Origin of the sequence: Bradyrhizobium sp. 44 (genome assembly GCF_023073095.1) — a bacterium.
Taxonomy (GTDB): domain Bacteria; phylum Pseudomonadota; class Alphaproteobacteria; order Rhizobiales; family Xanthobacteraceae; genus Bradyrhizobium.
Window position 1 is genome coordinate 1 of the sequence record NZ_JADPIY010000016.1, and the last position, 57671, is coordinate 57671.

The 57671-nt window shown below is 64.3% G+C and carries 47 protein-coding genes (1 of these 47 running past the window's edge); 21 read left to right on the forward strand and 26 right to left on the reverse strand.

The window, feature by feature from the left end:
• Window positions 1-405: 405 nt before the first annotated feature.
• Window positions 406-1725, reverse strand: coding sequence for a hypothetical protein (locus IVB41_RS16590; RefSeq protein WP_247432945.1), 1320 nt, complete (start codon window positions 1723-1725; stop codon window positions 406-408).
• Window positions 1726-2059: 334 nt separating this feature from the next.
• Here IVB41_RS16590 and IVB41_RS16595 point away from each other — a divergent pair, with 334 nt between their 5' ends.
• The 3 genes from IVB41_RS16595 to IVB41_RS16605 all read left to right on the forward strand — a co-directional run bounded on the left by IVB41_RS16595 (window position 2060) and on the right by IVB41_RS16605 (window position 5152).
• Window positions 2060-4021, forward strand: a complete 1962-nt coding sequence (locus IVB41_RS16595; protein WP_247432948.1) for a PAS domain-containing sensor histidine kinase — start codon at window positions 2060-2062, stop codon at window positions 4019-4021.
• A 235-nt stretch (window positions 4022-4256) separates the two neighbouring features.
• Entirely contained in the window at window positions 4257-4445 is a 189-nt protein-coding gene (locus IVB41_RS16600) for a hypothetical protein (protein WP_027569099.1), read from the forward strand.
• Window positions 4446-4756: 311 nt separating this feature from the next.
• Complete coding sequence (locus IVB41_RS16605; RefSeq protein WP_247288815.1) at window positions 4757-5152, forward strand: response regulator; 396 nt, start codon at window positions 4757-4759, stop codon at window positions 5150-5152.
• Between the two features lie 40 nt (window positions 5153-5192).
• Here the strand turns inward: IVB41_RS16605 and IVB41_RS16610 are convergent, their stop codons facing one another.
• From IVB41_RS16610 to IVB41_RS16625, 4 genes are all read right to left on the reverse strand, one after another.
• A complete protein-coding gene (locus IVB41_RS16610; protein ID WP_247432951.1) occupies window positions 5193-5330 on the reverse strand; it encodes a hypothetical protein in 138 nt (45 codons plus the stop codon).
• A gap of 398 nt (window positions 5331-5728) precedes the next feature.
• Window positions 5729-6313, reverse strand: a complete 585-nt coding sequence (locus tag IVB41_RS16615) for a DUF1254 domain-containing protein (protein WP_027569101.1) — start codon at window positions 6311-6313, stop codon at window positions 5729-5731.
• The gene (locus tag IVB41_RS16620; RefSeq protein WP_007593444.1) at window positions 6310-6888 is read right to left on the reverse strand and encodes a DUF1214 domain-containing protein; all 579 of its coding nucleotides are present in this window, start codon (window positions 6886-6888) and stop codon (window positions 6310-6312) included. The genes IVB41_RS16615 and IVB41_RS16620 overlap by 4 nt, the downstream gene beginning before the upstream one ends.
• A gap of 9 nt (window positions 6889-6897) precedes the next feature.
• Window positions 6898-9186, reverse strand: coding sequence for a transglycosylase domain-containing protein (locus tag IVB41_RS16625; RefSeq protein WP_027569102.1), 2289 nt, complete (start codon window positions 9184-9186; stop codon window positions 6898-6900).
• Between the two features lie 294 nt (window positions 9187-9480).
• Here IVB41_RS16625 and IVB41_RS16630 point away from each other — a divergent pair, with 294 nt between their 5' ends.
• The 3 genes from IVB41_RS16630 to IVB41_RS16640 all read left to right on the forward strand — a co-directional run bounded on the left by IVB41_RS16630 (window position 9481) and on the right by IVB41_RS16640 (window position 13043).
• Window positions 9481-9996, forward strand: coding sequence for a YcgN family cysteine cluster protein (locus tag IVB41_RS16630; protein ID WP_247432953.1), 516 nt, complete (start codon window positions 9481-9483; stop codon window positions 9994-9996).
• A gap of 167 nt (window positions 9997-10163) precedes the next feature.
• The gene (locus IVB41_RS16635) at window positions 10164-11255 is read left to right on the forward strand and encodes a M12 family metallopeptidase (RefSeq protein WP_247359848.1); all 1092 of its coding nucleotides are present in this window, start codon (window positions 10164-10166) and stop codon (window positions 11253-11255) included.
• A 207-nt stretch (window positions 11256-11462) separates the two neighbouring features.
• On the forward strand, window positions 11463-13043 hold the full coding sequence (locus IVB41_RS16640; RefSeq protein ID WP_027569105.1) for an MDR family MFS transporter: 1581 nt from the start codon (window positions 11463-11465) through the stop codon (window positions 13041-13043).
• 3 nt (window positions 13044-13046) lie between these two features.
• On the opposite strand, the gene IVB41_RS16645 is transcribed toward IVB41_RS16640, so the two are convergent.
• From IVB41_RS16645 to IVB41_RS16660, 4 genes are all read right to left on the reverse strand, one after another.
• Window positions 13047-14690: an alpha/beta-hydrolase family protein gene (locus IVB41_RS16645; protein WP_247434793.1), complete on the reverse strand. Its 1644-nt coding sequence runs from the start codon at window positions 14688-14690 to the stop codon at window positions 13047-13049.
• A 78-nt stretch (window positions 14691-14768) separates the two neighbouring features.
• Window positions 14769-17270 carry a GAF domain-containing protein gene (locus tag IVB41_RS16650; RefSeq protein ID WP_247432956.1) on the reverse strand — a complete coding sequence of 834 codons (2502 nt, stop codon included), beginning with the start codon at window positions 17268-17270 and terminating at the stop codon, window positions 14769-14771.
• Window positions 17271-17384: 114 nt separating this feature from the next.
• Window positions 17385-19040 carry a thiamine pyrophosphate-requiring protein gene (locus IVB41_RS16655; RefSeq protein WP_256464242.1) on the reverse strand — a complete coding sequence of 552 codons (1656 nt, stop codon included), beginning with the start codon at window positions 19038-19040 and terminating at the stop codon, window positions 17385-17387.
• A gap of 191 nt (window positions 19041-19231) precedes the next feature.
• On the reverse strand, window positions 19232-19651 hold the full coding sequence (locus IVB41_RS16660; RefSeq protein ID WP_247432964.1) for a hypothetical protein: 420 nt from the start codon (window positions 19649-19651) through the stop codon (window positions 19232-19234).
• Window positions 19652-19846: 195 nt separating this feature from the next.
• Between IVB41_RS16660 and IVB41_RS16665 the strand changes: the two genes are divergently transcribed.
• Entirely contained in the window at window positions 19847-21292 is a 1446-nt protein-coding gene (locus IVB41_RS16665) for a hypothetical protein (protein ID WP_247432967.1), read from the forward strand.
• A gap of 1 nt (window position 21293) precedes the next feature.
• On the opposite strand, the gene IVB41_RS16670 is transcribed toward IVB41_RS16665, so the two are convergent.
• The 7 genes from IVB41_RS16670 to IVB41_RS16700 all read right to left on the reverse strand — a co-directional run bounded on the left by IVB41_RS16670 (window position 21294) and on the right by IVB41_RS16700 (window position 26890).
• The gene (locus IVB41_RS16670; RefSeq protein WP_247432971.1) at window positions 21294-21977 is read right to left on the reverse strand and encodes a class I SAM-dependent methyltransferase; all 684 of its coding nucleotides are present in this window, start codon (window positions 21975-21977) and stop codon (window positions 21294-21296) included.
• Between the two features lie 8 nt (window positions 21978-21985).
• A complete protein-coding gene (locus IVB41_RS16675) occupies window positions 21986-22981 on the reverse strand; it encodes a glycosyltransferase family 2 protein (protein WP_247407615.1) in 996 nt (331 codons plus the stop codon).
• A 171-nt stretch (window positions 22982-23152) separates the two neighbouring features.
• A complete protein-coding gene (locus tag IVB41_RS16680) occupies window positions 23153-24715 on the reverse strand; it encodes a hypothetical protein (protein ID WP_247432974.1) in 1563 nt (520 codons plus the stop codon).
• A gap of 184 nt (window positions 24716-24899) precedes the next feature.
• Entirely contained in the window at window positions 24900-25064 is a 165-nt protein-coding gene (locus IVB41_RS16685) for a Flp family type IVb pilin (protein ID WP_027516964.1), read from the reverse strand.
• Between the two features lie 191 nt (window positions 25065-25255).
• Entirely contained in the window at window positions 25256-25438 is a 183-nt protein-coding gene (locus tag IVB41_RS16690) for a hypothetical protein (protein WP_027569114.1), read from the reverse strand.
• Between the two features lie 174 nt (window positions 25439-25612).
• Window positions 25613-25849 carry a hypothetical protein gene (locus tag IVB41_RS16695; protein WP_027569115.1) on the reverse strand — a complete coding sequence of 79 codons (237 nt, stop codon included), beginning with the start codon at window positions 25847-25849 and terminating at the stop codon, window positions 25613-25615.
• Window positions 25850-25906: 57 nt separating this feature from the next.
• Window positions 25907-26890, reverse strand: coding sequence for a Ku protein (locus IVB41_RS16700; RefSeq protein ID WP_247432976.1), 984 nt, complete (start codon window positions 26888-26890; stop codon window positions 25907-25909).
• A gap of 233 nt (window positions 26891-27123) precedes the next feature.
• Here IVB41_RS16700 and IVB41_RS16705 point away from each other — a divergent pair, with 233 nt between their 5' ends.
• The 13 genes from IVB41_RS16705 (at window position 27124) to IVB41_RS16765 (ending at window position 43089) form a co-directional block, all read left to right on the forward strand.
• Window positions 27124-27279, forward strand: coding sequence for a hypothetical protein (locus IVB41_RS16705; RefSeq protein ID WP_007593402.1), 156 nt, complete (start codon window positions 27124-27126; stop codon window positions 27277-27279).
• Window positions 27280-27509: 230 nt separating this feature from the next.
• Window positions 27510-28181 (forward strand): response regulator transcription factor, encoded by a 672-nt coding sequence (locus tag IVB41_RS16710; RefSeq protein ID WP_027569117.1) that lies wholly within the window; start codon window positions 27510-27512, stop codon window positions 28179-28181.
• Window positions 28182-28302: 121 nt separating this feature from the next.
• The gene (locus IVB41_RS16715) at window positions 28303-29679 is read left to right on the forward strand and encodes a sensor histidine kinase (protein ID WP_027569118.1); all 1377 of its coding nucleotides are present in this window, start codon (window positions 28303-28305) and stop codon (window positions 29677-29679) included.
• Between the two features lie 161 nt (window positions 29680-29840).
• Complete coding sequence (locus IVB41_RS16720; protein WP_247432979.1) at window positions 29841-31241, forward strand: hypothetical protein; 1401 nt, start codon at window positions 29841-29843, stop codon at window positions 31239-31241.
• Window positions 31242-31340: 99 nt separating this feature from the next.
• The gene (locus IVB41_RS16725; RefSeq protein ID WP_007593394.1) at window positions 31341-31610 is read left to right on the forward strand and encodes a hypothetical protein; all 270 of its coding nucleotides are present in this window, start codon (window positions 31341-31343) and stop codon (window positions 31608-31610) included.
• A 131-nt stretch (window positions 31611-31741) separates the two neighbouring features.
• The gene (gene ccmI, locus IVB41_RS16730) at window positions 31742-32857 is read left to right on the forward strand and encodes a c-type cytochrome biogenesis protein CcmI (RefSeq protein WP_247432982.1); all 1116 of its coding nucleotides are present in this window, start codon (window positions 31742-31744) and stop codon (window positions 32855-32857) included.
• A gap of 37 nt (window positions 32858-32894) precedes the next feature.
• Entirely contained in the window at window positions 32895-33422 is a 528-nt protein-coding gene (ccmE, locus tag IVB41_RS16735) for a cytochrome c maturation protein CcmE (protein WP_247432986.1), read from the forward strand.
• Window positions 33419-35401 (forward strand): heme lyase CcmF/NrfE family subunit, encoded by a 1983-nt coding sequence (locus IVB41_RS16740; RefSeq protein ID WP_247432989.1) that lies wholly within the window; start codon window positions 33419-33421, stop codon window positions 35399-35401. The genes ccmE and IVB41_RS16740 overlap by 4 nt, the downstream gene beginning before the upstream one ends.
• 4 nt (window positions 35402-35405) lie before the next feature.
• Window positions 35406-35888: a cytochrome c-type biogenesis protein gene (locus IVB41_RS16745; RefSeq protein WP_027569123.1), complete on the forward strand. Its 483-nt coding sequence runs from the start codon at window positions 35406-35408 to the stop codon at window positions 35886-35888.
• Between the two features lie 227 nt (window positions 35889-36115).
• On the forward strand, window positions 36116-37699 hold the full coding sequence (locus IVB41_RS16750) for a Do family serine endopeptidase (RefSeq protein ID WP_247359838.1): 1584 nt from the start codon (window positions 36116-36118) through the stop codon (window positions 37697-37699).
• Between the two features lie 281 nt (window positions 37700-37980).
• Window positions 37981-38661 (forward strand): response regulator transcription factor, encoded by a 681-nt coding sequence (locus tag IVB41_RS16755; RefSeq protein ID WP_035963061.1) that lies wholly within the window; start codon window positions 37981-37983, stop codon window positions 38659-38661.
• Entirely contained in the window at window positions 38645-40105 is a 1461-nt protein-coding gene (locus IVB41_RS16760) for an ATP-binding protein (protein WP_247432992.1), read from the forward strand. Before IVB41_RS16755 ends, IVB41_RS16760 begins: the two co-directional genes overlap by 17 nt.
• The gene (locus tag IVB41_RS16765; RefSeq protein WP_247432995.1) at window positions 40102-43089 is read left to right on the forward strand and encodes a bifunctional [glutamine synthetase] adenylyltransferase/[glutamine synthetase]-adenylyl-L-tyrosine phosphorylase; all 2988 of its coding nucleotides are present in this window, start codon (window positions 40102-40104) and stop codon (window positions 43087-43089) included. Before IVB41_RS16760 ends, IVB41_RS16765 begins: the two co-directional genes overlap by 4 nt.
• On the opposite strand, the gene IVB41_RS16770 is transcribed toward IVB41_RS16765, so the two are convergent.
• From IVB41_RS16770 to IVB41_RS16790, 5 genes are read right to left on the reverse strand one after another with little or no spacing between them, the layout of a single operon-like run.
• Entirely contained in the window at window positions 43046-43279 is a 234-nt protein-coding gene (locus tag IVB41_RS16770; protein WP_219680856.1) for a formate dehydrogenase subunit delta, read from the reverse strand. The two genes, IVB41_RS16765 and IVB41_RS16770, sit on opposite strands and share 44 nt — an antisense overlap.
• Window positions 43269-44096 (reverse strand): formate dehydrogenase accessory sulfurtransferase FdhD, encoded by an 828-nt coding sequence (gene fdhD, locus IVB41_RS16775; protein ID WP_247432997.1) that lies wholly within the window; start codon window positions 44094-44096, stop codon window positions 43269-43271. Before fdhD ends, IVB41_RS16770 begins: the two co-directional genes overlap by 11 nt.
• Before the next feature lie 4 nt (window positions 44097-44100).
• Window positions 44101-46974 (reverse strand): formate dehydrogenase subunit alpha, encoded by a 2874-nt coding sequence (gene fdhF / locus IVB41_RS16780; protein WP_247433002.1) that lies wholly within the window; start codon window positions 46972-46974, stop codon window positions 44101-44103.
• 10 nt (window positions 46975-46984) lie between these two features.
• The gene (locus IVB41_RS16785; RefSeq protein WP_247433005.1) at window positions 46985-48541 is read right to left on the reverse strand and encodes an NADH-quinone oxidoreductase subunit NuoF; all 1557 of its coding nucleotides are present in this window, start codon (window positions 48539-48541) and stop codon (window positions 46985-46987) included.
• Window positions 48538-49014 (reverse strand): formate dehydrogenase subunit gamma, encoded by a 477-nt coding sequence (locus IVB41_RS16790; protein ID WP_027569132.1) that lies wholly within the window; start codon window positions 49012-49014, stop codon window positions 48538-48540. The genes IVB41_RS16785 and IVB41_RS16790 overlap by 4 nt, the downstream gene beginning before the upstream one ends.
• A gap of 222 nt (window positions 49015-49236) precedes the next feature.
• On the opposite strand from IVB41_RS16790, the gene IVB41_RS16795 reads away from it, so the two are divergent.
• Window positions 49237-50130 (forward strand): LysR family transcriptional regulator, encoded by an 894-nt coding sequence (locus IVB41_RS16795; protein WP_247433008.1) that lies wholly within the window; start codon window positions 49237-49239, stop codon window positions 50128-50130.
• A gap of 3 nt (window positions 50131-50133) precedes the next feature.
• Here IVB41_RS16795 and IVB41_RS16800 read toward each other — a convergent pair whose 3' ends face one another.
• The 5 genes from IVB41_RS16800 to IVB41_RS16820 form a co-directional block, all read right to left on the reverse strand.
• Window positions 50134-52464 carry a PAS domain-containing sensor histidine kinase gene (locus IVB41_RS16800; protein ID WP_027569134.1) on the reverse strand — a complete coding sequence of 777 codons (2331 nt, stop codon included), beginning with the start codon at window positions 52462-52464 and terminating at the stop codon, window positions 50134-50136.
• Between the two features lie 226 nt (window positions 52465-52690).
• Complete coding sequence (locus IVB41_RS16805; RefSeq protein WP_247433011.1) at window positions 52691-54064, reverse strand: cation-efflux pump; 1374 nt, start codon at window positions 54062-54064, stop codon at window positions 52691-52693.
• A 209-nt stretch (window positions 54065-54273) separates the two neighbouring features.
• On the reverse strand, window positions 54274-55245 hold the full coding sequence (locus IVB41_RS16810) for a zinc-binding dehydrogenase (RefSeq protein WP_247288854.1): 972 nt from the start codon (window positions 55243-55245) through the stop codon (window positions 54274-54276).
• A gap of 25 nt (window positions 55246-55270) precedes the next feature.
• Window positions 55271-56266 carry a nitronate monooxygenase family protein gene (locus IVB41_RS16815; RefSeq protein ID WP_007593350.1) on the reverse strand — a complete coding sequence of 332 codons (996 nt, stop codon included), beginning with the start codon at window positions 56264-56266 and terminating at the stop codon, window positions 55271-55273.
• Window positions 56267-57180: 914 nt separating this feature from the next.
• Window positions 57181-57671, reverse strand: the 3' portion of a protein-coding gene (locus IVB41_RS16820) for a hypothetical protein (protein WP_027569137.1). Its footprint extends 160 nt past the window's final position; only the last 491 of its 651 coding nucleotides appear in the window; its start codon lies beyond the right edge, outside the window; the stop codon is at window positions 57181-57183.

Consider the following 57671-nt stretch of genomic DNA (forward strand, 5'->3'; position numbering starts at 1 on the left):
GCTCGGCTACAATCTGACACGCGTGCTGAACATCGTCGGGATGAAACCGCTGCTGGCGGCGGTGAGGGCGTGATACGGGCGTTGCCGCGCGGCCGTTGCGGTTCATGGGGCGCGTAAAAGAGCCCCGACATTGCCTCAGGATGAGTTCTGGTCGAGCGGCCGTAAAACTTTCCCAAATTGATCGGACCGCGATAGCCTGAGCTCAACCGCGCTGGTCCGCGTCATGCAACAGCGTTTTTACACGACCAAGACCCATTGCGGACCTCAGGTTGCTGTGGGTCGGTGGTTATCTCTACGTCATGGGGTATCCTACTCCTCCAGCTCTGCGAAGGAGCATACTTGCGTGTTTACGCTGAGCGACTCTGTCCGCCGCAGAAGCGGTGGCCCCATCATGGTAGCATCTTCTCATTGGAGCTGACTAATGCGACCGAGGATGCGTGACTGCCAAGGCTTGAGGTTTGGGTCGTTCAAATGACTTCTTGCTCGTTCGAGCACGTCGCCAGCCGGAGCCAGCCGGCCCCGAGCAAATTGTCGCTCCAACTGTTTTTCGAGAAGTGAAATCGTGGCTGGTTCCGTTATCGGAGCAAACACCAGGTCGAGCATCACATCATCTGGAAAAGTGCGCTCATCTAATCGCAAGTTGTATATGGCTTCGATGCCCATGTTGATCCGAAAGGCTTCGTGACTTTTGAGCAAACGAAGAATGCGCTCTCTCAATAGTTGAGGTTGCGTCCTCGATGCATTGGATGCGATCTGCGACCAGGTCCATCTTGCCGTTCCGAGCGCATCTGCGCCAATCGCGTCCTTTTGATCGAAGTATTTCTCAACGCCAGTCAGCACTTCGTCGAATGGGAACGGCTCGGCTGGTTTTCGGAGAGTTTCGATGTCAGTTCCGATAGCGTTAGCGAGAAAAGACAACCGGTCGATCGGCGGCCCTGCATCGATTGCTGGCGGTCGCCTTTCAAACAGAAGCAGGAATTGCGTTCGGTTCGAGAGGCCACCTTTGATATGACGAGCCAGAAAGCGATCCTTGCCGCCAATGCGTTCAAAATATTCGTCGGTTTCGCCCGTGAACCCCTTCGGAAGATCTGACTTTCGTGGCCATCTCGCGTCTGACGTTATTATACGTAACAGTAAACCGTCCTCAAATTCGGCGACTTCCCGTCGCGTCGCACACTTTCCGGGGTAGCCCGATAGAAGAAATTCAAGAGCAAGTCTGGCGTTATCTTTCCCAAGACATGTAGCGCCCTCAGCTTGGGAATAGAGCATCCAACTACGGGGAGCCCGAGTGTTAGATCGAAGCGCAACCGTGTGATTGGATGTGGCCAGAACCTTGATACAGACCTTATCGCAAAGATTATTGTTGTCGTCTTCAACCGCGAGCAGCGTATGGTTTTTTCGCTCGGGTTCGGCCGTGTAGGATGTGAGACCTATGAACAGATCCTTTTCTTCCGTTATCAGTAAGAACGAACCGCCATAGACGATGCCGGCAAGGATGATCGGTCCAAAAACAAAGCCGATTCGCTGTTTCGCAAGTCCATAGATGGGCAAAAGAATGAACGGCGCGGCATATGCAGCGAAAAAAAGAACCATTAAGCCGGGCGCGAACATGAGCACGATGCCCATCGCGACAGCCGCGCTCCAGACGCAAGCCGCCGAGAAGGCGGCAATCACAGCGGAGATGCAAGTGTCGCCAAGAATCTTAAATAGCGCTTGAGATTTCACCTGCGGTCGAGGCTCTTCGCTAGATGGTGGAACAGCCTTTGGTTGTGGCCCGCAGCACCCTAATGGTTGGTAAACCGTGGTCCTTGCGGAGCGACATCGGGGCGGCATCGCCATTTTCGGTACCGAAACCGATAGGCGCTCAGTTCAGCGAAGTCCGCTTGTTGGCCCTCAGCAGACATGCCACCAGCGCTTTTTCTGGAATCCGATAACCGCCCTTAACGGACTTCAGACCCCGACAGAGATCATGCCATCCGAGGCTGGCACGGAGCAGCACTACGGAACAATAAAAAGACTTCGCGGTTAAACTGTTTCCCCCGACACCGGAGTCGACCATTTGCAAGCCCACCAGTCAAAACTTGACGGGATCGACGATACTGCGCGCCTTCAACTGCTCATCGACGCAATCGTTGATTACGCCATCTACATGATCGACCTCGACGGCACAGTCCGCAGCTGGAACTCCGGTGCCCAGCGGTTGAAGGGCTACTCGCCTGACGAAATCATCGGCAAGTCGTTCGCATCCTTCTATACGCCAGATGATCGCGACAATGGGCTTCCAGAGCGCGCCTTGAGCGTCGCAGCACGAGAAGGCCGCTTCAGCGCCGAAGGATGGAGAGTCCGCAAGGACGGAAGCCGTTTCTGGGCATCGGTCATCATCGATGCCGTCCGCAATCAAGCCGGTGAAGTGATCGGCTTCGCCAAGGTCACGCGAGACGTTACCGAACGTCAGGAAGCCCATGAAGAGCTTCTCGATAGTGAGCGGCGCTATCGCCAGCTGGTCGAGGCCGTGGTCGATTACGCGATCTTTCAGCTCGACCCACTCGGCAACGTGACAACCTGGAATCCCGGAGCAGAGCGGATCAAGGGCTACGCGCCGCCGGAGATCATCGGTCGGCAATTCAGCGCTTTTTACACGCCTGAAGAGATAGAAGTCGGTGTGCCCAAGCGTGCGCTTTCAGAGGCGGCGGAGCATGGTCGCTTCGAAGCGGAAGGCTGGCGCCTGCGAAAAGACGGCTCCCGCTTTTGGGCGTCGGTCATCATCGATCGCATCACGGACGAGGCCGGAAACATCGTCGGGTTCGCCAAAGTCACGCGCGACGTTACGGACCGGAAGCGCGCCGAGGACGAGCTCAAGCACGTTCAGGAGCAACTCGCCGCATCCCAAAAGCTGGAGGCGGTGGGGCAACTCAGCGGCGGGATCGCGCACGACTTCAACAATCTGCTCATGATCGTCCTTGGCAATCTCGAGACAGCTGAACGGCACGCCAAGGCGCCCGGAGCCAATCTGAACCGGGCGCTCGCAAACGCCAAACGAGGCGCGCAGAGAGCCGCGGCGTTGACCAGTCGCTTGTTGGCATTTTCGCGCCGACAAGCGCTTGATCCCAAACCAATCAACATAAACAACTACGTCAATAGCCTGCAGGAATTCCTTCAGCGCACGCTCGGAGAGCGCATCGAAGTCCAGACCGTCGGAAGTGCGGGTCTTTGGGAAATCGAAGCCGACGCCAATCATCTGGAGTCAGCCATCGTCAACCTGGCAATCAACGCTCGTGACGCCATGCCCCACGGCGGAAAGCTGACTTTGGAAGCAGCCAACATCTCCGCCGACGATGATTACTGCCGGCTCAATCCTGAACTGGCGCCCGGTCAGTACGTCGCCATTTGCGTGACTGACACCGGAGGCGGAATGTCGCGGGACGTTCTCAGTCACGCCTTTGAGCCCTTCTTTACGACAAAGGAGCCGGGCCACGGCACCGGGCTTGGCCTGAGCCAGGTCTACGGCTTCGTCAAGCAATCCGGAGGCCACGCAAAAATCTACAGCGAGGTGGGGCAAGGCACCACCATCAAGATGTACTTTCCGCGCTTTTCCGGAAGCACACCGCGCGAGGAAATCGCACCCGAAGAAATTGCCGAGGGTGAGCTATCCGAGACCGTTCTCGTCGTCGAGGACGATGAAGATCTGCGCGTCTATATCTCTGACGTCCTGCGGGAGCTCAACTATCGCGTCCTCTCGGCCCGCAGCGCCCAGGCCGCTCTGACCATTCTCCTGCAAGACGACTCGAAGGTGGACCTTCTTCTCACTGACGTGGTCATGCCGGGGATCAATGGTCGCGAACTCGGCAGGCGCGCGCATCAAATTAGACCTGGACTGAAGATCCTGTACATGACCGGCTATTCGCGCAATGCCGTGGTCCATCAGGGAAGGCTTGATGAAGGCGTCAACCTGCTGGAGAAGCCAATCTCGCAAGCAAAACTAGCGCTGAAGGTGCGAGAGATTCTGGATCAGTTTGAATGACCAAGGTCTAACCAGCGGTAGTATCCTGACCGCTGGCCGGCGGCGATCACTGTAGCACCGTCCGCTCTCTGGGCCTTAGCCGTCATCCCTCCCTGTCTGCCTGGTGCCTCAACGGGCACCAAGATTCCCTTACTGCGCTCACCCTGAGGGAGTGGATCGGTAGCCGGACTTTCCCCGCTTGACCTTTTTTCGCGCCGTGAGATTTTTACGGGTCGGAGAAAAGCCGGGGGCGGCGATGAAACTGTTGACCGAATACCTGGAGCGCGCCGTCAGTCTGGAGAAACTGGCCGCGGGCGAGCAGGATTCGACCTTCAAAACTCAGCTGTTGAACCAGGCGGCGGCTTACAGAAAGCTGGCGGCAAAGCGCGCCTTGGAATACGGACTGCCGCCACCAAGCCCGCCAGAAGAACCGCCGCAGCCCTGAGAGCGTGAAAAGATCGATCTAGATCCAGGCCGCCTGCGGCCGTGCGGCTGGTGCGATGTCAGGCGCGATAAGCCGCCGGCCAAGCCAAAAGTGAAAGTCCGCGAGGGCGACTAGGCCCGGCGGCGCATCCTCCACGAGCATGTCGCGGGCCTTCGCGAATTGATCGGGAAGTCGCGCAAGAAGCTGCACTCCTGAAGTCGAGCTGACATTCGTTGGGCGGGGGACCCTTGCTCGCTGTGTTCAAAATGGAACATAACTCTTTATCGCGAGTTCCTTCCCCGATCGCACAGCGGGGTGCGCAGGGGGACAGCATGCAAGGGGCGGGAGTTACTATCCTCGTCGTCGAAGACGAACAGCTTATCCGCGACATGGTGGCCGACGCATTGTCAGATGGCGGCTTTGAAGCCGAAGTCGCCGTCAGTGGGGAGGATGCAGTTAGTCTTCTGCAGGGCAACCAAACCAAGTATCGCGCACTCGTTACCGATATAAATTTGTTCGGAAAGCTCGATGGCTGGCAAGTCGGCCATCGCGCCAGGGAGCTAAATCCGGACATCTCTGTGATTTACATGACAGGCGCGGCGGCCGATCAATGGCCCGCCCACGGCGTGCCCAACAGCATCTTGCTGACCAAGCCATTTGCACCTGCGCAAATCGTGACCGCCGTAGCTCAACTTCTGAACACCGGAGCTCCGCCCGCTCAGTCCTGAGGGGAGTGGACGAAGCCTTCGCCGACCGAGGCAGCCTTAGTTATTCGAAGGGCTTGGGCGGCTGTTCGGCCATGGCCTCGACATCGATGGCAGGAAGCTCGCCGGTGCCGTCTTTCAGGTCTGAGGCACGCTGTACGAAGCCAGCAGCGACCGTGGGATCCTTTGTGGTTTTTGCCATGCGCAGCAATTCCGCTGCGGCCTCACGGGCGAACTGGTTTAAGCGCGACCCGGTTGGACATCCGACACTCAGCCGACGTGGAATGATTCAAGGGTCGAATGTTCGTTCCGAATTCAGGCGGGGACAATCTCGAACGAGCCCCGCCATTCTAAGCGCAAGCTGCTCCAGCATGAAAAAACCCGCAGCGGATTGCTCCGCGCGGGTGAACTTTCGATGATGCCATTCTGCCAGTGTTTTGCCCGACGAGTCAAAGCCGAACAGCGCGACGGGCAGGGATGTATCGGTCCGGCAAACGCCTATTTGGTGCAACCAAAATGGCTAACGATTTCAACGCCCCCGCTACTGTGCATGGGGTTGTTTTTCGAGTTTTTGTTTTTGCGCTGCCAAAGCGGAGCCCTTCAGCGCCGGCCGCGCGGCGCCTCCGCCTTGGCCGGCGCCTCGGTCTGCGGGCCGCAACTCGCGGCCGCAAGCGAGCCTTGCGCCTGCGGCATCAGGCCGGGCTCGGGGGCGAGAGCCTTCATCACGATCAGGCCGGTGGTGCTGGGGGAATCGATGATCAGGCGGTCGGCGGCGGTGATCTCTTCGTCCTCCGGCAGTTCGTTGTGCTGCGGCTCGGTCATCAAATCGAGCTCGATCACCTTCTTGCCGGCCGAGCGGTCGTTGATGGCGTAATAGGCGATCTCGTTGCGGGTGTAGAACGACACCGAGGTGTAGGCCTGGCTGACGGGGACCGTCAGCTTGATCGGCCCGTTCGACAGATCGTAGCGGCAGATCGCCAGCGCAAAGGCCGGGTCCATGAACGGCATCGGCGAGGTGCTGGGATCGGCGAGCGGAAGCTGGGTGACGCCGTTGAGCTTCGTCATCGGCGTCAGCCGCGAATAGGCGTCCTGGGTCGCGATCCGCGGCAACGCCAGCACGCTGACGAGATGGACCACGAGGCCCAGCACCACGCCGGCAACGATTGTGAACAACAGCCGGATCATGAGCAGCCCGCCGTCGTGATGGTGGGCATCGGCGCGTCGCGCTGGGTGCGGGTGGCAACGCCGACCGGGGTGTCGTAGAGCCGCAGCATCAGCGCGTAACGCTCGATGCCGCCGGTCGGCAGCCAGTTGCCGGCGCGCGAGCGCGAGGCGATGCGGATCTCGAACGAGCCGTCGGACTGCCGCACGATCTCCTGGCTGGTGAAGCCGTAGCGCTGCAGCGAATTCGGGACGAGATGACCCTTGCGGTCATAAAGCGTCAGCGTCCAGAACCGTGCCGGCGGCGTCACGCCGGAGACCACGACGTCGCAGCGGCCGTCGAGCACCTTCTTCTTGTCGTCGGCGGTCGCGGTGAAGGCGACGCCGTCGCCGGTGCCGATCGGCAGCTCGCCGTTGCGCACGATGGTGGCGCGCGAATACGGATCGACATCGGCGGTGCCGGTGCGCGGACGCGCGGTCCAGGGGCCGATGGTCAGCGCGCCGATCTCGGTGCCGCGCGTCGTCGTCATCCAGGTCGCGCCGACGCCCACCACGGTTGCGAGCAGAAGAGCCGTCAATGTGATCAGGATCAGCCGCACTTGTTTCGATCAGTTCTTGCGCGGGGCGGATGCGTTCGCATTCTCTTCCGCATAGTTCTGCGGGAAGGCGAGCGCGCTCGTGGACGATGCCGGCTTGGCTTGCTTGGGATCGGTGGCCGCCGATTTGGTCGCGGTCCTGGCAGCGTCATCCAGCAGCTTCTCGACCCGCACCAACACGTCGGCGCCGCGCTTGGTCAATACCGGCGGCGGACCGGGCTTGGTCTCCAGCACCTTCGGCGCCGCATTGGCCTGCGCGTTGGCGATCCGCTCGGGCGGCAGCTTCTGGCCCATGCCGATGCCGGCGATTTCCCGGACCTCGACGCCCTGATGCGCCGCGAGCATGATGTCGTGCCAGGTCTGCGCCGGCAGCGAGCCGCCGGTCATGCGGTTGGTCGGCGAATAGTCGTCATTGCCGTACCAGACCGCGCAGGTGAAATTGCCGGTGTAGCCGACGAACCAGGCGTCGCGATAGGCATTGGTGGTGCCGGTCTTGCCCGCGGTCGGAATGCCGTCAAGGGCTGCGCGGCGCGCGGTGCCTTCGCTGACGACGTGGCTCATCATGCCGGCCATGTCGGCGGCCACCGAGGCGGGGATCGCCTGGCGCGGCTTCGGCCCGTCGCGGTCCCAGCGCCAGACCGGATCGCCTGCGCCGGTGCGCACTTCGAGCACGGAATGCGGCGTCACCGCCTTGCCGCGGTTGGGGAAGGTCGCATACGCCACAGCGTGCTCGAGCACGGTGACTTCGTCCGAGCCGATCGGCAGCGACGGCGTGTCGGGCAGCGGCGCCTTGAGGCCGAAGCGGCGGGCGACCTCGACGATCTTGGCGCGGCCGACCTTGGCCGGGTTCTGCGCTTTGGGCTCGTTCTTCTGGCCGATTGCGATCGACAGCTTGACCGGCACGACGTTGATCGAACGCGTGATCGCCTGTGTCAGCGTCACTGCGCCGGAATAGGAATGGCCATAGTTTTGCGGGCACCAATTGCCGATGCAGACCGGGCCGTCCACCACGATCGAATTCGGCGTGAAGCCGTTGAGGAGCGCGGTGGTGTAGACGTAAGGCTTGAACGACGAGCCCGGCTGGCGGTAGGCGTCGGTGGCGCGGTTGAACTGGCTGGCGCCGTAGTCGCGGCCGCCGACCATGGCGCGAATGCCGCCGTCGAGATCGGAGACGACGGTCGCTGCCTGGGTCGCGTGATAGTCGCGGCCGAACTGGCGGAGCTGGTTCTCGACCGCGTCCTCCGCAGCCTTCTGCACATTGGTGTCGATCGCGAGCCGGACCACGAAGACGCGCTCGGTGTAGGATTTCGGGAAGGTGTCGACCAGCTTGCGCATCTCGTCGAAGGCGTAGTCGAGATAGTAATTCGGCGAGGCCTCGTAGCGGCGGTCGACCGCGAAGGCGGGATTGCGGCGGGCGCCGAACACCTGGCCCTCGGTCATGAAGCCGGCGTCGACGAGGTTGTCGAGCACAACGTTGGCGCGGGCGCGTGCGGCGGGCAGGTTGATGTGAGGCGCGTATTTGGTCGGCGCCTTGAACAGGCCGGCGAGCATCGCGGCTTCGGCGAGCGTCACGTCACGTGCCGACTTGTTGAAGTAGAAATGCGCGGCGCCGTCGACGCCGAAGGTGCCGCCGCCCATATAGGCGCGGTCGAGATACAGCTTGAGGATCTCGTTCTTGGTCAGGCGCCATTCCAGCCAGACCGCGAGGAAGGCTTCGTTGACCTTGCGTTCGATGGTGCGCTCGTTGCTCAGGAACAGGTTCTTGGCGAGCTGCTGGGTGATCGAGGAGCCGCCCTGGCGGACGCCGCCAGCCTGGGCGTTGGTGACGAGCGCGCGCGCGGTGCCGGCGATGTCGATGCCGAAATGCTCGTAGAAGCGGCGGTCCTCGGTCGCGAGGGTCGCCTTGATCAGCACGTCCGGAAAATCTTCCAGCGGGATCGAATCGTTGTGCTTGATGCCGCGGCTGCCGATCGGGTTGCCGTAGCGGTCGAGGAAGGTCACCGCGAGGTCGGACTTCTTCAGCCAGTCCTCGTCCGCGGTCTCGCGGAAGGCCGGGATGGCGAGGGTCAGCATCACAACCAGGCCGCCGAGGCCGAGGGTCGCAGCCTCCGACAGCGGCTCGATGAACACCCAGCGCTTCCAACGCCCGACATAGAAGCGGTCCATGAAGGTCGAGTAGCGCTCGTAGAGCTCGCGGATGCCCTTGGCCGAGGAGAACAGCGAGGAGTCGATGCGCGCATCGAGATCCAGGAAGAAATTCCGGATCCGGGCCTTCCAATGCGGTGGTATGATCTGGCGCACCTAGAACCCTTGCGGCTTGGTTCGAAAGCGTTCAAGCACCCGGCCGGGGCGGCATCGAGACGTCTTGCGGGAGTGTTGCGGCAAACCCAAGGCGCCCGGCCAGCGACGGTGGGGACTTGCTGTTCCTTCTAGCCGAGCAGGGCCTATAAACCAATGGTCACGCTTGCGATTTTGAACAACAGGCCTAATTGACCCCGGTTCATTACGGGCCTCACGCGGGCGTTGCTTGCAGCCCCGCGGCCGCACGCCCTAGATGGCATCAGCCGTAGCTCTTTCGAACTTTTGTTGAGGCGCATGACCGCAGCTCCCAAACGACCTTCAGGCCAGGAAGGATTCTTCTGGAAAACCAAGACCTTGGAAGAGATGTCGGGGCCCGAATGGGAGAGCCTGTGCGACGGCTGCGGCCGCTGCTGCCTGAACAAGCTCGAGGAAGATGGCACCGGCGACATCTATTTCACCCATGTCGGCTGCAAGCTGCTCGATGGGGTGACCTGCGGCTGCAGGGACTATGCGAATCGTTCCGACAAGGTTCCGGACTGCGTCCGCCTGACCCCGGCCAATGTCCGCACCCTGAACTGGCTGCCGCCGAGCTGCGGCTACAAGCTCGTCGCGGAAGGGCGCGACCTCTATTGGTGGCATCCGCTGGTGTCAGGCGATCCCGACACCGTGCATGAGGCGGGCGTCTCCGTGCGCGGACGGGTCGAAGGCAGCGAGGTGGAGATCCCGGACGATGAGCTCGAGAACCACATCGTGCAGTGGCCGGCGCAGCTTCCGAAACGGGCCCGGCTGAAGCGACGTCCGAAGGACTGATCCGCCTGCGAGATCGACGTCGCACCGGCGCGGACGCCCAGCCTCTGGCGCAGCATATTGATACAATCTGAGATTGTGATAGACTGGCGCCGTTTTACGGATCCGTTTTTTCTCTTGCCTTCTGTTTTCAGTCCCCCACCCGGGGGCGTAAATCTTTGGAGAGGCTTATGGCAAAGTCGCAAAAGCAGGCGAAGAAATCTCCCGTGGTCAAAGGTCAGGCCCGGCCATTTTGTCAGAACGGCCCAAGAGTCCTGCCGCAGCTCAGTCCGGCTGTCATGGCCGACACCCTTCGCGCACGTGCGATTATCTCGAGCCGATCCAAGTGGGTGAACGGCACGGTCCTGCACTACTGCTTTTTCACCTCGGGTCACTTTGAAGTTCCCAGGGCCCAGGCGGACGCGGTACGCAAGGCCTTCGCGAAATGGAAGGCGGTAGGCATCGGCCTCGAATTCCAGGAGGTCTCCCAACTCGCTGAAGCCGAAGTGCGAATTGGCTATTCAGTGCCAGACGGATCGTCGGCCTCGCAGGTTGGCAGGGACGTGCTGCAGGTATCCCAGACCGAGCCGACCACCGTGTATGGTTGGGATCTGACCTCGCAATATGGCAGCGGCACTGCACTGCACGAACTCGGACACGTGCTTGGCATGGAGCACGAGCATCAAAACCCCTTCGCCGGCATCAAGTGGCATGACGAGGCTGTTTACAAGTCGCTGGGCGCCCCGCCCAACAAGTGGAGCCGCTCGACGACGTTTCACAACATCCTGGAGAAGCTCACCCCGCAGCAGGTACAGGGTTCAACATGGGACCCGGATTCCATCATGGAATACGAGTTTGAGCCGGGGCTGATTGCGGAGCCGAAGCCTTACGAGGCCAATGGTCTGGTTCCTCCGGGGACGCTCTCCGCCGGAGACAAGCAGTGGATCCGCCGTTGGTATCCGCCGCTACAGCCGGCCTTGACGACGCTTCAGCCCTTCCATCCGGCCGTGGTCGATCTCGCCGCTGGTCAGCAGATGGACTATGCGATCAAACCCAGCGCCTCACGCAAATATACCATCGAGACCAAAGGGCCGTCTGACGCAACGCTGGTCCTGTTCGAGGAGGTGAACGGAACGCCGCGGTTTCTCGTGGGCGACGATGATAGCGGCGAGGATCGAAACGCGAGGATTTCCTACAAATTGTTCGCCGGCCGAAGCTATATTGCCCGGCTGCGACTGGTGCATCCAGGCCCCTCGGGCAAGACGGCACTGATGTTTTCCTAAAGGTGCCCTGGGACGTCGCAGGGCTGCCAGCAGCGACGGGGGTCCTGCGACTCTCACCTGGGTCCGTACGCCAATCGTCGCGATGGCCCGACTTTGGGATGCACCCATGCGCCGCGGTGCCTGCCTGGGAAGAACTTTGCTGTCTACATTGGACTGCATAGAACGAATCCTTCGCGGCGTTGCGCCGCCCCATGGCTTCCGGTCGAGATGAACAAGTTCGAGCGGCAGAGCAGTTCTGCCGACACCCAGACATTGCCCGACGACATCGCCGAGGAATTGTCCCGCCTTCCGAGCGAGGTCTTGAGCGTCGATGACGCTCCCTCGCTTGCGCCGCCGGCGCCGTTGTCGCAGGACGAGGTCCGCACCATCGTCATCAGCCTGATGCTGACGATGTTCCTGGCCGCACTGGACCAGACCATCGTTGCCACCGCGCTGCCGACCATCGGACGCCAGTTCCACGATGTCTCCAATCTCTCCTGGGTCATCACCGCCTATCTGCTCGCGTCGACCGCGGTCGCGCCGGTGTTCGGCACACTCAGCGACATCTACGGCCGCCGCATGATGATCATCATCTCGCTCAGCCTGTTCGTCGCGGGCTCGGTGCTGTGCGCGATCGCGCCGAACCTGCCGATGCTGATTCTCGCACGCGGTCTCCAGGGACTGGGCGGCGGCGGCATCATGCCTGTCGTGCAGACCGTGATTTCCGACGTCGTGAGCCCACGCGAGCGCGGCCAGTACCAGGCCTATTTCTCCAGCGTGTGGATGGTCGGCGGCATTCTCGGCCCGGTCATCGGCGGCGTGTTCGCCGAGCATCTGCACTGGTCGATGATCTTCTGGATCAATGTGCCGCTCGCGGCCGCGGCGATCGCGCTGCTGTTGCCCCGGATGAAAAAGATCCCGGTGTTCCACCGCAAGCGCAAGGTCGACTGGCTCGGCGGCGTGCTGCTGATGGCCTCTGCCGTCGTCTTCATGCTGGTGCTGACCTGGGGCGGCACGCGCTTCCCGTGGCTCTCGCCGACCGTTCTTGCGATGGTGGGCGGCGCGGTCGCGCTCGCGGTCACCTTCGTTTGGCACGCGCGACGGGCGGACGAACCGTTCCTGCCGCTGCCGCTGCTCGGAGGATCGGTTGTGCCGTTCGGGCTGACGGCCGGCGGCTGCGCGCTCGGTGCGATCACGGGCCTCACCGTGCAGCTGCCGCTCTATTACGAGGCGGTCTATCACCTCAGCGCCAGCGAAGCGGGCCTTGCGCTGATTCCGCTCGCGGCGGTCTCGACCGTCGGCGCGGCCGTCGCCGGCCGCACCATGGCGCGCGCCAAGCACTACAAGCGGGTCGCCATCGTCGGAACGTCCTGGGCTGCCCTGTGCGGCCTCGGCCTGACGTTGACGACGTTGCCGCTCTGGGCACTGCTGACACTGATGGCCGCGTTTGCGCTTGGCCTCGGCACCACCTTTCCGGTCTGCGTGGTCTCGGTGCAGAATTCGGTCGCCCGTCCGCAGGTCGGCACCATCACCGGCGCCTTGAACTTCTTCCGCTCGCTGATGTCCTCGTTCACGGTCGCGGCGTTCGCGGCCATCCTGCTCATCGCCCTCGGTGCCGACGTTCCACTCGCCGGCGAGCATCACGGCGCCGTCAATGCGATCCCCGCCGAGGACATGCGGCATGCGTTCCGCTACGTGTTCGGCGCCGCCACCGCGCTGATGGCCGGCGCCGCGCTCTGCCTGATCATGATGGAGGAGCGGCCGCTGGCCGGTCCCTCCGTCACGCAGCAGGTGGAGATGGCGGAGTAAGGGTTAGCCACCGCGGTCGGGATCATCGTCGCCATTGCCCGCGCCCGTCTTCCGCGCTTTCGTCGCGAGCTGGTACTTGAGCCGTGCGAGCGCTTCGGCAGACCAATCGCCGACATCTGTGACCGCGACCCAGCCATCGACGTAGTGTTCGGGCGCGTAGACATGGCCAAAACCCATCGGCGTGTTGGTTGCGACCGCCATGTCGAGAGCGAGCTGCAGCATCGTGACGATGGGGTACCATCGCAGTTCCGACGATACGTCAGGCCCGCGCGGTGCGTCCATCCAGGCCGGCGCCTGATAGGCGTCGCCGTAGTCGAAGAATGTGATCGCGTCACTGGCATATTGCAGATAGACCACGCGCATCGGGCCCCAGGGCGTATCCGGCGGCACCGTCGGTCCGTTCTGGTTCATGAAGCGCACGAAGCGGCCGTCGCGGAATTTTGGTAGCCACGCCGGTGATCCTGGATTGCGGTTATCGGTAATCGAGCGCCAGATGCGGCTCTCGAATGGCGCTCCGCTCCATAGTGCGCCGGCGATGGGATCGCCGATTGTTTCGAACAATTCTGCGGATTTTTCCGAGTTCATGGCGCCGAGGCTGAGCCCGTGCAGATACAGCTTTGGCCGCTTGTCCTTGGGCAAGCTCGTCCAGTAGCCGTAGATTTCGGCGAACAGCGCACGCGACGCCTCCGCTCCGTATTCGGGCTGAAACAGCAGCGACAGCGGGCTGTTGAGATACGAATATTGCATCGCGACGCTCGCGACATCGCCATGGTGGAGATATTCCACCGTATCCATCGCGGATGGATCGACCCAGCCGGTGCCGGTCGGCGTAACGACGATCAGGACCTTGCGTTGAAAACCGTGCTGGCGCTTGAGCTCCTCGAGCGCAAGCTTGGCGCGCGCCTGGGCCGTGTCGCGGCTGCCGAGACCGACATAGACGCGCACGGGATCCTGCGCGGGCTGTCCGGTAACGGCGCTGATCTCTGTCGCGTTCGGGCCCGAGGCAATGAACCGGCGCCCCATGCGCCCGAGTTCCTGCCACTTCACCAGCGACGCAGAACTCCCGGTTCGATCGGGGGCGGCCGGTTGCGGCCGCTCGGGCTCTTGCAGGGCGTCGAGTTCGCGGAAGGAGGAGTCGAGCGCGTTGAACGCGGTCCGGACTAGGACGTTGCTGGCGATCGACCAGAACAGCAAGCCTGCGATCAGCACGCCGAGGACATTGGCGAGCTTCCGCGGAATGACGCGCTTTGTGCGTACGGCGAGAAAGCGGGCGACAAACGCGAACAGCCGCCCCAGCACCAGCAGAACGGCGAACGTGATCAGGGCGATGACGCAGACCTTGAGCGGATGCGCGGTCTCGACCGGCGTCATCTCCATCACTGTGCGGATCGAATTCTGCCATTCGGCGGTTCGCCGCAGGAAGATAACGACGACCAGCAGGCAACCGGCTGTGACCAGCGCATTCGCAATCGATCTCGCCCGCGGCGAAGGTTCGGGGAATTCGAGATAGTGCCATAGCCGGCGCCACAGCACGCCGGCGAAATAGCCGATCGCAAAACAGCCGCCGGCAAGCGCGCCTTGCGTGAGATAGCTCCGCGGAATCAGCGTCGGCGTCAGCGCGGCAGCAAAGAACAGAGCGCCCAGCATGAGGCCGATACCGGACAGCGAGAGCAATTGCCGTCGAACGAGCCAAGCCAGATTCGTCACGGCATCCTCCGGGCGAGTCTATCTCTTGTTCTGGTCTGAAAAGCTGCTCTGTCGCGGCAGCTGGATCGTGAATTCCGTGAACTTGCCCGGCTCCGTCGCGACGTCGATGGTGCCGCCGTGCTGCTTCACGACGATGTCGTGGCTCATCGACAATCCGAGACCGGTGCCTTCGCCGGCCGGCTTGGTGGTGAAGAACGGATCGAACATCTTTTCCTTCACGTCGTGCGGAATGCCGGTGCCATTGTCGCGGATGCGGATCTCGATGCTGTCGCCCCGGTTGCGTGTCGCGGCGATCACCACCGGCTCGTAATCGGCGGCGCCGTCATCCGACTTGCGCTTGGCGACCGCGTGGAAGCCATTCGAGATCAGGTTCAGCAGCACCCGGGTGATCTCCTGCGGAAACACTTCCGCTTGCCCGGCCGCCGGATCGAGCTCGCGCTTCAGCGTCACGTCGAACTGTGGCTTCTCGGCGCGGGCGCCGTGAAAGGCAAGGTTGAGGCTCTCTTCGACCAGCGCGTTGATGTCGCTCAGCCGATGCTCGCCGCCGCCCTCGCGGGAATGCAGCAGCATGTTCTTGACGATGGAGTCGGCGCGCCTGCCATGCTGCACGATCTTCGCGAGATTGTCCTTCAACAGTCCAGTCAGCTCGTCGACATCGCTGCGGACGTCGTCCGCGAGCGGGACAGGCGCGAGCGCCTCGTTCAGTTCGTCCGTCAGTTCGGCGGACAGGGATGCAAAATTGTTGACGAAGTTGAGCGGATTCTTGATCTCGTGCGCGATGCCGGCCGTGAGCTGGCCGAGCGACGCCAGCTTCTCGGTCTGGACCAGCCGGTCCTGGGCTGCGCGCAAATCGTCGAGCGATTTGGCGAGGTCCCGGGTGCGATCCTGCACCTCGTTGAACAGGCGCGTGTTCTCGATGGCGATCACGGCCTGGTCGGCAAAGGTCTTGAGCAGGGCGATCGCCTTGTCCGGGAAAGGACCGGCCTCCGGCCGCGTCACGCCGATGGTGCCGATCGCGACGCCGTCGCGCAGCATCGGGATCACGAGGATGCTGCGATAACCTCGCGTCCGCGCCAGCTCTCTCATGGCGTCCGTGAGGTCGGGCTCGTTCTGCATGTCGCTGCGGGATGCGAACTCTCCGCTTCTTGCCACCCGGCTGTGAATGCCGGATGCCGACAGCGGCGCCGGGAACGAGCTGAGCAGCTCTTCATTGCCGGCTTCGTTGTCGGTGCTGAAGGCGGCCAGGTGCAGCAGGCCGTCGATGACGCGCGTGACGGTGGAGGAATGTCCGCCGACCAGGGACTTGGCGCTATCGGAGATCGCCTGGAACACCGGCGTCACATCCGCGGGCGAGGCCGCGATCACCTTGAGGATGTCGGCGGTCGCGGTCTGCCGTTCCAGCGCCTCCCTCGTGGTATTGAACAGGCTGACATTCTTGATCGCGATCACCGCCTGGTCGGCGAAGGTCTGCAACAGCCGCACGTGGTGCTCGCCGAACGCGCCGGTCGCGCGTCGCGTGGCGATGATGACGCCGATGGCCTCACCGTCGCTCATCAAGGGCGCGAACAGCATGCTGCGGTAGCCGCGGGCGCGCGCGATGTCGCGGGCCGCCGGTTCGACCTCGGTGTCGGGCAATTGCGCCGCCACCCCATCGGCCACGAGCCGGTAGGGCGGGAACTGCGCGAATGGCACCGGGAACGAGGACTGCAGCACGCGATCACCGGCCGGATCGGTCGGCGTGAACGCCGCAAGGTGCGCGGCGCCGCCGATGTAGCGCAGCACCGCCGTGGAGAAGCCGCCGATCAGCCGGTTGGCGTTGGCGGCGATGGCGTCGAACACCGGCTGTACGTCGGACGGCGAGGCGGCCATCACTTTCAGGATGTCGGCGGTGGCGGTCTGGCGCTCCAGCGTCTCGCGCGTCTCGTTGAACAGCCGCGCATTCTCGATCGCGATCACCGCCTGATCGGCAAAGGTCTGGAGCAGCTGGACGAGGTCGGTTGCGAACGCGCCGGGCTCGGCGCGCGTGACGCTGATCATGCCGACTGGCGTCCCCCGGTTCATCAAGGGCATGAACAGCACGCTGCGGAAGCCGCGCAGCCGCGCGAGATTCCGGTTCAGCTCCGGGACCTCCGCGGCTTCGCTATCTGGAAACTGGATCGTCTCGCCGCCACGCACCAGCGCGAAGGTCGGAAAGTCGGCAATCTTGCGCGGGAACGACGCCTTGAGCCCTTCGTCCGCCTCGGGGCTGGTCGGTGTGAACGCCACGAGGTGGAGCTCGTCCTCGATGAACTGAAGCACGGTGGCGGAGAAGCCGCCGAGCAAGCGCCTGGAGCTGGACGCAATCGCCTCGAAGACCGGCCGGGCATCGGAGGGAGAGGCCGCGATGGTGCGCAGAATGCCGGCGCTGGCGTTCTGACGATCGCGCGCAATCGCGAGCTCGCTGCGAAGCTGCGCGTTCTCGGCTGTGGCCGCCTGTAACAGGCGCTTGAGTTCCGCGATGTCGTTGGAAGGGGCGGTCATTCGCAATCCGGCTTGATGCTGCGACAAGCGCGGCACCAGGGCGGATTATCACATCTCCTGCGGCCGGAGCCAGCGTCCGCGACAGCGAGTTTTGCTGCCTGAATCCGGCCAGCTTTATGTGCCCGGCCGAGACACCTCGGTCTCCTTGCTGGTGATGAACTCCAGCAGCACGGGAACGCCTTCCTGCGTCTTCTGGATGCCGCGCCTGATCGCGGGGATGATGTCCTCAGGTCTTGTCACCCGCTCGCCATAGCCGCCGAAGGCGCGCGCCATCGCGGCGTAGTCGCCGGAAATGTCCGTCGACCGATACTTCTCGGTCGAGACCGGCATCACCTTCAATTCGATCGCCATCGAAAAATTGTTCAGCAGGATCGACATGATCGGAATGCGCTCGCGCACCGCGGTCTCGAAATCCATGCCGGTGAAGCCGATCGCCGCGTCGCCCCAGACATTGATGCAGAGCTTGTCGGGCTTTGCGAGTTTTGCGCCCATGGCCAGCCCGAGGCCGTAGCCGAGCTGCGTCGTCTTGCCCCAGCCGAGATAGGTGAGGGGCTCGACCGACTTCCAGAACGGCGAGAGCTGGTCTCGCGGGCTGCCGGCATCGTGGGTGATTATGGTGTTGCCGATGTCGACGGTGTGCTGCAGGTCCCACAGCACGCGATAGGGACTCAAGGGCGCGTCATTGCTGGTGAGCTTCGGCATCCATTTCGCCAGCCACTCCTTGTGCGAGGCCGCGATCTCGGCCGCGACCACCGAGGCGTCGCGATCCGCGGTGACGGTCTTGTCGATCTCCTCCAGCAGCGCATCGAGCACGAGCCCGGCATCGCCGACGAGGCCGATCCTGGCTTCGACGTCCTTGTTGAGATGGTTCGGATCGAGTGTGGAGTGGATGATGGTTTTGTCTTTCGGCATCGCGATGCCGAAGCTTGTTTCGGTGAAGGAGCAGCCAATGCCGAAAATGACGTCGGCCTCGGTCAGGAACTTCGGCACCGCGCGCGGCACCGCAAGGCCGCCAGAGCCAAGCGAGAGCGGATGCGTCTCCGGGAAGGACGATTTGCCCCCAAGGCTGGTGGTGACGGGAACGGCGAGCCGTTCGGCCAGCCGTTTCAGTTGTGGCCACGCCTGCGCGTAATGCACGCCCTGGCCGGCATAGATCACCGCGCGCTTGGCGTTGACGAGCAGGTGGGCGGCCTCCTTCACATGAACAGGGTCCGCCCCATAGCGGGTGCGCAGCACAGGCGTGTAGTTCAGCGGCTCCGGTACATCTTCGTTCCACATGTCCGCCGGGATCTCGACGATGACAGGCCCGCCTCGGCCGTTCTTCAGCTTGGTGAAGGCGCGTCGAAAAATGTTGGCGACCTCGGCGGCAAGGATGATCGGTTCGGACGATTTCGAAAACGCCTTCATCGCCTCGCTGGAATTGAAGTTCGGCTCGATATGCGCAAGCCTGCGCTGATAACCCATCGGCAGCACCAGCACGGGAACGGATTCGCCGTAGCATTGCGCGACGCCGCCCATCGCGTTCTCCGCGCCGGGCCCATGCTGCATGCAGAACGCGCCAATCGAGCGTCCCGACGTCACCCGCGAGATCGCATCCGCCATGTGGATGCCGACGCGCTCCTGCCGCACCATCACGGGCCTGATATCGGCCTTGGCCGCATGCTCGATCAGATGGTTGACCGGATAGCCGCAGAGGATCTCGATCCCCTCGCGCTTCATGATTTCCGCAATCGCGGTGCCGAGCTTCATGGCGTCTCTCTCCCTGGGCAGGCCGGTTGGTCCGGCTGATTAGGGGAGAGAGGATCAGGAAATTGGCGGAGGGTAAAGCGTGAGCGCGTGAGAGCTGCGGTAGGTCTGCCATGCAGCGAGCTGCCGTAGCCCGGATGGACGCAGCGCAATCCGGGGCCGTGCCACCGGATATCCCCGCGACGAATTTCGCCGCGCTCCATCCGCTCCGTCCGCTACTTGCAGCTTTGGCAGATCCTCAGCTTGCGTTTCAACGCCTCGTCTTCTTGATCGATTAATTGCTCAGCGGCGCCTTTAGCACCCGGGTCGGCCCTGGAGCCCGTCGCCGTGCGTGACCTCACAGGCGGGACCACCTGATGCGATGTGTCGTTGTCGTCGCCAGTGCCTACGCTGAAGCCATCGTAGTCGGCGGCTGGGTTCGGCGCCGATGGAAGCCCGCCGATCACCGGCGGCGAAGCTTCTTTGATGGATGCTGCCGGCGGAGGTCTGGAATTTTTGGCGCCCGCGTGCGACGGCGATCCATTAGGCGGAGAAAGCGAAACCGGCGGTGCGGCCGAAGTCTGTCCTCTCGCGCCGTCCTGCGACCAGACGCCGACAAAGACGAGGCTGAAAGCCAAGAGCATCACGCTTCTCATCCGCATCCTTGCAGCTGTGGTTGGTCGATTGACAGTATGAAGGGTATCAGGACCCGCATGGTCGTCAAAGCGCCGCAGCCCGGATTTCGCAGCCGGGAGTATGGTTCACAAAGGGTGACCGGCCCGCCGCGCACTCCCCAGCCGCCGTGAACGTCAAAGAGGAATTTAACGCTTGGGCCCTAACTTGCGCTCGCCATGAGTGAACAGGCCGTCCACAGCGAGGTTCAACCGTTTTCGGCGCGCGCGGCGCTCCCCTGGCTGGTGAGCCTTGGCGTCTATGTCCTGCTGCTGATCCTAGGACCGCGGCTGCTCAATGATCCCGACACCTATTCGCACATCGAGGTCGGGCGCTGGATCATCGCGCACGGCACGCTGCCGGCGAGCGACCCATTTTCTTTTTCGAGGCACGGCGCCCCCTGGATCACCTTCGAATGGCTCTCGGAGATCATCTACGCCGGAGCCTACGCGCTTGCCGGCTGGCAGGGCGTCCTCGTCGTCGGCGCCGCGGCGATAGCGCTCGCCTTCGGCCTGTTCACGTTCTTCCTGCTGCGCGAGCTTTCGCCGGCCCAGACGCTGCTCATGGTGATCGCGGCCGTGATCCTGTTGGCGCCGCATATGCTGGCGCGGCCACACGTGCTGGTGCTGCCGCTGATGGTGACCTGGGCGGCTGCCCTGGTACGCTGCATGGATCGTGGAGGGCCCCCGCCGTATTGGGCCCTTCCGCTGCTGGTCGTGTGGGCCAATCTGCACGGCAGTGTGGTGCTGGCGCTTGGGCTGATCGGCCCCGCGGGGCTCGAGGCGCTGCTGCGCGAGAAGCGCAGCGAATGGCCGCGCGTATTCCTGCGTTGGCTTCCATTCACCGCGCTTGCGGTCGCTGCGTCCTGCCTGACGCCCTACGGGCCGGATCCGCTGCTGATGCCCCTGACCACGCTCGGCCTCGGCCCCGCGCTCGGTTGGATCGCGGAATGGCGGCCGCAGGATTTCAGCCACATAGGCTTCTTCGAGTTGCTGCTGCTGGCCGGCATTTTCGCGCTCTCGCGTGGCGTGACGCTGCCGGTCGTGCGGGCCTTGGTCGTGATCGGCTTGCTGCATTTCGCGCTGGCCCAGATCCGCAATGCGGATCTGCTGGCCGTGCTGGCGCCGCTCTATCTGGCGGCTCCGCTGGGGCGGAAGTTCGGCGGACCGATTGCGGAAGATGCTGCCGGCTCGTCGCGCGGCCTGAACCTGGCCACACTGGGTGTGTTGATCGTGGTGAGCGCGGCGACGCTAGCCCGTGATATACGGCCGGCTCCGGCCATTACCCCTCAGGCTGCCGTCACTGAAGCCAAGCTCGCCACGACGGGGCACGTGCTCAACGACTATTCCTTCGGTGGCTATTTGATCTTTGCCGGCATTCCCACCTTTATCGACGGTCGCGGTGAACTGTACGGGGGAGCGTTCATCAACCGCTACAATCGCGCTCTGGCGCTGGTCGACCTCGGCGACTTTCTGAAGTTGCTCGACGAATACAACATCGGCGCGACGCTGCTCGCGCCGGGGACGCCGGCGATAGCGATGCTGGACCGGCTACCCCAATGGCAACGCGTCTACAGCGACGACGTGGCGGTCGTGCACAAGCGGCGAGATATGCCGCAAAGATAGATCAAGCGGTCCCGAAGGCGGCGTATTGGCCGCCGAGCGGCACGCCGCTCAGGGTCGCTTCGAGGCGCCGCGCGGGCTTGGTGTCCCAGGGCAGCAGCAGGAAATGGCGCGCACCGATCTCGCGCAAGCCGCCGGCAGCCATCAATTTTCGGGCTTTGCCCGCCCCGAGCAAGACGGCGTCCCGATCGAACTCACAACGCGCGACGGCAAGGCGGGTCAGCGGGTTGTACGGATTGTGCTCGATGACGCAGACGAGTCCACCGGGGCGGGTCACGCGCCGCATCTCCGCGATGAATTGCGCCCATTCAGCCGGCACGACGTGGTGCATCACGCAGACGGCCGTGACCAGATCGAAGCTGGCATCGTCGAATGGAAAGGTGCGGCCGTCAAACTCACGGTAGTCGACCCTGCCATTGTCAGCGCGTGCCTGCGCCAGGCTGGCCGAAGAAACGTCGATGCCGCTCAAGCGGCCGACCATGCCGTGCAGCAGCGGATGAAGGCTGCCGACGCCGCAGCCGACGTCCAGCATGTCGGGCCTCTCCGTGTCGAGCCGCTGCGCGATCAGATTGCCCAGCAGATCGGCCTTGGCGCGCATGAAGAAATGATGCGGCAAGCCGGAGAAGTCGATCGAGGATTGGACCACGTCACGGTAGTTGTCGTGATAACCGTCGAAGAGTTCGGTCATGCGCTGGGTCACTCGTTGACGGCGTGGATCGCGGGTGCGGCTGCCGCCTCGTTGCGGTCGAAGCCGGCGCGTGTCTGCACCACATAGAGCGGACGCCGTTTCACCTCGGCATGGATGCGGCCGACGTAAAGCCCCACGATGCCCGTCATCAGCATATTCATTCCACACAGCAGGGACACGACGACGATCGTCGAGGACCAGCCGGTCACGAGATGACTGTCGTTGCTGAGCCACAACAGGATCACCCAGCCGCCATAGAGCAGTGCCAGACCCGAGACGGTCAATCCGCACCAGATTGCGAGCCGCAAGGGCAGATCGGAAAAGCCGAGCGCGGCGTTCGTCGCGAGCCGCACCATCTTGAACAGCGGATATTTGGTCTCGCCCGCTGCACGCTCGAGGCGGTGGAAGGTGACCTCGGCCTGCCGGAAGCCGAGCCATGCGATCATGCCGCGTACGAAGCGGTCCTGCTCCGGCATCTGCCGAAGCGCGTCGAGCACCTTGCGATCGATCAGGCGGAAGTCGCCGACATCGGCGGGGATGCCGACCGAGGACATCCTGCCGAGAAGCCGGTAGAACAGATGCGCAGTCGCGCGCTTGAATCGGCTTTCGCCGTCGCGCGACAGGCGGCGGGCGTGGACGATGTCGTTGCCTTCCTGCCATTTTGCGATCAATTGCTCGATCACTTCGGGCGGATCCTGCAAATCGGCATCCATGACGATGATCGCTTCACCTTGCGCGGCGTCCATGCCGGCGGTGATGGCGATCTGATGCCCGAAATTTCGCGACAGGCCGATATAGCGAAAGCGCGGGTCGCGCGTGGCGAGTGCCTGTAGCACGATCGAACTGGAATCACTGCTGCCGTCGTCGACGAAGATTGCTTCTGCCGGCCCGTCGAGCCGGGACAAGACCAGGTCGAGCCTGCGCAGCAGCACCGGCAACACGGCTTCCTCGTTGAACACGGGGATGACGAGGCTGTAGCGGATCGACTGGAAATTGGCCGCCATGCGAGAGAGTCCAACTCGTTGCAGGAGCGGAAGTCTATGCCGGTGGTGGTTAAGGTCGCCTTGCCACAACCATTAAGGATATGGGGCGCCGTGGCGGCTTCCAATGAGGCGGGTGCGGATGGTGATACCCGATTAACCACGCTGGGCAGCGCTTCGGCCTAGGACTTCGGCCTAGGACTTGCGGCGGATCTTGTAGAGAACAAATCGCTCCGAGGTGTTCAGCGCTTCCAGTAGATCCGGCAGCGGGTTTGCGACCTTCGGCCCGAGGACGTAGAGATAGTCGTAATCCTGGTGCCAGGTGCTGACGAACGGCGGAACGCCAGCCGGCGGCCGGCTTGCCGCAATCGCGGTAAGCACGCCGAGCGGCACCGGCCCCCCGTAGGGAATGGCAAGACGGCGCACGTCCTCGCGGGGCCGTACGGGCTGCTTGCCCGCTTCCGTGAATAGATTGGGCACGAACGCGTTGGCATAGTGCACGGCCAGCGTCGGCGCATAATACATCGGATACGAGGTGAGGTCGGCGAAGGGCGGGTCTCCATTGTCGTCCGTGCTGGCGACGAGGATGCGCGAACCGCGATCGATCTTGTGGAACGATGCGACGATGGCCGCATAGTCGGTGCGGTAAGGCAGCCAGACCGCGAGCACGACAGCGAGATTGATCAGTATGACGCTACTGACCGCGGCGAGCGCTGCCATTCCCCATGCCCGGCTGGGCAGCGTCAGCGAGCAGAAAGCCGGCAGGATCAGAGCTGCAGCGGGGATCACGCGCAGGTCGACGAACGAGGTTCCGAACAGCTTCGAGGGAATGACGACATAGAGCAGCGCGAAGCCGATCGCGAGCCAGCTTCCGGCTGCTTCGAGCTTGAGGACGCCGCGCCTTGCGGCGAAGAACAGCGAGATCATCAGCGTCAGTCCGGTCGCCGCCGCGACCGTCAAATTGTAGCCGTTCATGATGCGCAACGGCCAGATCGGTTTGAATCCGAAGAACCAGTTCGTTCCTTCGCTTCCGATCGATCCCGCGGTCATGCGCATGATCCCAAACAGGGCAAGCGCCGGCATGGCCAACGCGGCGAGCCGCGCGGCGGCGACACCGTAAGATATTCGTCCATGGCGGATGCGCGAGAGCTCGTAAAGGCCGAGCGTCGCGCCGTAGATGCCGAGGGAGAAGAAATGCGCCGCAAACAGCGCTGCGACGAAGACCATGTTGACGACGAAACGCAGTGGCCATCGGCGTTCCGCGAGCATCAGATAGAGCGCGATGCCGCAGAGAGCGAGGCCCAGTCCGAACTCGAAATTCACGAAACCCCAGCTGAAAGGCAGACAGTAAAGGAAAGCGAGCGCCGCAAAGCCGGCGAGATGGACCCGTCCCTTCCGGGCCCATTCGAGCAAAAGCGCGCCTCCGACGATCAGCAATTGGCTCAGGAGCAGAAACAGCCGCGTGGCATTCTCGAGGCTGATCAGCCGCGCCATTTGCGGGACCAGCAGATCCATTCCAAGGTTAGGATAGAATGCCCAGGCCACTTCGTAATACGGATTGGCATTGGGAGTGCCGTTCTGGCTCAAAATGTACATCCGGGCGAGGTGATTGGGATAGTCGACCATCGCGGGGATAGGCGTCAGCAGCACCGGAAGAAACGACAGGGCCGCCAGGACAGCAAGAACGGTGATCGCCACCGATTGGTCCGAGCCAAGACGAGCCCGGATTGTCAAGGTCGGCTTGTCGGAAGGAATCATGTCATAGGGCCGCTGGAGTTTGAGCTTACGCTCTACGACGGCGCAACCGCACGACACAACGCCATAATGTGAACTTCGCGAAAATCAAGCTGGGGTCGCCGCCGCATCGGAAGGAGGAGCCCGTCATCCGGCGCGCTGCACGCGGACTCGTGCTGATGAGATTGCGGCGCGCCGGCTATGCCGGCTACTTCACCGCCGCGCTGATCGAGTTGAATTTGCCGCTCAGGAGTGCACCGCCCGTGTTGTTCACGGCCGTGATGATCGCGAGTGCGATGCCCGTGGCGATCAGACAATACTCGATGGCGGTGGCACCATTTTCGTCGGCAAGAAATGACTTGAGCAAAGTCATCGTCAACTCCTGTTCATCCGTCCAACCTAGGCTGGTGCCGTTTTCGGAATGGTAAATTGATTCACTAATTTTTCGCGGGCGCGTCAAAACGCAGGTGGATGGTCCTCACCTGCCGTTTGATATGGTGTCATCGATTGATTTAAGGTTTCGTCACCCAATTCGGACGCATTTGGCGATTTCGTCGTGGTGTCTCAGGACGATATTTGGCGTTTCGGCGCGGCCTTGCCGGGGCGTTTCAGCACTATCGCCAGACGTCCGACCAGATAGCTGACCACGGACGGCTGCGCCCGCGCGGAGCTGCCGGCGAGGCTTTCTTCCTCGGCCGCGTCGTTGACGATGCCGATGTAGTTCTTTCTGGCGTCCTGCTGCTGCACGAGCCTGCAACCCCGAGTTCAATCGAGGGCGACCATGCTGCGCTGAGCGGGAAGCGTCGGTTAATTTTGTCTTCCGTAGGATTACGTGCCGCCCCCCGCGACTGCGGGCAGACGCTGAAAGCGCGGGCTTGGCTTAACGGATTGTTGAGCCTGTTCTCGACCGGGGTGCAAAGCTCAGTCGCGCCGAGCGTCCGCATTCAGCGCCCGCAACACCGCGATGCGGGCGAACATCATCCAGCCGCCGCCGGTCTCGGCCGCGTTGATCAGGGTTTCGATCGCGGTCTGCCAGTGGCTCGCATGCTGCGTATCCTCGGGCAGTCGCATGATGTGATCGGCAGCTTCTTGCAGCGTCCGAAGCTTGCGCCCGCCACGTAACGAAATGGGGTCGTCGAACGCGGTCGACCAGGGCATGTCAGGTCGACCGATCGACGAGGGGAGGTATCACGGCGTCGTCGCTGTGCGATGCTGCTAGCCGGCCTTCTTCGCCCGCGCCGGCGCGCGCGCTGGCTTGTCGGCCTTCTTGGGAGCGGCTTTCGCAGCAGCGTCCTTGCCGCCCTTGCCGGCGATCGGCAGCAGCATCTCGCGCTGGCCTTCGACGCGCTTCTTCGGCTTCTTGCCCTTGACGGCGTCCTTGCTCACGTCCTTGGCGACCTTCGCCGGGGGGCTTGCGTCCTTCTCGTTCGCGATGCTCTTCTTCAGCGCGTCCATGAGGTTGATAACGTTGCCGCCGGTCTTGGGCGCGGCCTTTGCTGCGATGGGCGCGCCGCTACGCTTCTTGTTGATGAGGTCGATCAGCGCGGTCTCGTAATGGTCCTCGAACAGCTCGGGCTCGAACGCGCCGGACTTCTTCTCGACGATGTGCTTAGCAAGGTCGAGCATGTCCTTGGTCAGCTTCACGTCCTGGATGTCGTCGAAATAGTCCTTCTCGCCGCGCACCTCATAAGGGTAGCGCAGCAGCGTCCCCATCAGGCCGCTTCCGAGCGGCTCCAGCGCGATGATGTGCTCGCGGTTGGTCAGCACCACGCGGCCGATCGCCACCTTGTCCATGCTCCGGATCGTCTCGCGGATCACCGCAAAGGCGTCGTGGCCGACCTTGCCATCGGGCACGAGATAATAGGGGCGGATCAGATAGCGGCTGTCGATGTCGGTCTTCGGTACGAACTCATCGATCTCGATCGTGTGGGTGGAGTCCAGCGCGATGTCGTCGAGCTCGTCCTTGGTGACCTCGATATAGGTATCGGTGTCGACCTTGTAGCCCTTGACGATGTCCTCCGAGGTCACCTCGTCACCGGTCTCGGCGTCGACCTTGAGGTACTTGATCCGGTGGCCGGTCTTGCGGTTGATCTGGTTGAACGAGACCTTCTCGGTATCCGAAGTGGCTGGATAGAGCGCGACCGGGCAGGTCACGAGCGACAAACGCAGAAAACCCTTCCAATTGGCGCGGGGGGCCATGGGCTACTCCAAACGCAACGGGGACAGAAGACGAAGATACCATCGGGGAACAACGAATCATAGCAAGGCGGATTGCTGAATCTTGCAATTGCGTTAACCGGCCGCCCGGTGCGCGGGTGCAACCTGATCAGGCCGCAAAGGCCGGAACATCATATCCCATCATGCGTTGCCACGAGACATTCCGCCGCGAGCAGTCGCGGCCATCCGACGCGACAGCCAGAATTGAGGTCACCATGGCAACCACGCGAGACCAACGTCAGATCGTGGAAACTCCGACCGAGGCGCGCCAGGGCGAGCCTGGGCCGTCGGTGGCGGCGCTGCTCGCCATATCCACCGGGCTTGCGATCCTGATCCTCGCGGTCATCTGGTTCGTGTTCTTCCGGACCTGATCGGCAGATCGACCGGACGGTTCGCACCTTCCGACTCGCCGCATAACGCGGCACATTGCGCCCGCCAGGCCGTCGGTTCGTCCGGTGGCTTGGCGGGCGCAATGCGTTTAGCGCGAACAGGTCGGATATGACCAAAAAGTAACGCGGCCGGTTCCCCGCGTTCATATTCAGTTCACGCCGGAATTGCTCATCTGTGCGGGTGTTCATGCGGCCTAATTCTGGAGAGAAGCGTGCGCCTGCTCGTCGTTGAGGACGACCCCGATCTCAATCGCCAGCTCACCAAGGCGCTGACCGACGCCGGCTATGTCGTCGATCGCGCCTTCGACGGGGAGGAGGGGCATTATCTCGGTGACAACGAGCCCTACGATGCCGTGGTGCTCGACATCGGCCTGCCGAAGAAGGACGGCATCTCGGTCCTGGAAGCCTGGCGGCGCAACGGCCGCACCATGCCGGTCCTAATCCTCACCGCGCGCGATCGCTGGAGCGACAAGGTCCAGGGCTTCGATGCCGGCGCCGACGACTACGTCGCAAAGCCGTTCCACCTGGAGGAGGTGCTGGCGCGCATCCGCGCGCTGCTGCGCCGCTCCACTGGCCACGCCCAAAGCGAGCTGAGCTGCGGCCCCGTCACGCTCGATACCAGGACCGGCCGGGTCAGCGTATCAGGCAATCCCATCAAGATGACGTCGCACGAATATCGGCTTCTGGCCTACCTGATGCATCATTCGGGGCGCGTCGTGTCCCGCACCGAGCTGGTCGAGCATCTCTACGACCAGGACTTCGACCGCGACTCCAATACCATCGAGGTCTTCGTCGGCCGCATCCGCAAGAAGCTCGACGTCGACATCATCCAGACTGTCCGCGGCCTCGGCTATCTCCTGACCCCGCCGCCCCCCGGCGCTTGAACCGTGGTGTCTCGAACGATCTTGTCTAGACGTATCTTGGCTTGACGGGCGGCCCGGCAGAGGCCTTGTTCGGGTCATGAGTTCCGACGCCATGCCACCCCGCGCCTCCGGGATCATTCCGATGCCCGCCAGCTCGCTCGCGAACCGCCTGTTCCTGTCGGCGACCGCGTGGCTCGTGGTGATCCTGGCCATCACCGGCGTGGTGCTGTCGTCGGTCTACAAGAACGCCACCGAACGCGCCTTCGACCGCCGGCTCAATCTCTATCTCCGCACACTGATCGCCGAGGTCGCCACCCCCGACGAGCCGCCGGACCGCCAGTTCCAGTCGCTCGGCGAGCCTCTGTTCGAGCTGCCGTTGTCCGGCTGGTACTGGCAGATCACGCGGACCGACCCCGAAAAGCCGGAGGTGCGCTCGTCGCGCTCGCTCTGGGACAAGAAGCTGCCGAAGCTTGAAGAGCAGGGCACCGAGCTTACCGCCGCCGGCATCCGGATCGCTTATGTCGACGGTCCGGAGGGACAGAACCTGCGCATGGTGGAGCGGCCGGTCGATCTCGGCGCGGACGGCAAATTTCTCGTCAGTGTCGCCGGCGACGACACGGAGATTTTCGACGAGACGCGCAGTTTCGACTACTATCTCGGCGGCACCTTCACCGCGCTCGGCATCGTGTTGCTGCTGACCACCGTGTTCCAGGTCCGCTTCGGTCTCGCGCCGCTCAAGCGCATCTCCGAATCCATCGCCGACATCCGGTCCGGGCGGGCGGAGCGGCTCGAGGGCGAGTTCCCGGTTGAGATCGCGCCGCTGGCGCGCGAGACCAACGCGCTGATCGACGCCAATCGCGAGATCGTCGAGCGCGCCCGCACCCATGTCGGAAACCTCGCTCACGCCATCAAGACGCCGCTCTCGGTCATCGTGAACGAGGCCGGCGCGCATCCCGCCGATCCGTTCGCGGCAAAGGTGATGGAGCAGGCGGACGTGATGCGCGACCAGGTTGCCCATCATCTCGAGCGCGCGCGCATCGCGGCGCGGGTCTCGGTCGTTGCGACGGTGACGGAGGTTGCACCGGCCATCGAGGCATTGCGGCGGACCATGGAGAAGATCCACCGCGGCCGCGGCATCGTGGTCGAGGCCGAGGCTGATCCGTCGGCGAAATTTCGCGGCGAGCGGCAGGATCTGGAGGAGATGGTCGGCAATCTCGTCGACAACGCCTGCAAATGGGCGGCCTCGCGGGTCTTCATCGAAGTTCTGGTGGAGGCGCCGCATCAGGCGAGCGCCGGTCCGCGGCTGCATATCATCGTCGACGACGACGGCCGCGGCCTGTCGGAGGCCGAGCGTACCCAGGTCTCACGGCGCGGCCAACGGCTCGACGAGTCCAAGCCCGGATCGGGGCTGGGGCTGTCGATCGTGACCGAGCTCGCTGCGCTCTACGGCGGCAGCCTCTCACTCGGTCGCGCGCCGACCGGGGGCTTGCGGGCGGAGCTGGTCCTCCCCGGAATATAATCCCTTGTTCCGACGCGACTATTTGACCTGCAGAAGCACACCGATCCGAAAGAAACCAGGGGTATTCGGAGCGACTTCCTAAACGGCTTCTTAAGCGGGCCCACCTATGATCGAGCAGGACGGATCCCACGTTCGCCATTTACCGTTCATTACCCGGGCGCATGAGCCAGACATCGATCGAGCGGCTGAGGGAATATCTCGCGCAGCTCCCGCCGCAGGCGCAGGCACTGCTGATGCGGGAGTTCGAGCGCGCGCTCGAGCGCGGCCAGGACACGGCCGTGGCGACCCTCGTGCTCGACCAGCTGCGCAAGATTGTCCGCAAGACGGAAGCCGAGGAAGCAACACCGCCGCGCACGGACGATCTGTCGCGGCTACTGTTCCAGGTACTGGAACCATTCCTGGTCGAAGCAGGCGCCCCGATCCGGGCCGGGCAGATCCGCCGCTCTTCCCTGGCTCCGATCTGGCAATGGCTCGGCCGCGACGGTGCTCCGGCCAAGCTGAGCGAATTCGAGGCGGCGCTGGCGCGCATGCCGGCCGACAGTGCAGGGCAGGTCGAAGCGCTGGCCTCGAAGCTCCAGGCGATCGCCGCGGATGCCATCTTCGAGCTGACGGGGCCGGGCGGGGGTGACAAATCGCGTGCGCTCGCCCGCGTCGGTCCGCCCAACGTGATCGAGGATCTCTATTCGACCGGGGCGGTCCTCGCGGTCCGCGAGGCTATCGGCACCCTGAACGAGAAGCTGCCGCGCTCTTTGCGCGCCTTCGGCGATGCCCAGATCGCCTCGGTGACTGCCGCGCTCAACATTCCCGTCCTCCAGACGCCGCAGATGCTGCCCTTCGCGCTCTCGATGGTCGTGCAACGGATGACCGCGCCGTGGCAGATCATCCGCCTCGCCATCAAGATTGCCGCGTCCGACGACGAGATCCGTGTCGCGGCAACGCCCTATGGAGTCGCCGTCACAATGGCGCTGCATGATCTGTCCTGCGTGGCCGCCGTCCTGCGCATGGACATCAAGCGCGGCCATTTCGACAATGTCGCCGGCAATCTCAAGACGCTGCACGACGGCGTCCGGGGCCTGCGTACCGAACTCGACCTGCGCAACGATTCCGCCTGGGGCAAGCAGTTGACCTCGATCCGGGCCGACATCTCCAACGCGCTGCAATCCGAGATCGACAGCGTTCCCGGCCGCGTCCGCCGCATCCTGCGCCAGCGCGCCGAGAAGGACATTCCGCCGGGCGCGCGGATCGACAGCACCGAGGTCGAGGAAACCGTGGCGCTGATCGATTTCGTCGCGACCTGTCGCAACTATGCGAGCGAGCTTGCGATCAACGAGGTGACACTGCGCACCTATTCCGACCTGCAGCAATATGTCGAGCGTTCAACCGAGCAGCTGGTGCAGTCGCTGCGCGGCGCCGATCACAAGGTCCGCACCTATCGGCAGCAGCAGGTGCAGGCCGCGATCCGCTTCTGCCAGGTGCTGTTCGGCGATGATTATGCTTCGCTGATGAGCCGCGCCGCGGAGAACGCGGCCACGGGCGAGCGCAAATCGTCGCGCGCGAGCTGATCCAGGCGCATATTTCAGTAGTCACAATTTCAGGTTGACGATGCCGATGTCGGGCCCTACGGTCGCCGTGCAAATTTTGATATTTCTATCTGTGGGCGCATGAAATCCGTTATCAGTTCCATCGAAATCGAGAATCGCGTCGTCGTTGCCAAATATCAAAGGCTGATGGTCGGCGCGAAGGTGGTGCTGGTCGAGAAGGCAAGCGGTCGGCAGCTTCCTGAGACGGTCACCAGGGTTGCATCGCCCGTTCCGGTCGGGGCGTTGCGCATCAGATTGCCCGACGCTATCGAGCCGGGAACATACTTCCTGAAGGCCTTCAACGGGCATGGCGAGGACGCCGCTCAAAGCGCGGACTTCGAGATCGGCTAAGCCGTTGGATTTTCACCATTTCGGGACTGTGCGCGGTCGCGCCGAATTGACAATTGTCAATTGCCGCATCGTCCGGCCGTGGTGTAAAGCCACCTGTGGGCGCGGCTTGCGCGCTGCCGGAAGCTTGCCAGATGATGCTATGGTTCGTGTTCGCGCTGATGACGGTCGCGGCGATCTTCGCCGTGCTTTTGCCGCTCGGCCGTAGCGGACGCGCGCAAAATCAGGGCAGCGAGGTCGCGGTCTACAAGGACCAACTCGCCGAGATCGAGCGTGATCTTGCCGCAGGGCTGATCGCTGCGCCCGAAGCCGAGGCCGCGCGCGTCGAGGTCAGCCGCAGGCTGCTCGCCGCAGCCGGCAGCGAGCCCGCAACGGCGCCGAAATCCAGCCTCAAATGGCGCCGCGCGGCGGCCGTGCTGGCGCTTGCCGGCCTGCCGCTGGTTGCGATCAGCGTCTATGTGCCGCTCGGCTCGCCCAGGCTTCAGGACTTTCCACTGGCGCAGCGGGAGCGCGGATCCGGGTCCGGCATGGCGCAGTCGCTCGAGAATCTGGTCGTCCAGGTCGAGCAACATCTGGAAAAGAATCCGACCGACGGGCGCGGCTGGAACGTGATCGCGCCCGTGCTGGAGCGGCTTGGCCGCTTCGACGACGCCGTGCGGGCCTATCGCAACTCGCTCACCTACAATGGCGAGAGCGCGGAGCGCCGGTCCGATCTCGGCGAAGCGATCTCGGCCGCCGCCGGCGGCGTCGTGACCGCCGAGGCCAAGACCGAGTTCGAGCGCGCGCGGGCGCTCACCGCTGACGACCCCAAGGCGAACTATTTTCTCGGTCTCGCCGCCGAGCAGGACGGTCGCAAGGACGATGCCGCCAACATCTGGCGCGCGCTGCTGGCGAAAGCGCCGGCGGATGCGCCGTGGCGCCCTCTGGTGCAGACCTCGCTCGCCCGGGTCGGCGGCGGTGGCGCTACGATGCCGGCGCTGTCGGATGAAACCCTCGCAGCTTCCAAGGACATGAAAGAGGGCGATCGCAACGCGATGGTTCGCGGCATGGTCGAACGGCTCGCCACGCGCCTCAAGCAGAACGGCGACGACGTCGAGGGTTGGCTGCGCCTGGTGCGCGCCTATCTCGTGATGGGTGATCGCGACAAGGCGGTGGGGGCATCGACCGATGCCCGCCAGGCGGTTGCCAACGATGCAGCGCGGTTGCGCCAGCTCGATGAAGGCCTCAAGACACTCGGGCTCGACGGATGATGATGTCAGGACGAGACGAGCAGGGAATAGATACGCCATGACGCGCAAGCAGCGACGTATGACCATCATCGGCGGCTCGCTTGCCGTGCTCGCGCTCGCCGCCGGGCTGGTGCTCAACGCATTGCGCGACTCCATCGTGTTCTTCTCGACGCCGACCATGGTCGCCGAGAAGCACGTTGCGCCCGGCAAGCGGTTTCGCCTCGGCGGCCTGGTGCAGCCCGGCTCGCTCCAGCGCGGCGACAATCTCGCAGTGACCTTCGAGGTCGCCGACGGCGGCGCAAAGCTTCCGGTCGCCTTCAAGGGCATTTTGCCCGATCTGTTCCGGGAAGGGCAGGGCGTCGTCGCCGAAGGCGCGCTCGACGCCGATGGCGTGTTCAAGGCCGACACCGTGCTCGCCAAGCACGACGAAACCTACATGCCCAAGGACGTCGCCGATGCCCTGAAGAAGCAGGGGCACTGGAAGGATGACTACGGCGCCAAGGCTTATGATGGCGTCAAGGCTTCCGATAGCGTCAAGCCCGCGGCCACGACAGCGCAGGGCAATCCGCAGGGAGCAGTGCGGTGATCGCGGAGTCAGGACATTACGCGCTGGTGCTGGCGCTCGGATTGGCACTGATCCAATCCATCGTGCCCCTGACCGGTGCGCGGCTGCGCGATGATGCGCTGATGAGTGTGGCGCGCTCCACTGCGCTGGCGCAGCTTCTGTTCGTCGGTGCGTCGTTCATCGCATTGGTGATGCTGCACGTAGAGTCGGATTTCTCGGTCGCGAACGTCTACGAGAATTCCCACTCCATGAAGCCGCTGCTCTACAAGATCACCGGCGTGTGGGGAAACCATGAAGGTTCGATGCTCTTGTGGGTGTCGATCCTCGCGCTGTTCGGCGGATTGGTCGCGGCCTTCGGCAACAATCTGCCGCTGTCGCTGCGCGCGCATGTGCTGGCCGTACAGGCGTGGATCGCCAGCGCCTTCTATCTCTTCATCCTGGTGACTTCCAACCCGTTCCTGCGCATCGCCAACCCGCCGATCGAGGGACGCGATCTCAATCCGGTGCTTCAGGACATCGGTCTCGCCGTGCATCCGCCAATGCTCTATCTCGGCTATGTCGGCTTCTCGATCTCGTTCTCCTTCGCGATCGCGGCGTTGCTGGAGGGGCGGATCGACGCCGCGTGGGCGCGCTGGGTGCGGCCGTGGACGCTGGTCGCCTGGATCTTCCTGACCCTCGGTATCGCCATGGGCTCGTACTGGGCCTACTACGAACTGGGTTGGGGCGGCTGGTGGTTCTGGGACCCGGTCGAGAACGCCTCGTTGATGCCGTGGCTTGCCGGAACCGCGCTGCTGCATTCGGCTCTGGTGATGGAGAAGCGCAACGCGCTGAAGGTCTGGACCATCCTCTTGTCGATCCTGACCTTCTCGCTGTCGCTGCTCGGCACCTTCCTGGTGCGCTCGGGGGTCATCACCTCGGTGCATGCCTTCGCGACCGATCCAACCCGCGGCGTGTTCATTCTCCTGATTCTCTGCCTGTTCATTGGGGGCAGCCTGTCGCTGTTCGCGGGGCGCGCGACGTCGTTGAAGCAGGGCGGCTTGTTTGCGCCGATCTCGCGCGAAGGTGCGCTGGTGCTGAACAATTTGCTGCTCACGGTCGCCTGCGCGGTGGTGCTGTTCGGCACGCTCTATCCGCTGGCGATGGAGATGCTCGCCGATTTCAAGATGTCGGTCGGTGCTCCCTTCTACAATCTCACCTTCGCTCCGCTGTTCACGCTGTTGCTGCTCGCCGTGCCGTTCGGGCCGATGCTGGCATGGAAACGCGGCGATCTGCTTGGCGTCACCCAACGTCTGCTCGCGGCCGGCGTTGCCGGGCTTGTCGCCGTTGCCATGGTTTGGGGCTGGGCGCTCGGCGGCAGCGCGCTGGCGCCATTGGCAATCGGACTTGGCGTCTTCGTCATTGCCGGCGCTGCGACGGATTTGGCCGAACGAACCGGCTTATTCCGCCTGCCGTTCGCGACGACGCTGCATCGTGCCCGCGGTCTGCCGCGCTCGGCCTGGGGCTCGGTATTTGCGCATGCCGGCCTCGGCGTCGCGCTGATCGGAATCGTCTGCGAGACCACCTGGAACAGCGAATATATCGCCACGATGAAGCAGAACGACGTCGCCCATGTCTCCGGCTATGACGTCAAGCTGGACGGCCTGTTTCAGCGCCAAGGGCCGAACTTCCACGAGATGATCGCCGAATTCAACGTCAGCCACGACGGCGAGAAGCTCAGCGTGATGACGCCGTCCAAGCGCAGCTTCACCACCCGCGGCTCCTCGACCACCGAGGCCGCGCTGCTGACGCGTGGCGCCAGCCAGCTCTACATCTCGCTCGGCGACGCCACTGCCGAGGGTGCCATTGCCGTGCGCATCTATCACAAGCCGCTGGTGCTGCTGATCTGGTGGGGGCCGGTGCTGATGGCGTTCGGCGGCGTGCTGTCGCTGTCGGACCGGCGCCTGCGGGTCGGTGCGCCAAAACCGGCGCGGGCCAAGCAGCGCCTGCAACCGGCGGAGTGATCTGATGCGTCGAATGATGGTCGCGTTCGTCGCACTGATGCTGCTGGCCTTGCCTGCGGCGCATGCCGTGCAGCCCGATGAGATCATGTCGGACCCTGTGAAGGAGTCGCGTGCACGCGACTTGTCGCGCGAGCTGCGCTGCATGGTCTGCCAGAACCAATCGATCGACGATTCCGATGCGCCGCTCGCGCGCGATTTGCGGCTCCTGGTGCGCGAGCGCATCGCGGCCGGCGACAGCAATTCGCAAGTGCTCGATTTCCTGGTCGCGCGCTACGGCGAGTTCGTGCTGCTCAAGCCGCGCTTCGAGCGCCAGAACATGCTGCTGTGGCTGCTCGCGCCGCTGCTGCTGCTTGGCGGCGGCCTGGCGCTATGGCTTCAAATCCGCCGAAGATCGCGAAATGGTGCAGACCTACCGGCTCCGCCGCTCACGCCCGACGAGGAAGCGCGGCTCGCCGCATTGATGGCGGATGAAGCCAAATCGCGCTAGCTACGTTGCTGCGCATCAGCCGGCACTGCGCGGGCGTTCCTGGAACCTCGTTAAGTTCCTGCCGGTTCAACACTTTCGGCCGCGATAAACTGCCGCATCCGCATCCGCGTTCATTACAAAAGTTTAACCCCGCCGCCAGCGCACGGTAAGGCGGCAGCCCCCATCTTCAGGTCCGTAAGGTGCCGCGTCAGGCGCCAAATGGATTTCAAGGCCCTGGAGATCTCTGCATGACCGACCGTTCCGACCTCTCGAACCTTCCGTCCTACCGGCAGCCCCGCCGATCCGTTTTCTCGGCCCGCAAGATCGCGCTGATGGCCTCGGTCGTCGCCGGCCTCGGCGCCGCCGTCTACGGCTTCGGCACGTCGACCTCGCCGGCCGACCTGTTCTCGAGCCCGGCGCATGCACAGGTCAACAACGAGGTCCGCAAGGTCGAACGCCCGATCGGTTTCGCCGACATCGTCGAGCGCGTGAAGCCGTCGGTGATCTCGGTGAAGGTCAACATCAAGGAAAAGACCGCGAGCAATGATGATGGCGATGACGCGCAGTCGCCGTTCCAGCCGGGCTCGCCGATGGAGCGGTTCTTCCGCCGCTTCGGCGGTCCGGATGGCATGCCGGGCCTGAAGGGTGGTGGCGGTCGTGGCCGCGTCGTGCAGGGCCAGGGCTCCGGCTTCTTCATCTCGGCTGATGGCTTCGCCGTGACCAACAACCACGTGGTCGACGGCGCCGACAAGGTCGAGGTCACGACCGACGACGGCAAGACCTACACCGCCAAGGTGATCGGTACCGATCAGCGCACCGACCTCGCCTTGATCAAGGTCGAGGGCAGCTCGAACTTCCCGTTCGCGAAGCTTGCCGACGGCAAGCCGCGGATCGGTGACTGGGTGCTCGCGGTCGGCAACCCGTTCGGCCTCGGCGGCACCGTGACTGCCGGCATTGTTTCGGCCAGCGGCCGCGACATCGGCAACGGCCCCTACGACGATTTCATCCAGATCGACGCGCCCGTGAACAAGGGCAATTCCGGCGGTCCGGCCTTCGACACCAACGGTGAGGTGATGGGCGTCAACACCGCGATCTACTCGCCCTCCGGCGGCAGCGTCGGCATCGCGTTCTCGATTCCCGCGAGCACAGTGAAGAGCGTGGTGGCGCAGCTCAAGGACAAGGGCTCGGTCAGCCGCGGTTGGATCGGCGTGCAGATTCAGCCGGTGACATCCGACATCGCCGACAGCCTCGGCATGAAGAAGGCCGAAGGCGCGCTGGTTGCCGAGCCGCAGGCGAATGGTCCGGCGGCCAAGGCCGGCATCGAGTCCGGTGACGTGATCACGTCGGTCAACGGCGAATCGGTCAAGGACGCCCGCGAGCTCGCCCGTACCATTGGCGGCCTGGCGCCCGGCGCGACCGTGAAGCTCAACGTGCTGCACAAGGGCCAGGACAAGGTGGTGAACCTCACCCTCGGCCAGCTGCCGAACACGATCGAGGCCAAGGCCGACATCGACAAGGACAGCGGCAAGGGCGCGAGCCGCGGCACCGACGTGCCCAAGCTCGGCATGACCGTGGCGCCCGCCGATTCCGTGGCCGGCGCCGGCAAGGAAGGCGTCGTGATCACCGAGGTCGATCCGAAGAGCGCGGCTGCCGAACGCGGCTTCAAGGAAGGCGACGTGATTCTCGAAGTCGGCGGCAAGAGCGTGAGCACCGCCGGCGAAGTCCGCGACGCCATCAACACGGCGCGGACCGACAACAAGAACAGCGTCCTGATGCGAGTGAAGAGCGGCGGCCAGTCGCGCTTCGTCGCCGTGCCCATCGCCAAGGGGTAACGAAGGGCCCGGCCTCAGGACCTCCGAGATGAAGGGTGTCGCCGGCATCAGTCGCCCCCGCCGACGGCGCCCTTCGGGGGAGCAGCGCAACGTTTGCTTCCCCTGTCTACCTTCCGGTGGAATACGCCCCCCTCCGTCGGAAGGCCTAGGGCGGTGAAGTCCCCCCAGCTTCACCGCCCGCCTTTTTCTCCATGCCAGAGTCTCTCACTCGGCTTGCATGCGATTGCCGCTCGCGCCATGTTTAGAGAAGGTTCACTCCCTTGACCGTTGCCGAACGCACGATGCGCCTCCTCATCATCGAAGACGACCGCGAATCCGCCGACTACCTCGTGAAGGCGTTTCGCGAGGTCGGGCACATTGCCGACCACGCCGGCGACGGCGAGGAAGGCCTCGCCATGGCCGAGAACGGCGACTACGACGTGCTGGTGGTCGACCGCATGCTGCCCAAGCGCGACGGCCTATCGGTGATCGGCGCGCTTCGCGACAAGGATGATTCGACACCGGTGCTGATTCTCTCCGCGCTCGGCCAGGTCGACGACCGCATCAAGGGCCTGCGCGCCGGCGGCGACGACTATCTGCCGAAACCCTATTCCTTCGCCGAGCTGTTGGCCCGGGTCGAGGTGCTGTCGCGCCGCCGCGGAGGTCCGGCCGAGGACACGTTGTACCGGGTCGGCGATCTCGAGCTCGACCGGCTCTCCCACCGCGTCGCGCGCGGCAAGGACGAGCTGACGCTGCAGCCGCGCGAATTCCGCCTGCTCGAATATTTGATGAAGCATGCGGGCCAGGTGGTGACCCGCACCATGCTGCTGGAGAACGTCTGGGACTATCATTTCGATCCGCAGACCAACGTGATCGACGTGCACATTTCACGGTTGCGTTCCAAGATCGACAAGGGTTTTGAGCGGCCGCTGCTGCACACGATCCGCGGCGCGGGATACATGATCCGTGACGGCATTCGGTAAACTCGTCCGCACCACGGCATTCCGGCTGACGCTGGTCTATTTGCTGTTGTTCGCGATGTTCGCGGCCTCGCTGCTGGCCTATTTCGCCTGGAATACGCGGCGGCTGATCACCGAGGAAATCACGCAGACGGTTAATGCCGAGACGTCTGAGATCAACGAGATCTACGGCCGCCGCGGCTTGCGCGCTCTCGTGCTCGCGATCGAGTACCGCGCGCTGCGGCCGGGCGCCAACCTCTATCTGGTGACGACGCCGACCGGCCAGTCGATCGCCGGCAATGTCGGCTCGCTCGCGCCCGGCGTGATGGCGACGCCCGGCTGGTCCGAGACCGCCTACCGGCGGATCGAGGATGCCGACGATCGGGACCATCTTGCGCTCGTCCGCGTCACCGAATTGGAAAACGGCTTCCGGCTTCTGATCGGACGCGATCTGGCCGAGCGGCGACGGCTGTTCGGCATCGTGGCGAAGGCCGCGCAGTGGTCGATCCTGATCGTCGTGGTGCTCGGCCTTGGCGGCGGCATCTTCGTGGCGCGCAGGGTGCTCAGGCGCATCGACGCGATGAGCGGCACCGCCCATCGCATCATGACGGGCGATCTCAGCGAACGCCTGCCTGTGGGGCGCAGCGGCGACGAGCTCGACCGCCTCGCCGAAAACCTCAACGCGATGCTGGAGCGGATCGAGGCGCTGATGGCGGGGCTGAAGGAGGTCTCCGACAACATCGCCCACGACCTCAAGACGCCGCTGACGCGCCTGCGCAACCGCGCCGAGGAGGCGCTGGCGAAATCCGGCGGCGAGGCCGACTACCGCGCCGCGCTGGAGCGGACCATCGAGGAATCGGACGGGCTGATCCGCACCTTCAACGCGCTGCTGATGATCGCGCGCGCCGAGTCCGGGCAGGCGCGCGGCAACATGGATGATTTCGACGCGGCCGATGTCGCCAACGGCATTCACGAGCTCTACGAGCCACTGGCCGAAGACGATGGCATGACCTTGAAGGTCAGGTGCGAGCCGACCCCGGTCCACGCCAACCGCGAATTGATCAGCCAGGCCCTCGCCAATCTTGTCGAGAATGCGATCAAATACGGCAAGCCGGCCGCGCAGCCGGCGGGAACTGTGGTCAGCATGGAGGGCAGGCAGATCACGATCGAATCGAGGCGCGAGGGCGATCAAGTGCTGCTCAGCGTCACCGATCGCGGTCCCGGCATCCCCGAAGCCGACCGCAAGCATGTGGTGGAACGATTCGTGCGGCTGGAAGCGAGCCGCACGCTGCCTGGATCCGGCCTCGGCCTCAGTCTCGCCTCCGCGGTCGCGACATTGCATGGCGGTGAGTTGAGGTTGGGTGACGCCCAGCCCGGTCTTGTCGCCACGCTGGTGCTGCCGGCGCGCGCGGGGGCTGGCGACAGGGTTGCTCCGCCAATGCAGGATGTGCCACAGAAGGTGGCATGAACCATTCCGCGCCGGGAAACGCGGACAAGCATGGTGAGAGACTTGCCGCGCGCTTTGCGGAGGCTCCCCATATTGCCGCTTCCGTCACCGACCAAGGACGTTTTGAAAGCTGGCTGGCCGAGCTCGAGCCCGCGCAATTCACTCGTCTTGAAGCGCTGCTGGCTCACCGCTTCGCGCGGGACATCCTGGCCGGCATCGCGGAATTCTCGCCTTATCTGTTTGAGCTGCTGCGCGCCGATCCGCAGCGTCTGATCCGGCTGCTGGAATGCGATCCGGATGCGCATCTCGCCACGCTGGTCGCGGAGGCGAACGGCGCGGTGCTCGCGGCATCCGACGAAGCCGAGGTGATGCGGCTGCTGCGCCGCATGAAGGCGGAGGCCGCGCTCCTGATCGCACTGTGCGACATCGGCGGGGTCTGGCCGGTGATGCGGGTGACCGCAGCGCTCACCGATGTCGCAGTGTCCTCGGTGCGGGCGGCGCTTCAATACCTGCTGCGGCAGGAAGCCGCACGCGGCAAGCTCTCGCCGCCCAATCCCGAGGCGCCGGAGGAGGGCTGCGGGCTGATCGTGCTTGCGATGGGCAAGATGGGCGCAGGCGAGCTGAACTATTCCAGCGACATTGATCTCATCGTGTTTTTCGATCCCGACAATACGACGCTCGCCGCCGATATCGAACCCCAGCCATTCTTCGTGAGGGTGACGCAGGGGATGGCACGCATTCTCCAGCAGCGCACCTATGACGGTTACGTCTTCCGCGTCGATCTGCGCCTGCGTCCCGATCCATCCTCGACGCAGGTGGCGATTTCGCGCGACGCCGCGCTGAATTATTACGAGCGGGAAGGGCGCACCTGGGAGCGCGCCGCGATGATCAAGGCGCGCGCCTCCGCCGGCGATCCCAGGGCGGGCGAGGCGCTGCTCGCGGAGATCGCGCCCTTCGTCTGGCGCAAGCATCTCGACTTCGCCGCGCTTGCCGACGTTCACGACATGAAGCGGCAGATGCAGACCTATCGCGGCCAGAGCGAGGTCGCAGTCGAAGGCCATAACGTGAAGGTCGGGCGCGGCGGAATCCGCGAGATCGAGTTCTTCGCCCAGACCCAGCAATTGATCGCCGGCGGCCGGCATCCCGAACTGCGCGTGCGGCCGACGCTCGCCGCGCTCGGCGTGCTAGCTTCCAGCAACTGGATCACGATTGCGGCGCGTGACGAGCTGACCACGGCGTACCAATTCCTGCGCCGGGTCGAGCATCGCCTCCAGATGATCGCAGACGAGCAGACCCACACTCTGCCCGAGGACAAGGAAGCGGTCGAGCGTTTCGCCTGGTTCTTCGGCTATCCGGATCGCGAGGCCTTTGCCCGCGACCTCTTGCGCCAGCTCGAGATCGTCCAGGGCCACTACGAAAAACTGTTCGAGGGCGACGATCCGACCGGCACGGCCAAGCTGCCGGCGCTCGACTACGGTGCGGGTCCCGACGATCCGCGGCTGCTTCAGTATCTGGCCACGCTCGGCTTCAAGAAGCCTGCCGCCGTCGCGCAGACCGTGCGTGACTGGATCACCGGCGAGTACCGCGTGTTCCGCGTTGAGGCGACGCGAAACGCATTCGTCGAATTCGTGCCGGCCCTGATCGACGGTCTCGCTCATGCCGAGGAGCCGGATCGAGCCGTCGTGGCGTTCGACCATTTCCTTGGAGCGCTTCAGCGCGGCGGCCGGCTGATCACGCTGCTCGGCCAGAACCGCGATCTCGTTGCGCTCGTGGCCCTGGTGCTGGGCGCGGCGCCCCGGCTCGGCGAGATGCTGGCGCGGCAGCCGCAGCTCATGGACGGCCTGATCGATCCGCGCTTCTTCGGCGCCATGCCCGACAGGCAGGAATTGTCGGGGCGGCTTGCGACCACCGTGCAGGATGCCGGCTCTTACGAAGAGTTCCTCGACCGCCTGCGCCTGTTCGGGCAGGAGAGCCTGTTCCTGATCGGCACGCGCATTCTCTCCGGCACCGTCTCGGCGCAGCAGGCGAGCACGGCCTTTGCCGACGTCGCCGAGGGCATCGTCCATACCGTGCATGGTCTCGTCGCCGACCGCTTCGCCGCCCAGCATGGCCGGATCAAGGGGCAGGAGAGCGCAATCATCGCAATGGGCCGGCTCGGCAGCCGCGAGATGACCGCGTCGTCGGATCTCGACCTGATCCTACTTTACGATTTCGACAGCGACAATCCGGACTCCGACGGTGCGAAGTCACTGCAAGGTGCGCATTACTTCGCCCGCTTCACCCAGCGCCTGATCAGCGCGTTCACGACGCGCACCAATTACGGGGTGCTTTACGAAATCGACATGCGGCTGCGCCCCTCGGGGCGTGCCGGCCCTGTGGCCTCGAGCCTCGTCTCGTTCGCGGACTACCAGGCCAACGAGGCCTGGACCTGGGAGCACATGGCGCTGACGCGCGCGCGCGTCGTGTCGGCTTCGCCCGAATTCCGGGAGCGGATCGAACACGTCATCCGCGATGTCCTGACCCGTCGCCGCGATCCCGCAATCACCGCCAACGACGTTGCCGACATGCGGCGTGCGATTGCTCAGGAGAAGGGCGAGGCCGATTGCTGGGATCTCAAATATGCCGCCGGCGGCATGGTCGACATCGACTTCATCGCGCAATATCTCCAGCTCGTGCATGCGCACGAGAAACCGGAGATTCTCGACGTCGGCACCACGCAGGTGCTGGACAATGCATGCAGGCTCGGCGCGCTCGCGCAATCGGAGACCGAGATATTGCGTGCCGCGGCGCGGCTCTATCACGACCTGACGCAGATCCTGCGGCTCTGCGTCAGCGACCGGTTCAAGCCGGAAACCGCCGGCACCGACCTCTTGCGCGTGATGGCACGCGCCGGCGACGCGCCGCATTTCTCCTCGCTGGAGGCGCGCGTGAAGGAGACGCAGAGCGAGGTGCGGCGTGTCTTCAGGGCGCTGCTGGAAGGGACGTCGTCGGCTTCAGCGAGGTGAGCGCCTCCCGCACATTCGGCTCAAGACCCACGCCGCCGGCATCGAGATGGGCGAAGATCGCGCGCTTCATCCGCGGATCCCAGAACTTCTTGATGTGGTCGGCGATCCCCGGCACGGCCTTGTCGTGGCCCTGGCTCCGAAAGAACGTGCCGATCTGGTTGGCCATGTAGATCAAGCGGTCAGGCGACATCGGCAACCTCCGTGGCATGACAGGCGACAACCCGGCCGCCATGCGAAAACACTTCGAACCCGTCCTGGCGGGCAATGGCAATCAGCGTGATGCCGGCGGCCTCCGCGGTGCGCACCGCAAGCGCGGTCGGCGCAGAGATGGCGACCATCACCGGCGCGCCGATGGCGGCGGTCTTCTGCACCATCTCGACCGAGACGCGGCTCGTCAGCAGCACGATGCCGCCACTTGCAGCCGTGCGGCTGCGCGCCAGCGAACCGGCGAGCTTGTCGAGCGCGTTGTGGCGGCCGACATCCTCGCGCAGCGCGACGATACCGCCGGCAGGCGTCCAGAACGCGGCGGCGTGAACGGCGCGGGTTTGCAAATTTATTGATTGCAGCGGTGCGATGGTCTGCATCGCCGCCATCACCTGCTCGGGCGTAAACATCTGTCCCTGCGGCACGACGGCCGCAGGCCGCACAGCTTCGGCAATCGAGTCGATGCCGCAAATGCCGCAACCGGTCGGGCCGGCGATGTGGCGGCGGCGCTCGCTGATTCGCGCAGCATTTTCCGGTGCCAGCCACATGCGCAGCTCGATGCCGTCGTCGAGGCGGACTATTTCGAGCGACTTGACGTCATCGACGGATCTGATGATGCCTTCGTCCAGGCTGAAGCCGACCGCGAAATCTTCGAGGTTCTGCGGCGTCCCCATCATGACGGCGTAGGTGCCGCCATTGTAGGTCAGCGCCAGCGGCGTCTCCTCCGGAATCAGCCGCGCTCCTTCGGACGCGACACCGTTGCGCCAGATCGCGCGGTCGATGGCCTGGACCGGTACGTGCATGCCGCTACTCCGCGGCCTCGGCCGGCGCGATACGGCGGGAATGCCGCGCCTGTGCGTCGTAGGCCTTCTGCCAGTCGGACGGGCCGTTCGACGGCGAGATCTGCACCGCCGTGACCTTGTATTCGGGGCAGTTGGTTGCCCAGTCCGAATAGTCGGTCGTGATGACATTGGCCTGCGTGTCCGGATGGTGGAACGTGGTGTAGACGACGCCAGGCGCGACGCGATCGGTGATCTCCGCACGTAGCGTGGTCTCGCCGGCGCGGCTCTTCAGCCGCACCCAGTCCCCGTCGCGCACGCCGCGCTGTTCGGCATCATGCGGATGGATCTCCAGCCGATCCTCGGCATGCCAGACTACGTTCTCGGTGCGCCGGGTTTGCGCGCCGACATTGTACTGGCTGAGGATGCGGCCTGTGGTGAGCAGCAGCGGATAGCGCGGGCCGGTGCGTTCGTCGGTCGCGACATATTCGGTCACGACGAACTTGCCCTTGCCGCGGACGAAGCCGTCGATATGCATCACCGGCGTGCCCTCGGGCGCCTTGTCGTTGCAGGGCCACTGCACCGAGCCGAGCTCGTCGAGCTTGGCATAGGAGACGCCGGCGAAGGTCGGGGTCAGCGCCGCGATCTCGTCCATGATCTCGGAAGGATGGCTGTAGGTCATCTCGAAGCCTATGGCCCTGGCGAGGCCGATGGTGACCTCCCAGTCGGCAAGCCCGTTCTTCGGCGTCATCACCTTGCGGACCCGCTGGATGCGGCGCTCGGCGTTCGTGAAGGTGCCGTCCTTCTCGAGGAAGCTCGAGCCCGGCAGGAACACGTGGGCGTAGTTCGCGGTCTCGTTCAGGAAGAGGTCGTGGACGATGACGCATTCCATCGCCGAGAGTGCTGCCACCACATGCTTGGTGTTGGGATCGGATTGCAGGATGTCCTCGCCCTGCACGTAAATCCCCATGAACGTGCCTTCGACTGCGGCGTCGAACATGTTGGGAATGCGCAGGCCCGGCTCGGGGTTGAGCTTGACGTTCCACAGCGCTTCGAACTGGTCCCGCACGGCGTCGCCCGAGATGTGGCGGTAGCCGGGCAGCTCGTGCGGGAACGAGCCCATGTCGCAGGAGCCCTGCACGTTGTTCTGGCCGCGCAGCGGGTTCACGCCGACACCCGGACGGCCGATATTGCCCGTGGCCATCGCAAGGTTGGCGATCGCGATCACGGTGGTCGAACCCTGGCTGTGCTCGGTCACGCCGAGACCGTAATAGATCGCGCCGTTGCCGCCGGTGGCGTAGACGCGCGCTGCTTCGCGCAGATCCTTCGGATCGACGCCGGTGAGGATGGCAGTGGCTTCCGGGCTGTTGTTCGGCTGGGCGACGAACGCCGCCCATTCCTCGAACTCGCTCCAGTCGCAGCGTTCGCGCACGAAGGTTTCGTCGACGAGGCCTTCGGTGACGATCACATGCGCCAGTGCCGTCATCACCGCAACGTTGGTGCCGGGCATCAGCGGCAGGTGCAGCGCCTTCACATGCGGCGATTCCACCATCTCGGTGCGGCGTGGATCGATCACGACCAGCTTGGCGCCCTGGCGCAGCCGCTTCTTCAGGCGGGAGGCGAACACCGGATGGGCCGAAGCGGGGTTGGCACCGATGATGACGACCACGTCGGTGTCCTCGACCGAGTCGAAATCCTGCGTGCCGGCGGAGGTACCGAATGTGGTCGAAAGGCCATAGCCGGTCGGGGAGTGACAGACGCGGGCGCAAGTGTCGACATTGTTGTTGCCGAAGCCGGCGCGGATCAGCTTCTGCACCAGATAGGTTTCTTCATTTGTGCAGCGGGACGATGTGATGCCGCCGATGGCGTCGCGGCCGTATTTCTTCTGGATGCCGCGCATCCTGTCGGCGGCAAACGAGAAGGCCTCGTCCCACGACACTTCGCGCCAGGGATCCTCGATCCGCTCGCGGATCATCGGGTTGAGGATGCGTTCCTTGTGGTTGGTGTAGCCCCAGGCGAAGCGGCCCTTGACGCAGGAATGGCCGCGATTGGCCTTGCCGTCCTTGTACGGCACCATGCGGACGACTTCCTCGCCGCGCATCTCGGCCTTGAAGGCGCAGCCGACGCCGCAATAGGCGCAGGTGGTGACGACCGAATGTTCGGGCTGGCCGATCTCGATCACGGATTTCTCGGTCAGCGTCGCTGTCGGGCAGGCCTGCACGCAGGCGCCGCAGGAGACGCATTCGGAGCCGAGGAAGCTCTCGCTCATGCCCGGCGACACGCGGCTGTCGAAGCCGCGGCCGGAGATCGTGAGTGCGAAGGTGCCTTGCACCTCCTCGCAGGCGCGGACGCAGCGCGAGCAGACGATGCACTTGGAGGGATCGTAGGTGAAGTACGGGTTGGACTCGTCCTTTGGCATCCAGGCGGCGTTGATCTCGCCGTGGGATTTCGCGAAGACGTGGTTCTCCCCCTCGTAGCCGTAACGCACGTCGCGAAGGCCCACGGCGCCGGCCATGTCCTGCAACTCGCAATCACCATTGGCACCGCAGGTGAGGCAGTCGAGCGGATGGTCGGAGATGTAGAGTTCCATCACGCCCTTGCGCAGCTTCTTGAGCCGTTCGCTCTGGGTGTGCACGATCAGGCCGGACATGACAGGCGTGGTACAGGACGCCGGCGTGCCGGCGCGGCCTTCGATCTCGACGACGCAAAGGCGGCACGAGCCGAACGCGTCGACCATGTCGGTCGCGCAGAGTTTCGGGATCTGATGGCCGGCGTCCATCGCCGCCCGCATGATCGAGGTGCCCTCGGGCACCGTGACCTGGTTGCCGTCGATGGTCAGCGTCACCATCGTTTCCGATTTCGAGCGCGGCGTACCGAAGTCGATTTCTTCGATCAGAGACATTGTCGTTCTCCTATTCCGCGGCTTGAAGCGTGGTCGGGGCCGGGACGAAATCCTCCCGGAAGTGCTTCAATGCGCTGAGCACGGGGTAGGGCGTGAAGCCGCCGAGCGCGCAGAGCGAGCCGAATTTCATGGTGTTGCAGAGATCTTCGACGAGTGCGAGGTTCTCGCTCACCCGCTCGCCGTTGATGATCTTCTCGATGGTCTCGACGCCGCGGGTCGAGCCGATCCGGCACGGCGTGCACTTGCCGCAGGATTCGATGGCGCAGAATTCCATGGCGAAACGCGCCTGGTTGCGCATGTCGACGCTGTCGTCGAACACGACGATACCGCCATGGCCGATCAGGCCGTCGCGCGCGGCGAAGGCCTCGTAGTCGAACGGCGTGTCGAACAGCGCGCGAGGGAAGTAGGCGCCCAGGGGGCCTCCGACCTGTACCGCGCGGATCGGGCGTCCCGTGAACGTGCCGCCGCCGATGTCGTCGACGAGCTCGCCGAGCGTCACGCCGAAGGCCGTCTCGAACAGCCCGCCGTGGCGGATGTTGCCGGCGAGCTGGATCGGCATCGTACCGCGCGAGCGACCCATGCCGAAATCGGCATAGGCCTTGGCGCCTTCGGCCAGGATGAAGGGGATGGCGGCGAACGACAGCACGTTGTTGATGACGGTCGGCTTGCCGAACAGGCCGTGATGCGCGGGCAGTGGCGGCTTTGCGCGCACGAGGCCACGACGGCCTTCGAGGCTTTCCAGCAGCGAGGTCTCTTCGCCGCAGACGTAAGCGCCGGCGCCGACGCGCACCTCGAGATCGAAGCTGTGCGTGGAATCACTGATGTTCGCGCCGAGATAGCCGCCGCGCTTCGCAGCCTGGATGGCCGTGTTCATCGCCTCGACCGCGTGCGGATATTCGCTGCGGATGTAGATGTAACCCTTGGTCGCGCCGACGGTAATGCCGGCGGTTGTCATGCCCTCGATGACGAGAAAGGGATCGCCTTCCATGATCATGCGGTCGGCGAAGGTGCCACTGTCGCCTTCGTCGGCGTTGCAGACGATAAACTTGCGATCCGCTTTCGCATGCGCGACCGTCTTCCATTTGATGCCGGTCGGAAAGCCCGCGCCGCCGCGGCCGCGCAGGCCGGACGCCGTCACTTCATTGAGGATGGCTTCCGAGCCGAGCGACAGCGCGCGTTCGAGGCCCTTGTAGCCGCCATGGGCGCGGTAGACATCGAGCGAGCGCGGATCGATCACGCCGCAGCGCGCGAAGGTGAGGCGGGTCTGGCGCTTGAGCCAGGGGATCTCGTCGGTGGCCCCGAGCCGCAGCAGATGCGGCGTGTTGCTCGCGAGCGCGTCGAGCAGGGAGGGCACATCGGTCTCGGTCACAGGGCCGAACGCGATCCGGCCCTGCGGCGTCGCGACCTCGACCAGCGGCTCGAGCCAGTACAGGCCGCGCGAGCCGGTTCTGACGATCTCGACGGCAATGCCACGCTTGGCTGCAACCTGCTCCAGCGCCAGCGCGACCTCGTCGGCGCCGACCGCAAGCGCACCCGCATCGCGAGAGACATATAGACGGATGCTCATCGCTGCGCCTCCGCCACAAGCGCGTCGATGCGCTTCTCGTCGAGCCGGCCGATGAGTCGGCCGTCGAGCATCGCGGACGGCGCGGTTGCGCACAGTCCGAGGCAGTAGATTGGCTCCAGCGTGACGCGATCATCGGCCGTGGTGCCGCCCAGCAACACGCCGAGCTTCGCCTCGACACGCGTCGCCAGCGCATCGCCACCCGCCGCCTGGCAGGCCTCCGCGCGGCAGAGCTTCAGCACATGGCGGCCGGCCGGCTTGTGGCGGAAGTCATGATAGAACGTGAACACGCCATGCACTTCGGCGCGGGACAAATTGAGCGCCTGCGCCACCATGGGAATGGCTGCCTCCGGCACGTAGCCGAACGCCTCCTGGAGCGCGTGCAGGATCACCAGCGTCGCGCCTTCCTGCTCGCTGTGTTCGGCGATGATCTCGGCGCCGCGCGTCTCGTCCCAAGGCTCAAAAACCGCTGTCATTCTTCGTTCTCGACCAGAGCGTCTGCTGATCTCAAACTATTTGGAAACGTTCGAAGATCAATAAAGCTGTCTCATGCTGCGATTGCGGATTACGATCGATTTGCGATGGCAATCACTCGATCTGAAATTGCAATTGAAGCCGGTCTCCGGGCGTTTTTACGTGTTGGAATGGGGCGAGCATGCTAGCTTGTATGCCACCACACAATTCGAGGGGATGACCGGTTGCTCGACAAGCTTGAACTGTTGCTGGCGCTGGCGAAGGAGCGGCATTTCGGACGCGCGGCGGAGGTCTGCGGCGTGACGCAACCGACGATGTCGACCGGGCTGAAGCAGCTCGAGGAGATCCTCGGCGTGATGCTGGTCCAGCGCGGCTCCCGCTTCCAGGGTTTTACGCCGGAAGGCGAGCGGGCGCTGGATTGGGCGCGCCGGATCGTCGGCGATGCCCGCGCGATGCGTGACGAGATCAACGGGCTGAAGCATCAGCTCTCCGGCGAGATACGTATTGCCGCGATCCCCACCGTGCTCGGCATGGTCGCTGCGCTGACGACGCCGTTCCGCGCCAGGCACCCCGAGGTGCGCTTCAGTATCCGCTCCACCACCTCGTCCGAGGTGCTGGGGTTGCTCGAGAATCTCGAGGTGGATGCAGGGCTGACCTATATCGAGAACGAGCCGATCGGCAAGGTGCGCACCATCCCGCTCTACAGCGAGAGCTATCGTCTGCTCACCGCGCCGGATGGAATGTTCGGCGATCGCGAGACGGTGACGTGGAAAGAGGTCGGGCAGGTGCCGCTGTGCCTGCTGACGCCCGACATGCAGAACCGCCGCATCATCGACCGTGCGTTACGTTCGGTCGGCGCGGAGGCGACGCCGACCTTGACGTCGAATTCGCTGCTCGTGCTGTTCACGCATGTGAAGACGGGGCGCTGGGCCAGCGTGATGCCGGCCAAGCTCGCCGAGACGCTCGGCCTGTCCGATACGGTGCGCTCGATCCCGATCACCGATCCCGATGTCAATTACAGCATCGGCATGGTGATCCCGCAGCGTGATCCGATGACGCCGCTGATCGCGGCGCTGGTCAACGTCGCGCGGGAAGTCGCGCCGTCGCTGCAATCGTAGGATTCAGGCCGCGGCCGATATTCCTGATGCCGACTTGATCGCGTCGCGGGGCAGGGTGACGCGCACGACGGTGCCGACCTCCAGCTTGGAGCGCAGCCGCATCGAGCCGCCATGAAGCTGCGCGAGCGAGCGGGCGATCGCGAGGCCCAGTCCCGAGCCGTGATAGGTCTTGGTGAGCTGGCTCTCGACCTGCTCGAAGGGGCGGCCGAGCCGCGCCAGTGAATGCGGCGCGATGCCGATGCCGGTGTCGGCAATCATCAGCACGATCCTGTCGTCGAGCTGCCGGCTGCGCACCACGATGCGTCCGCCGTCGGGCGTGAACTTCACGGCGTTGGAGAGCAAATTGACGATGATCTGCTTGGTGGCGCGGCGGTCGGCGACGACGGAGATGGATTTCGCGATGTCGGCGTCGAGCGTCAGGTGCTTGTCCTGCGCGCGGCCGGTGACGACCCGCAGGGATTCCGCCAGCGTCTGCGCGAGGTCGAGCTCTTCCATGTCGAGCTTCATGCGGCCGGCCTCGATCTTGGACATGTCGAGGATGTCGTTGATGACTTCGAGCAGGTAATGCCCGCTGGTCAGGATATCGTGGCAGTATTCCTGGTACTTCTCCGAGCCGAGTTCGCCGAACATGCCCGAGCCCATGATCTCGGAGAAGCCGATGATCGCGTTCAGCGGCGTGCGCAGCTCGTGGCTCATATTGGCGAGGAATTTCGACTTGGTCTGGTTGGCTTCCTCGGCGCGGGTCTTCTCGCGCTGATATTTCTCGGCGAGATCGGCGAGTTCGCCCGCCTGGCGCTCCAGGGCTGCCTGCGAGCGCTTGAGGTCGATGACGGTGGCGCGCAGGCGTAGATCGTTGTCGACCAGCTTCTGCTCGTGCTCCTTGATGCGGGTGATGTCGGTGCCGACCGAGACGTAGCCGCCGTCCTTTGTGCGGCGCTCGCTGATGTGCAGCCAGCTGCCGTCGTCGAGCTGCGCCTCGAAGGTGCGCGCGCCGGGGCCTTGGCTCGCCGTCTCGTTGTGTCGGGTGCGGACCTCGGGCATGCGGCCGACCTCGAGCACGGTCTCGTAGGAGGTGCCGGGAATGACGGCGCTGTCGGGCAGCTTGTGCAGGCGCTGGAAGTGCGAATTGCAGAGCACCAGGCGGTCGCTGGCGTCCCACAGCACGAAGGCTTCGGGAATGGTCTCGATCGCGTCGCGCAGGCGCAAATCGGCTTCGACAGTTCGCTCGGCGAGGCTCTTCTGCTCGGTGATGTCGACGGCGATCCCGATCAGGTGAACGCTGGAGTCCGTCGCGCCGCTGGTCTTTTCGCAGCGGACGCGCAGCCAGATCCAGTGGCCGTCGACATGCTGCATGCGGAAGGTCTGGTCGATGTGGTCAATCTTCTCGGAGATGAGCTGGTCGGCGATCTCGAACAGGTCGATGTCGTCGGACTTCACCAGCGCGTTGACCTCGCCGAAGGTGAGGAGCTCGTTGCGGCCGTCGAGGCCGAGCATCGAAAACATCGACTGCGACCAGAAGATGCGGCCGCGTGACAGGTCCCAGTCCCACAGTCCGCAGCGGCCGCGGTTGAGTGCGGTGTCGATCCGGCCGCGCACGGCGTCGTTGATCAGGTCGCCCTCGCGGGCACGGGTGGACTGCCAGTGGAAGGCGAAGCCGAGGATCAGGACGACGAAGCCGGTGGTGGCCGACAGCGTGACCGACAGCGCGGCGTCCGAGCCCCAGATCGGCTCGTTGCGCTCCTGGATCACGGTGACGAAGCCGGGCAGCGACTTGATCTGCCGCGAGGTCGCCATCGCGGCGTTGCCGTTCGGCAGCGTCATGTCGGAGATGTTGCCGTCGCGCGGCGGTGCCGCCAGCAGTTGCGCTGTCGTGATTGCGTCGAGCAGGCGGTCGTTGCCCGAGGGATCGCTGTCGACCGGGATGCGGGCGAGGATGCGGCGGTCGAGTCCGGCCGAGGTGACGATGACGTGCCGGCCCGAGGCGGTGCCCCACGATGGAATGAGGTCCGGCAGCAGCGCCGGCAAGCTTTCGATGTTCTTCAGCCGCTCCTGTCGCGCGGAGGTGAGGCGGTCGATGCGCTCGGCGAGCAGGTCGGCGAGCGCCGAGATGTCGTGGCGGATCACCAGACGCTTCTGGCGCGTCTGGTCGACGACCTGCACGAACGCGCCGAGGCAGATCGTGATCAGGAACGCGATGATGAGCGTCGGCACGGCACGGCGCAGCGCAGGCTCCGCGATCAGGAGCCGATGATAGGCAGGTTTCGCGATCGATTGCGCCAATCCTTTGATCGAATCGGATTGGACGCACGCGTTCGCGGCGTCTGCACGCGACATGCCTAAAGCCCCCTGGAACCTGCTTGCAACTTGATTTTGGAAGCAGCCCCACATCGCTTCCGAATCATGGCCGATTTGAATCCAGATTTCGCGGGCTGTCGAGAGTCAACGAATCGTTAACGCGAATTTATTCTTATCCAACGCGCAGTTTGTGCGTCGCGCGTCCGCAAACTTACGTGCGCGGCGAGTCCGAAACGAGAACGTGTGACTCCTCGCACATTCTCTGTCACGCACGCGGCGGTTCGGCGTGACTGATGACGCGCTTCACGCTCGGGAACGCGCGCCGCAACGCGCGCTCGATCGCGTCGACATGCTCGTGCACCCTGATCACGCTCATCGACGGCTCGGCGCGGCAGTGGAAGTTGACGATTTCGCCGGCGTCGGTGTTGCGGACGCGGACATTGTGGATGTCGTGGATCTCGCCGCCGGCGGCATACTCTGTCAGGGCGGCGGCGATGGCCTGCACCCGTTCCGACGCGGCATCGACCCCGAACGGCAGTTCCGGTTCCAGCGGCTCGATGTGGACGTCGACCTCGACGTCCGCGCCGAACTCTTCCTGGATGTTGCGTTCCAGCGTGTTGGCGACCTCATGGGCGGCGTCGAGCTGCATCCCGGCGTCGACCTCGAGGTCGATGCTGACGATCAGCTTGGCGCCGAGATCGTGCACGGTGACGTGGTGGATGGCGAGGCCCGAATTGTGGGCGATGACCATGATGCGGTCGCGCACGGTCTCGTTGTCGCGCGCCACGGGGACTGCGGTGAAGGTGAGGTCGGTATCGCCGAAGGCCTGCTCGACGGCTGCTTGCGCGTTGCGCTTGATGTCCTCGACCCGGTCGATGGGGTAAGTCCGCGGTACCTTTGCGATCGTGTCGATAAACGTGGTGGCACCGACCATGCGCACGCGGAGCCGCTCGATGTCGATCACACCCGGTACGCTGCGGATCGCGGCCGTGGCCGTCTCATGCGCGCCTTCCGGGGCGCGGTCCACCAGCGTCTGCACGGTCGAGCCGGCCATGCGTAGGCCGAGCAGGGCGATCATCACGGCCACCGCGGCGGCGGCAGCCGCGTCGCCCCACCAGAAGCCGAGACCGGCGAGGATCAGGCCCACGATCACGGCGAACGAACCCATCACGTCGGAGGCGAAATGCAGCGCATCGGCGGCGAGCGCCTGGCTCCTGGTCTCCCGTGCGGCACGGTGCAGGGCACGTGCGCGCCAGAAATTGACGGCGATGTCGATCACCAGCACGACGAAAGGGACGGCGGAGATCGTCGGCGGCGCAACTCCCTCTCGGAGATGGCTGTAGGACTGGACCAGGATTCCGCCGGCGAGCACGTAGAGCAGGGCGGTCACGCCCAATGCCGAGACACTTTCGAGTTTGCCGTGGCCGTAATGATGCTCTTCATCCGCCGGCTTGTCGGACACCCGCACCACCGCCCAGGTGATGATGGTGGCGACCAGGTCGATCGAGGAATGCAGCGCCTCGGAAATCAGCGCTAGCGAGCCGATCGCGATCCCGACCGCAAACTTCGCCGCCGCCATGCCGCCACTGGCGAAGATCGAGATCGCTGCGACCGAGGTCTTGTTGTGTTGGGAGCTCATGGCGGGGGATTTAGCAGGCCACGGGTGAACATCAAGCGACGATCCACAGGCGTAGACGCTAGTGAGTTGCAGGAGCGGGATCCCCCGGTTTGGTAGGGTGGGCAACGGCGCGGAGCGCCGCGCCCACCATCTTTCGGGGACGCTGACGCATGGTGGGCACGCTTCGCTTTGCCCACCCTACTAGACCTAGGTCTTTGGCCTCAGGAATGTTACGGCACCGTCACGACGATCTTGCCGAGATGCTTGTTGGCCTCCATGTGCTCGAATGCCTTGTCGATGTCGTCGAAGGCAAACACCTTGTCGATCGGCAGCTGCAGTTTTCGCGACTCGACCGCGCCCCAGATGTCCTTCTTGACCTCGTCGAAGATCTCGCGGACCTCCTCGATGGTGCGGGTGCGGAAGGTGACGCCGACATAGTCGATGCGGCGGGCCGCGTGCAGGTCGAAGTTGAAATCGGCATGGGTGCCGCCGAGCCGGCCGACATTGACGATTCGACCCTTGACCTTGGTCGCCGCGAGGTTCTGGTTGGCGACCTTGCCCGAGACCTGGTCGACGATGAGGTCGACACCTTCGCCGTTCGTCGCCTTCAGCACCTCGTCGATCCATGAGGGGTCGGAGGAGTCGACCGCGAGGTCGGCGCCATACTCCTTCAGTCGGCCGCGGCGGGCGGCATCGGTCGAGGAGCCGATCACGAGTCTCCCGCCCTTGAGCTTCGCAATCTGCATCGCCATCAGGCCGACGCCGGAGCTTGCGCCCTGGATCAGCACGGCCTGCCCGGGCTGCACGCCGCCGATGGTGACGACGGCGTTGTGCATGGTCGCGAGCGCGACGGGCAGGGTGGCGGCTTCCTCGAAGTTCATGTTCGAGGGCGCGCGGAACAGCCGGCCGTGATCGGCCAGCGTATATTCGGCAAACGCCGCGCCGCCCGAGCCCATGATGCGGTCGCCGACCTTGACGCCCTTGGCATCCGGTCCGAGTGCGGCGACCTCGCCGGCCCATTCCATGCCGAGCACGGTGCCGGCGCCGCCGGCCGCGCCATGGGCGTGGCCCTTGCGCATGCCGGTGTCGGCGCGATTGAGTCCACAGGCGCGGACCCGGACCAGCACCTGCGTGCCTTCAGGCTTTGGTTGAGCGACGTCGGAAATTGTAGCGCCGCCAGGGCCGTAGACATAAGCCTTCATGTATTGCTCTCGCTTCTTGCAGTGATTATTCCGCAGCCTGCGCTGTAGGATGAACGATCATGCCTTCGAGCCGGCTGCGGATGATGGCCTCGGCTTCGCGCACGATGCGGGAGATCAGCTCGGCGCAGGTCGGGATGTCCTGGATCAGGCCCTGGACCTGGCCCGCTGACCAGATGCCTTCATCCGAGTTGCCGGTCGCGTAGACCATCTTGCCGCGGGCGCCCGCGACGAGCTCGCGGATATCCTCGAACTTGGCGCCTTCCTTCTCCATCGCAACGACCTTGGTCGAGATCTCGTTCCTGGCGACGCGGGAGGTGTTGCGCATGGTGCGGAAGATCAGCTCGGTCTCGCGCTCGTCATTGGCGACGATCTTCTCCTTGATGAGCTGATGAATGGGGCTCTCTTTGGTCGCCATGAAGCGCGTGCCCATGTTGATGCCTTCGGCGCCCAGCGCCAGTGCGGCGACGAGGCCGCGGGCGTCGGCAAAGCCGCCGGAGGCGATCATCGGGATCTTGATCTTGTTGGCGGCGGCCGGGATCAGGATCAGGCCGGGGGTGTCGTCCTCGCCGGGATGACCGGCGCATTCGAACCCGTCGATTGAGATGGCGTCGACGCCCATGCGCTCGGCCGAGAGCCCGTGACGGACGCTGGTGCATTTGTGCACGACCTTGACGCCGTGCTTCCTGAACTCGTCGACGTGCTCCTGCGGCTTGTTGCCGGCGGTTTCGACCACCTTGATGCCGCTCTCGATGATGGCGGCGCGGTATTCGGCATAAGGCGGCGGCTTGATCGCGGGCAGGATGGTGAGGTTGACGCCAAACGGCTTGTCGGTGAGATCGCGGCAGCGGGCGATCTCCTTCCTGAGGTCCTCCGGTGTCGGCTGGGTCAGCGCCGTGATGAAGCCGAGCGCTCCGGCATTGGCGACGGCGGCGACCAGCTCGGCGCGCCCGACCCATTGCATGCCGCCCTGGACGATCGGGTGCTCGACACCGACGAGCTTGGTGAACCGTGTCTGCAGCATGGTCTGTTTCCTCCGCCTGTGTGGCGCTCTGTTATCGTTTGATGGCGGCAGGATGCCGCCCGGGTCGGGAAAAGTCTATTGGAAGGGCGTGCGGTGGAGGCGGGGCGATCATGCGGGGAGTGAGGGGATTCCGTGAGGCGGATAATTGAGGTGGTAGCACCGGGTGGCGCGAGGGTTTTTGTGCGCCGCTGCTTCAACACCGACGGAGGATGAGGAGCTTTCGGAGACCATCAACTTGCATTTTCTCGCAAGGCACGCCTCCGCCCTCTCGCGGCGCATTCGCCCGAGCTTTGCCCGATCGCATCGCCCTCGTCGTAACAAGGGCGCAGGGAAGGCCGAGCGCCGGCTGGCACCCGCAAGTCCGTGCGCCAAAGGAATGCACACGGGGTGGACCACAGGTTCGCCGGATCGCCCGGCCTTCCCTGCGCGATGGTTTTAACGTGTCCTTCGTGCTCTCCCCGGGGAGCGATGCACTATTGCCCCCGTCGCCATGCAGATGACTGATGCGCGCGCCCGGTTGGACCGCCACATCACCGCAGGACTTGACGCATAGACCCCGGGCGTCAGGACCACACGACTTGTTCGTCCGCGCACGTCCTCGCTGGGCCTTCGGGGCTGGCGTGTGCTCGCACCCGAAGCCATGCGAAGACGCTGTCGGCGCCGTGTCGTAGGCGCGAAAGCCTGTGCTCACGGTTTTCCGCCCGGCAAGGCTCGCCGCGCCCGACGCCGTCGCGTCCATCGCTGCCCAACCCGCGGTTCGTGACGATCGCGATCCGCCCCTTGTCCCGGGTCAGGGTATCGCGTACGTACGACAAATCCGAATTCGGTAAAGTGGAATATTTTGGCGAGCCGGGATTGACAGGCGACGCGGGAAGTTGCGCGGGTGTTTTGCCCGACGGGCAAGACGGCTTCAGCTACTCCGCCGACAACCGCACCATCTGGCGGCCGCCGTTCATTTCCTTGAGGCTGTTGACGAAGTTTTCCGGGCGCTGCCAGCGGTTGGGGACCTTCAATCCCATGTACTCGGCGATGTCGCCGATGAAGCCGGTGCAATTGGTGGTCTCGGCATTCCAGACCGGCGAGCTCGCCTGCAATTTCTTGATATAGGCAAACACACGCTTGGCGTCGGCTTCGTTCAAATAGACGCGGTAGTTCGCGGTCAGGTAATCGGGGTCGAGATCGCCGTAACTCGCGCCGGTCTCCGCCGGCACCCAGGTGAGGTGACCGAGCACATAGGCCCAGGTGTCGCCGGCGGGCGTGAGCCCTGCGACCTCGACGGCGCGCTCGCTGGTCTTGCCGTACCAGACGAAGGCGTGGCCCCAGCTCGCGGCCGTGCGGGCGCGGAAATCGACGTAGTACGGACCTTTCTCAGCGCGCGCGACTGCGCGCCGCGTCGTTTGCGGCG

What these genes read in the sequence shown, in the direction of transcription:
- IVB41_RS16700 (WP_247432976.1), bottom strand. Translation starts at nt 26,890, where the DNA reads ATGGCCCCCCGCGCCAATTGGAAGGGTTTTCTGCGTTTGTCGCTCGTG.
- IVB41_RS16635 (WP_247359848.1), top strand. Translation starts at nt 10,164, where the DNA reads ATGGCAAAGTCGCAAAAGCAGGCGAAGAAATCTCCCGTGGTCAAAGGT.
- IVB41_RS16695 (WP_027569115.1), bottom strand. Translation starts at nt 25,849, where the DNA reads ATGCCCTGGTCGACCGCGTTCGACGACCCCATTTCGTTACGTGGCGGG.
- IVB41_RS16720 (WP_247432979.1), top strand. Translation starts at nt 29,841, where the DNA reads ATGAGCCAGACATCGATCGAGCGGCTGAGGGAATATCTCGCGCAGCTC.
- IVB41_RS16790 (WP_027569132.1), bottom strand. Translation starts at nt 49,014, where the DNA reads ATGACAGCGGTTTTTGAGCCTTGGGACGAGACGCGCGGCGCCGAGATC.
- fdhD (WP_247432997.1), bottom strand. Translation starts at nt 44,096, where the DNA reads ATGCACGTACCGGTCCAGGCCATCGACCGCGCGATCTGGCGCAACGGT.
- IVB41_RS16675 (WP_247407615.1), bottom strand. Translation starts at nt 22,981, where the DNA reads ATGGCGGCCAATTTCCAGTCGATCCGCTACAGCCTCGTCATCCCCGTG.
- IVB41_RS16660 (WP_247432964.1), bottom strand. Translation starts at nt 19,651, where the DNA reads ATGAGAAGCGTGATGCTCTTGGCTTTCAGCCTCGTCTTTGTCGGCGTC.
- IVB41_RS16805 (WP_247433011.1), bottom strand. Translation starts at nt 54,064, where the DNA reads ATGAGCTCCCAACACAACAAGACCTCGGTCGCAGCGATCTCGATCTTC.
- ccmE (WP_247432986.1), top strand. Translation starts at nt 32,895, where the DNA reads ATGACGCGCAAGCAGCGACGTATGACCATCATCGGCGGCTCGCTTGCC.
- IVB41_RS16645 (WP_247434793.1), bottom strand. Translation starts at nt 14,690, where the DNA reads ATGCTGGGCGCTCTGTTCTTTGCTGCCGCGCTGACGCCGACGCTGATT.
- IVB41_RS16610 (WP_247432951.1), bottom strand. Translation starts at nt 5,330, where the DNA reads ATGGCAAAAACCACAAAGGATCCCACGGTCGCTGCTGGCTTCGTACAG.
- IVB41_RS16605 (WP_247288815.1), top strand. Translation starts at nt 4,757, where the DNA reads ATGCAAGGGGCGGGAGTTACTATCCTCGTCGTCGAAGACGAACAGCTT.
- IVB41_RS16600 (WP_027569099.1), top strand. Translation starts at nt 4,257, where the DNA reads ATGAAACTGTTGACCGAATACCTGGAGCGCGCCGTCAGTCTGGAGAAA.
- IVB41_RS16685 (WP_027516964.1), bottom strand. Translation starts at nt 25,064, where the DNA reads ATGACTTTGCTCAAGTCATTTCTTGCCGACGAAAATGGTGCCACCGCC.
- IVB41_RS16815 (WP_007593350.1), bottom strand. Translation starts at nt 56,266, where the DNA reads ATGCTGCAGACACGGTTCACCAAGCTCGTCGGTGTCGAGCACCCGATC.
- IVB41_RS16810 (WP_247288854.1), bottom strand. Translation starts at nt 55,245, where the DNA reads ATGAAGGCTTATGTCTACGGCCCTGGCGGCGCTACAATTTCCGACGTC.
- IVB41_RS16765 (WP_247432995.1), top strand. Translation starts at nt 40,102, where the DNA reads ATGAACCATTCCGCGCCGGGAAACGCGGACAAGCATGGTGAGAGACTT.
- IVB41_RS16750 (WP_247359838.1), top strand. Translation starts at nt 36,116, where the DNA reads ATGACCGACCGTTCCGACCTCTCGAACCTTCCGTCCTACCGGCAGCCC.
- fdhF (WP_247433002.1), bottom strand. Translation starts at nt 46,974, where the DNA reads ATGTCTCTGATCGAAGAAATCGACTTCGGTACGCCGCGCTCGAAATCG.
- IVB41_RS16715 (WP_027569118.1), top strand. Translation starts at nt 28,303, where the DNA reads ATGCCCGCCAGCTCGCTCGCGAACCGCCTGTTCCTGTCGGCGACCGCG.
- IVB41_RS16650 (WP_247432956.1), bottom strand. Translation starts at nt 17,270, where the DNA reads ATGACCGCCCCTTCCAACGACATCGCGGAACTCAAGCGCCTGTTACAG.
- IVB41_RS16745 (WP_027569123.1), top strand. Translation starts at nt 35,406, where the DNA reads ATGCGTCGAATGATGGTCGCGTTCGTCGCACTGATGCTGCTGGCCTTG.
- IVB41_RS16770 (WP_219680856.1), bottom strand. Translation starts at nt 43,279, where the DNA reads ATGTCGCCTGACCGCTTGATCTACATGGCCAACCAGATCGGCACGTTC.
- IVB41_RS16725 (WP_007593394.1), top strand. Translation starts at nt 31,341, where the DNA reads ATGAAATCCGTTATCAGTTCCATCGAAATCGAGAATCGCGTCGTCGTT.
- IVB41_RS16705 (WP_007593402.1), top strand. Translation starts at nt 27,124, where the DNA reads ATGGCAACCACGCGAGACCAACGTCAGATCGTGGAAACTCCGACCGAG.
- IVB41_RS16670 (WP_247432971.1), bottom strand. Translation starts at nt 21,977, where the DNA reads ATGACCGAACTCTTCGACGGTTATCACGACAACTACCGTGACGTGGTC.
- IVB41_RS16640 (WP_027569105.1), top strand. Translation starts at nt 11,463, where the DNA reads ATGAACAAGTTCGAGCGGCAGAGCAGTTCTGCCGACACCCAGACATTG.
- IVB41_RS16630 (WP_247432953.1), top strand. Translation starts at nt 9,481, where the DNA reads ATGACCGCAGCTCCCAAACGACCTTCAGGCCAGGAAGGATTCTTCTGG.
- IVB41_RS16665 (WP_247432967.1), top strand. Translation starts at nt 19,847, where the DNA reads ATGAGTGAACAGGCCGTCCACAGCGAGGTTCAACCGTTTTCGGCGCGC.
- IVB41_RS16800 (WP_027569134.1), bottom strand. Translation starts at nt 52,464, where the DNA reads ATGTCGCGTGCAGACGCCGCGAACGCGTGCGTCCAATCCGATTCGATC.
- IVB41_RS16680 (WP_247432974.1), bottom strand. Translation starts at nt 24,715, where the DNA reads ATGATTCCTTCCGACAAGCCGACCTTGACAATCCGGGCTCGTCTTGGC.
- IVB41_RS16785 (WP_247433005.1), bottom strand. Translation starts at nt 48,541, where the DNA reads ATGAGCATCCGTCTATATGTCTCTCGCGATGCGGGTGCGCTTGCGGTC.
- IVB41_RS16755 (WP_035963061.1), top strand. Translation starts at nt 37,981, where the DNA reads ATGCGCCTCCTCATCATCGAAGACGACCGCGAATCCGCCGACTACCTC.
- IVB41_RS16615 (WP_027569101.1), bottom strand. Translation starts at nt 6,313, where the DNA reads ATGATCCGGCTGTTGTTCACAATCGTTGCCGGCGTGGTGCTGGGCCTC.
- ccmI (WP_247432982.1), top strand. Translation starts at nt 31,742, where the DNA reads ATGATGCTATGGTTCGTGTTCGCGCTGATGACGGTCGCGGCGATCTTC.